We start from the raw sequence: 57,671 nt of genomic DNA on the forward strand, positions 1-57,671 counted from the left end.
TGACATCCAGCCCGGCGAAGACCGTCCAGCGCGGATTGAGCGCACGGAACCAGGTGGCATACACCGATACCAGCTCGCCGTCATAATTGCTGGCCAGGCCCTGCTGGCGATACCGCTGGCGCTTCCAGTCGGCCTCCAGCTTGAGCAGGCTGCGTGCATCCAGGGCGTACTGCCATTCGCCGTGCACGCCACTGCCGCCCTGCAGCGCATGGTTGCCCAGGCCCTGGAGGTCATAGCTGGGGGCAAGCAGCACGGTCTGCCGCGCACTGCGCCAGCTGTAACCTGCCTGCACATTGGCATTGAGCTCGTTGTAGGCACGGTGCCCGCGCCATGCCTGACCGAAGGCGAGACCGCGCAGGTACAGCCCATGATGCCCGTCGAGGACCCAGCGCCGTTCCAGGCTGGCGTCGTAGTCGAGGCCCCCTGCGCGCTGGGCGTCGGGCAGTTTCCGTTCGATGATGCAGGCGTCGCCTACGCCGAACAGGCAGGTGCGGCTGGCCGAGCTGCGGTTGATGTTGTCACTCCATGCGGGGCCGGCGGACAGCGCGCCTTTCCAGCGCTGGCGCGCCTGCAGGGCACCCAGGTACCCGTCCACGCGCGCGCGGACGCCGGCCGTGGCCGGATCATCAGCATTGATGCCTGCAGCGATGGCCGTGAACAGCGCGACCGCATCGCGATCACGCTGGTCTTCCGCATAGACACGTGCCAGCTCGAGACGGGCCGGCAGGAACTCCGGCTGCGCCGCCAGCAGCGCTTCGTACTCCTTCGCCGCGCGACGATGGTCGCCGGCCACGCGGGCCAACGCCCCCTGCGCGTAATGGCGCAGCAGCGGGTCATGCCCCGGCAGTTCGATGTACTCCTCGAGGAACGCCGCGGCGGCCCGCCATTGCTGATGCTGCAGTGACAGGTAGAGGGCCTGGCCGAGATCGTCAACGGTGCGCTCCACGCGCAGCGTCCTGCCGTCGATGGTGATGGTCGGCCGCTCCGACTCGGCCTGTTGCAGGCGCTGCCGGTCCTGCTGCTGGTGGCGCAGTTCGCTGCCCTGTTCAAGCACGCGGCGCAGATCGTCCTGCTGGGCGCGCACATCAGCGGCAGCCAACAGCAGTACGACAAGGAAGGTGGAATGGCGCATGGTCGATCCGTGGTGGTGCATGCAGCGGCCGAAGCAGGGACTGGCGGATCGCGGCTTGTCCCTGCCCTGCCCCGTCAGGGGCGTGGCGATCAGTTCTTGCTGCCGCCGAAGGCGGTGTCGTACTGGCTGTTGCCGGCGAACGTGGCGATACCGGCGAGCGTGGCCGCATTGGCGCCGAAGAACTGGCCCTGGCTGTTGCCGGTGACCGAGCCGTTGGCCACGGCGGTGCCGGCGAAGGATGCATCGGCGCTGTTGATGTTGGCGCTGATCGCCAGGGTCTGGCCACCACCGGTCAGGCCGCCGGTCAGCTTGCCAGTGCCGAAGTTCGCCGCGAAGGTACCGCTGAGCAGGTTGCTGCCATTGAACCGGTTCAGGCCGGCCACCGCGTAGGTGGCGGTACCGCTGGGCAGGGTGGTGCCGGCGCGGTCGCCAGCGAAGTACACCTGGCGGTTGTTGAAGCCACCCGCAGCGCCGTCCTTGGACCATTCGCCGAACCACACATCGCCACTGCCCACCTTGACGAAGTTGAAGTGGCCCATGCCGGAATGGCTGCCCGGCGTACCGGTGATCGGCATGGCCAGGGTACGCACGGTAACGCCGTTGACGGTGGTCGGGGCCGAATAGGCCGCCAGCCCCTGGAAGTCGACCGGCTTGCCATTGGAGACGGTGCCGACGCCGATGCCGGCCTTGCCTGCGCTGTGCGGGCCGCCGTTGACTTCGGAGGCACCGACCTTGACGTACAGCTGCGAATCGGTGGCCGGGCTGGCCGCACCGACGATGTCGGCGGCCTGGGCGGCACCGGCCAGGGCGAAGGTGGCGGCCATGGCCAGTACGGAACGGGAGATCATCTTCATGGAACTACTCCTTGGGTTGAGGGAACAACGGGTACAACAACGAGGCAGGTCATCAGAAGCGCGCAGTGACACCGAGCTTCAGCGTGCGCCCCGGCGCCGGCAGCGTGGAGCGCGTGGCCGGGTCGACGTAGTAGCGGTTGCCGAGGTTGGTGCCGACCAGCTCGACGCTGGTGTGGTCATTGAAGCGCCAGCGCGCGTAGGCATCGACGGTGGTGATGTTTCCCCAGGTGAACGGCACGTTCTGCCAGATCAGGCCACCGCTGCCGGCGTACAGGCGATCACGGTAGGCCTGCAGGTCCGGGTTCTGGTGGCGCCGGTAATGCACGATGCGGCTGCCCAGCTCCAGGCGCTCATCGAACAGCCGGGTGCCCAGCGACACGTTCACCGACAACCGGGGAATGGCCTGGGTCAGCAGGTAGCCACTGACGAAGCCGTCCTGCACGCAGTTGGGCACCTTGCCGGCCAGCGCATCGAGCTGCACCGCCATGCTTTCGTCGCAGACCTTGTTTTCCAGCGTACGGGTGATGCCCAGGTCGGTGAAGAAGCGCCGGTTGTCGAACCGCGCCTGCAACTCCAGGCCGCGGATGCGCTGCTTGTCCAGGTTGTCGAACAGGAAATTGCCGTCGCGCTCGATTACGTTGCGGGTCTTGTGCACGTAGTAGGCCAGCTTCACGTCGGCATCGGCGGTGTTGCCGAACAGTGCGGACAGGTTGTGCACATAGCCCACTTCGTAGTTGTAGGCGTGCTCGGGCTTGAGCGGGTACAGCGGGTTCAGGCTGCTGGAGAACGCGATGGTGCTCTCGAACATGCTGGGGAAACGCACCGCCTCGCTGTAACGCGCATAGGCGCGCGCATTGGGCGAGAAATGCGCGGTGGCCGAGAAGGTCGGCAGCCAGGCATGGTCGCGCCTGCGCTCGTTGCGCCCGGCCACCGTCTGCGGCCGCCCGTTCTGGATGCTGCACAGGATCTGCGCGCCCTGCACCGGCAACAGCCCGGGAATGGCCGCCACCTGACCATTCAGGCACGGGTTGCTGGCACGGCTGTAGTTGCCGTCCGCATCCGGCAGCCACGGAATGCTGTGGTCCACCGCAACCGGCGTCTCATACCTGCTGAGCAGGCCCTTGAGCAGATCATCAACGATGAAGCCCATGCCGATGCTGTCCCAGAACGCGCGCTGCGCCTCGATGGCGTCGATCTCGCCCTGCAGGCTGGCCGGGCGCTCAGGCAGTTCGTTGACCCGGTAGCGGGCCTCCTTGGGGAACACAGAGGTGGTCATCAGTTCCGGGTGTTCCTGCAGGAAATCATCGAAGGCCCAATAGCGCGCGTAGCGCACGCCGGCGCTCAGGGAGAGGAAATCCACCGGCCGCCAGTCCAGCACCAGATAGCCCTCGCCTTCCTGGCGGCGCCCGGCGCGCGGGTACATGCGCCAGCCATCGCTGACGCCAAAGTACGGGTCCGCCGAGCGCAGTTTCTCGAACTGCCAGTTGCCGCCCACCGTCAGGTCCAGGGTGGAATGCAACGCGAAGCGGTTGCTCAGGGTCAGGCCGGTGCGGTCGTTGCGGGCATTGGCCAGCGCGGTATTGCGCAGGATCGGGCTGCTGCCGGGGTTCCAGTCGGGGTTGCTGGCAAAATTGGGGAAGCCGCCAGCGGTGTAGGTATCGCTGGTGGTTTCGGTGCGCCACAGGTTGGCACGCAGATCCAGCCAGCGGCTGCCGGCAGGCTGCCAGTGGTATTCCAGGTTCCAGGCATCTGCATCGACGCGGCTGAGCGGCCACTGGATGCGACCGTAGTCGGGCGCGGACAGGATGCGCGAGGGCATGATCTCGCCGTAGTGGGAGAGCGTACGCCGCCAGGTGGCGCGCAGCTGCTGGTCATCGTTGATCTGCCAGGTCGCCTTCAGCAGCCACGATTCCTGCTCGCTGGAGGTGTTGGGCACCTCGTCGCCGGGCTTGAAGTAGCGCGCCAGCGTGGTGATGTAGTCCAGGCCCTTGTACTCGAACTGCTCGCGCGGGTCCTGGTCGTAGTACGCCGTGCCCTGGGTGCCGGAGAAGTAGTTGCCGCGCTTGCGCCAGGCATACGCGGCCATCAGGTCCACGTGTTCGCCGCGCAGGCCCAGCGCCAGCCGCCAGGCCTGGTCCTCGCCGGCGAACACATTGGCTTCCGAACCGCGCGACTTCACCGGCACCAGCAGCGTGCTGTCGGCATACGGTGCCGAGGGCGAGCCCTGCGGGAACCCGGGCACCGTGCGGTAGTCCTCGCCGGTATGCAGCCGCGGCAGGCGTGGCGCCACCGCATTGCTGCTGCCTTCGATCTTCAGCTCCCCGCCGAAGCGCTCACCCGCTTCCACGATGTCATCGACGTCGATGGTCTTGATCACCAGCGCGCCACCGATCCCGCTGTGCACATCGCGCACCAGCCCCGGCCCCTTGATGACCTGGATGCCACCTATCAGGTTGGGATCGATGTAGTTGCGGTTGCTGACGCCGTTGTAGCCGCGCCAGACCGTAAGTGCCTGCTCGCCGCCGTCGATGCTGACCGGCACCCGCCCCGGCCCCTGGATGCCGCGGATGTTGATGTCCAGCGCGCCACTGTTGCGCGCATCGCCGCTGAACACACCGACCAGATCCTTGACCACGTCGGCCGGATTGGAGCCGCGGTAGCGCTCCACCCGGTCGCGCCCCGAATACGCCGTGGCCATGTCCAGCGCGAACACATCATCGTAGCCGCGCCGATCGCGGGCCTCGCCCCCTTCCGACTGCAGGCGACCGGCCACGTCCAGTGTCTCGGTCACCCGCACCCCTTCCCCTTCACCCGCCTCCGCTGCGGTACGCAGGCTCCAGGTGCCGTCCATGCCACGCTGCGCGCGCACGCCGCTGCCACGCAGCAGCAGCTGCAGGGCCTGCATCTGGCTGTACTCGCCGCTCACCGCGCTGGAGCGACGGCCTTCCACCAGGTCACTGCGGAACACCACCTGCACATCGGCCTGGCGGCCAAAGGCACGCACGGCGTCGGCCAGGGGCTGTTCCGGAATGGCGTACTGGCGCAGCGGCGCGACGACCGCCGGTTGCGCCTGCCCGGCCGGCACCCAGGCCAACTGCAGCAATGCGGTGGAAACAGCCAGGGCCAGAGCGGTGGCGCGACGGTGACAGGCGGATGCCGTGGACGGCATGGACAGGAACTCCTCAAGCGGGGCGGGACCACGGACACGTCCGGTGCCCGGTGGTGTGTCTGGCTTGAGAAGAAACGCTGTTTCGCTCTGGCTATACCTCTATAGACAGCGGGCTGCGACGACTGCCCACGGTTTTTTCATGTTTTTTTTCATGCGACCGGTTCGTCCATGTTCCGCGGGTGCTTCACCACAGCAGCAACGCACCACCGGGCAAGCGCTGCACGCGCAGTCCCGCCTGCGCGGCCACGGCGACGATGGCCGTGTCCGGTTGCTGCAGGTGGAACAGGCCACTGACCCGTATGCGTGCGCCCTGCCCGCCCAGTACCCAGACCGGGGCACGACGGTAGCGCGCCAGGTCGGCGATGGCCTGCGCGGCCGGCCGATCATCGATCACTACCTCGCCACGCCGCCACGGCGCCATGCTCTCCGGATCTTCCAGCTGCACCGGCTGCAGCCAGTGCCCGTCACGGAACGCGCGTGCCTGTCCGGCATGCAGGCGCTGCACGCTGCCATCGCCCGGGCGCACATCGACCACACCCGCGCTGACCTGGGTGGTGACCGTGGTATCCAGCATCGACACGCTGAAGGCAGTGCCGATGTCACGGACCAGGCCGCCCGCTGCCTCGACCTGGAACGGGCGAGCCTCGTGCGCTACCTGGAACCAGGCCTGGCCGCGCAGCAGGCGCAGGTGGCGCTGCCGGTCATCGAACGAAAGTGCCAGCGCGGTGCCGGCATCGAGTACCGCCGTGCTGCCATCGGCCAGCTGCACCACTCGTGGCGCATCGCTGCTGCGCATATCACTGCGCGCCAGCAGCAACGCATGCGGAGCGGCCGCGACCATCAGCACCACGGCCGCAGCCGATGCCAGCAGCCACGGCAGGCGACGGCGCGGTGCGATCGGACGCAGCCCCTGGCGGTCGGCGGTCAGATCGGGCAGCGCGGCCAGCACCTCGGGCCCAGCAGCGTCCAACCGCTGCCAGAAGGCATGCTGCTGGCGCCAGGCCAGCGCATGGCGCGGATCGGACTGCAGCCAGCGCTGCAGGGTGCGTTGCTGGCGTTCCGGCAACGGGCCTGCACTGCACCGTATCACCCAGCGCAACGCCTGCCTGGCCTGACGCGGCGAGGGTTCGGACGTGGTCATGGTTGTGGCCTGCCGCACCGCGAATGGGTGCGCTTTCCTGTTGTGACAACGGCGGGCACGATCTGCCCACGGCAATCGCCGCTCATCGGCCCATTCCCCGCTGCTGTTGCTGGATCAGCAGCGCTGCGCGCAGCACATGCTTGCCGACCAGGCTCTTGGAGATCCCCAGGCGCGCGGCAATCTCGCGTTCGCTCAGGCCCAGGTAGCGGTTGAGCACGAAGCACTCGCGTACCTGGGCCGGCAGGGCCAGGATGGTCTGGGTGATCTCGCGCAGCTGCGCCTGGTCCAGCGCCTGAGCCTCGCCGTCGTGGCCTGCCTCGGCCATGCCGGTGGCGTACTCGGCCATCGCGCGCCGCTCGCGGGCGTCGGCCTGGCTGCGGTTGAGCGCGTGGTGGTAGGCCATCCGGTACAGATAACCGCGCGGCTCCAGGATCGGTGGATCGCCGGGCACGCTGCTGGCCTTCAGGTAGAGGTTCTGCAGGGTGTCCTCGGTGCTGGCCGGGTCGAGGTAGCGCGCGACGAAGCGGGACAACGCACGGCGCTCGCGGATCAGCAGCTCGACCAGCGCCAGGGCATTGGGAGACATAGGTGCCAAGGCCGGACCGGGGAATGATGGGCGTGATGGCGACGGTCCGGACGTGGATTGTGGGCTGCGGGGCCGCAGGCGGCAAGCCGCGCCACGAAAGCATCATCGACGCATGGCGTGGATGGAGGATCTACGGTTCCTCCAGCGCCTCGAAGCGTTCGGCGAGGTAGTCGATCAGCGCACGCACCGCAGGCAACAGGCCGCGTCGCGACGGGAACACCGCGTGCACGATGCCGTGCTTGGGCACCCACTCCGGCAGTACCGGCACCAGCGCGCCACTGGCCAGCTCGTCGCTGATCATCATCCGCGGCAGCATCAGCAGGCCCACCCCGGCCACCGCGGCGGTGCGCAACGCGATCATGTCATCGCTGACCAGCCGCGGGCGATGGTGCACGCTGGCCAGCACATCGCCCGGCCCGGTGTATTCCCAGGCATGCTGCTGGCTGGGCGATGCCAGATCCACGGTCGGCATCATCGCCAGGTCGGCCGGCACCTGCGGCGTGCCCAGCCGCTGCAGCAGCGCCGGGCTGGCACTGGTGCACCAGACCCGGCGCGCCAGCACGCGTACCACCAGGTCACTGTCCTCCAGCGGCGGCGGCCGCACGCGGATCGCCACGTCCACACCCTCGCCCACCACATCGACGCGCCGGTTGGTGGCGTCCAGCTGCACCGTCACCTGCGGGTGCAGGGCCAGGAAATCGGCCAGCATCGTGCCAATGCGCGCGTGCAGGATCGCGATCGGACACGCCAGGCGGATGGTGCCGCGCGGCTCGGCACGTGACATCGCAATGGCTTCCTCGGCCGCTTCGGCTTCGACCAGCATGGCCTTGCAGTGGCGGTAGTAGTCCTGGCCGACCTCGGTGACCGAGAAACGCCGGGTCGAACGCTGGATCAGGCGCACGCCCAACCGTTCCTCCAGCAGCGCGATGCGCCGGCTCAGTTTCGACTTCGGCATCGCCAGCGCCCGGCCGGCCTGCGAGAAGCCGCCATGCTCGACCACCATGGCGAAGTAGAACAGGTCGTTGAGGTCACAACGGCGGATATCTGCGATGAACACGGGGCGATCTCCTGCGGCCACGGCCTGCGGACATTGTTCACCAGATAGGACTATGACGGCAAATACTGGCGTCTACCGGCCTTATTGTCACGGCGATATCGTCTTCGCAACGAAGAACAGCGGCCGGCAGCCCCGGCCAGGAGATCGCCATGAAGCGTGTCACCGGTACCTACAGCGCCCCCCGCCCGCACTGGGTGGGCGACGGATTCCCCGCCCGCTCGATGTTTTCCTACAACACCCACGGCCAGCACCTCAGCCCGTTCCTGCTGCTGGATTACGCCGGCCCGTACACCTTCGCCCCCAGCAATACGCCGCGTGGCGTCGGCCAGCATCCGCATCGCGGATTCGAGACCGTCACCATCGTCTATGAGGGTGAGGTCGCCCACCGCGATTCGACCGGGGCCGGCGGCACCATCGGCCCGGGTGACGTGCAGTGGATGACGGCTGCCTCCGGCATCCTCCACGAGGAATTCCACACGCCGGAATTCAGCAGGCGCGGCGGCACGCTGGACATGGTCCAGCTGTGGGTGAACCTGCCGGCGCGCGCCAAGATGGGCGCACCGGGCTACCAGACCCTGCTCGACGCAGAGATTCCCTCGGTGGATCTGCCCGATGGCGCCGGCCGCGTGCGGGTCATCGCCGGCCGCTTCCACGGTCATGCCGGCCCGGCGCGCACCCACACGCCGATGAATGTCTGGGACATCCGCCTGCAGCAGGGCCACCACACCGACCTGCCGGTGGCCGAGGGCCGCACGCTGGCGCTTGTGGTGCTGAAGGGCACGGTGCGGATCAACGGCGGCCAGCCGGTCGGCGAAGCGCAGCTGGTCACCTTCGACCGCAGCGGCGAGGACGTGTTCGTCGACGCCGACAGCGACGCCACCGTACTGCTGCTCAGCGGTGAGCCGATCGACGAGCCGGTGGTGGGCTATGGCCCGTTCGTGATGAACAGCCAGGCCGAGATCGCGCAGGCGGTCAACGATTTCAACAGCGGCCGCTTCGGCCAGATCGCGCACTGATCGTTTCAAAGCGGCGGGCGATGGCCCGCCGCACCGTCCGGGCCATCGCCCGCTTTTTCCAGGAGACTGACCATGAGTACCCCCGCCAACTTCAACGGTGCCCGCCCGGTGATCGATCCGGACAACGCCGCGATGCTGCTGATCGACCACCAGAGCGGCCTGTTCCAGACCATCGGTGACATGCCGTTCACCCGCGTGCGCGCCCACGCCACCGCGCTGGCCAGGATGGCCACGCTGGCAAAGATGCCGGTGATCACCACTGCCTCTGTTCCGCAGGGCCCGAACGGCCCGCTGATCCCGGAGATCCACGACGCAGCCCCGCATGCCCGGTACGTGGCGCGCAAGGGCGAGATCAACGCCTGGGACAACCCGGAATTCGTTGCCGCAGTGAAGGCCACCGGCCGCAGGCAGCTGATCATTGCCGGCACCATCACCAGCGTGTGCATGGCCTTCCCGTCCATTGCCGCCGTTGCCGATGGCTATCAGGTGTTCGCGGTCATCGATGCCTCGGGCACCTATTCGAAGATGGCCGAGGAGATCACCCTGGCCCGGGTGATGCAGGCCGGCGTGGTGCCGATGGACACCGCCGCGGTGGCCTCGGAGATCCAGCGCAGCTGGAACCGCGATGATGCCCAGCAGTGGGCCGAGGTCTACACGAAGATCTTCCCGAACTACCAGCTGCTGATCGAAAGCTACCTGAAGGCGCAGGACGTGCAGAAGAACCACGAGCCGCTGGATTCGCAGCGCAGCTGACCTACGCCCGGGGTGCCGGCCCGCTGTCGGCACGCCTCTCAACCGGAGACCCATCATGTCCAGTGAACCGATCCGCGACCCGGCCAGCGATCATCTGCTGACCCCGCAGAACTCCGCCTTCATCATCATCGACTACCAGCCGGTGCAGGTGAACTCCATTGCTTCGATGGACCGCCAGTTGCTGGTCAACAACATCGTCGGCACTGCCAAAGCCGCAGTGGCTTATGGCCTGCCGATCGTGCATTCGACGGTGAACGTCAAGACCGGCCTGAACAAGCCGCCGATTCCGCAGCTGCGCCAGGTGCTGGGTGACTATCCGACCTACGACCGCACCACCATCAATTCCTGGGAAGACGTCCAGTTCCGCAGGGCGGTGGAAGCCACCGGCCGCCGCAAGCTGATCATGACCGCGCTGTGGACCGAGGCCTGCCTGACCTTCCCGGCCTTGGATGCGTTGAAGGAAGGCTATGAGGTGTATGTGGTGGTCGACGCCGTCGGCGGCACCTCGCTGGCCGCGCACGATGCCGCGCTGCGCCGCATCGAACAGGCCGGCGGCCAGCTGATCAGCGTGCCGCAGCTGTTCTGCGAGCTGCAGCGCGACTGGGCCCGTTCGGAAACGGTGCCGGCCTTCATGAACCTCTTCATTGAAACCGGCGGTACGGCGGGCATCCAGTTCTCGTACGATCGTACCGAGTAACCGGGTGGCGGCGCCGGTCCTGGCTGGCGCCGCCTTTGGGGAGCCGTCGAGCATGGCTCGACGCTACAGTGGGTTTAATCGAGCGTGGCTCGACGCCATGGATAGATGGAGAATGTGATGGCCTACGCACGCATTGTTTCGACCGCCGACAATTACCTGCACCACATCAGCAATGGCAGCTTCGATGTGGATGCGGACGAGCCTGCCTCGTTGGGCGGCCAGGGCAAGGGCTTCGCGCCGTTCGACCTGTACCTGGCCTCGCTGGCGGCGTGCACCGCCATCACCCTGCGCATGTACGCGCAGCGCAAGGGCTGGGACCTGGGCGAGTTCCATGCCGAGCTGCGCTCGGAACGTGACGAGGACGGACGCCTCCACGTGCACCGCGTGCTGCATGCCAGTGCCGAGCTGAGCGATGCGCAGTGGCAGCGATTGCTGGAGGTGGTGGAAAAGACCCCGGTGACCCTGGTGATGCGCGAAGGTGCACGCATCACCAGTGAGCGCGGGGCGGCGGCGTAACAGAGGGCTCAGCGCCGTGAATGCAGCACCGTGCGCTGACGCATCGCGTTGAATTCCTGCTCCACCTGCTGGATGTCTTCGGCCTGGAACCCGGCGGCATCCAGCAGCTGGTCGGCGGCCGCGGCCGCCAGCGGATCATCGTCACGCTGGCGCCAGCAGCGCGCCGGCAGGAAGTAGCCCACTTCGCTGCGCCCGCGCATGATCACCACCGGCCGGCCCGCGTACAGCAGGAACTCGGCCAGGTGCTGGCGCAGGCCCTCCACGGAAACATAGGCCGGTCCAACACCCAGCATCTGGCTGGACGGTTCGGGACTCTCGAACAGCTTGCGACGGCTCATCCACTCCTCCTTTTGAACAACGCGTGGTCTCCTTTCCCTAGACGGGCGCATCGCTGCGCCCCCGCCACGCACTACGTGATCCGCATCACGCCCGCTACTCAGAAGCCGGTGTTGAACTCCAGCTGGAACACGTCGATCGACAGCGGCGCACCGGACACTTCCTTGGCCGCCATCCACTTGCCGCTGATCCAGCTGCGCGCGTCCAGCGCATAGGCACCGCCCACGTAGTAGCCGCGGGCGTTGGTGCCACCGAGGTGGAAGTTCGGATCGTTGTAGGCATCCGGCAGCGCATCGGCCTCGATGTGCTTGTAGCCCAGCAGCGCCTGCCACTGGCCCTTCTCCTTCAGCTCGGTGGCACCGAAGGTGGCCTGCAGCATCCATGCCGTGTCGCCGCTGCGGAAGGTATCGATGCTGGCGGCACCACCGGCACCGTAGTTGTTGACGATGCCGTTGTTGGCGCGACTGAACATCGCCTGCTTGTCATAGGCCAGGTTGCGGATGTAGTCGCCTTCAAGGCGCAGGCCGACGTCCTGGGCCAGCTGCGTATCCCAGCGCAGGTTCAGCGTGGCCAGGCGGAATGCCGAGGCCAGGCCGACATACTGCGGGGTGGGCGTATTGGCCGGATCCAGCGGATTGCGCGCGATGTCGCGGATCAGCATCAGGGTGTTGCCCTTCTGCATGAACGCCGGACGCGACCAGTCGGTGTCGCAGCCCACCGCGCCCGCATACAGCGCGCACGGCGAGGACAGGCGGCCGCTGATGTTCTTGAAGTCGTAGTAGCCCAGTGCCGCGCGCAGCGCGTTGTCGTCATTGAAGCGCCAGTTCACGCCCACCTGCGCCCCGGACAGCCACTTGTTCTCGTTCGGGGTCTTGACCCGGCTCTGGCTGGGCGCGCTGTCGGAGGTGTATTCCAGCGGTACCACCGCCAGGTTGCCGAACAGGCCGAGGTCGCCGCCGTCGAAGTCGTACTTCAGGTTGGCGGCCAGGCCATCGAAGTTGAGGTCGTTGGAGAACAGCGTGTCGCTGGTCCAGAACGGATTGCCGAAGCGGCCGCCGCGCACCGTCACCCAGTCGGCCGGGCTGTAGGCCAGCCATGCCTGGTCCAGCCATACATCCTTCTTGCTCAGGCCGCCACCCAGCTGCTCGGTGGTCGACACCGGGCCATTGCTGCTGCCGCTGGCCAGGCGCACACCGGCCGTGGTGTGCTGGCCGATGGTCGCCTCGATGCCCAGGCGGGCGCGGATGCGCCACAGGTTGCGGCGGTCCTGGCGGGTGTTCAGCAGTGGTGGCAGCTGCAGGTTGGTGTTGGTGTTGGTGTCGAAGCCGTTGCCGGAATTGATCGACGACCAGTTGCTCACGATATCGCTGTTGCGTTCGGAGAAGAAGCGCGATTCGCTGCGCACGCGCATGTCACCGGTGACCTTGATGCGCTTGGTCCACTCAGCCACTTCGTTCGGTGCCGCCCAGCCCTCGGACCTGGCCTGCGCCATCACGTCCTGGCGTACTTCGTCACGGATGCCGTCGCGCACGCTCTGCGGCACGTAGGGCACGCGCACGTCGCCGGCCTCCAGGGCGACACCGCCACTGGCGGCCGAGGTCGCGGTGGCTGCGCTGCGCTGGGCGGCCGCCGCTTCGGCCTCGGCCTGCACCAGCAATGCCTGGCCATCTTCGGGTTTCAGTGCGCCGCTGGCGATAAGGCCCTTGATCAGCTTGACCATGGTGGTTTCAGCGGCCATCGCACCGGCCGGGGCGGCCAGGCTGAGCAGCACGGCGCAGCACAGCAGCGCCCGTCGGGCCGGCCGCGGGCGGCGGGAATCGGTTCGTGCGCGGACGTGGTCGTTCATCACGGTTCTCATCGAAAGAAGGGAAATCACGGAGGTCGGGAATCAGGCCCCGGGCCGGCGGCCCTGGATCAGGACGCGGGCGGGGAAATCAAGCGACGGTGGGGGTGCCTGGTCGACCTTGCCGATGCGACGCAGTGCATCGAGCACGGCCGCGTCGGCCTCCTCGTTGCCACTGCCACGCACCAGCTCGACCTTTTCCAGGCGGCCATCGCTGGCCAGCCACACATTCACCTGCAGCTGGAACGCCAGGCGCTTGACCTTGTCGTCGCGCGAGATTGCCTGCTGCATCAGGTAGCCGAGGTAGCGCCCATAGGTGGCATTGCCGGCACCGCCGCGACCGACGCCGGACGAACCGCCACCATTGCCGGACTGGATGCCGAAGTTGTCACCGCCGGCCTGCGCATCGGCGTTCATCGTCACCGGATCGGCATTGTCCGGAGTCGGTGCCGGCACTTCAGCCGGCGTCGGCTGCTCCAGCGGCTCCGGTTCGGGCATCGTCTCCTCCGGCGGCGTTTCCGGTTCCGGGGGCTTTTCCGGCGGCGGCGGGGGTGGCGGAGGCGCTGGCGGCAGCGCCAACATCGGCGGCTGCACCACCGGCCGACGGGTGCTGGCGGTGTCCTTGAACAGCATCCACCACACGGCGATGCCGAGCACCAGCAACGCGGCCAGCACCAGCGCGACAGTCACCAGAAGCTGGCGACCGCGCATGCCGGGCTCCAGCCGAGGGGGTTGATGGGCCGTCATGCCTCAGCCCTGCGCCTTGCCCGTGACCAGGCCCACCTGGGCCAGCTCCAGCCGCCGCAGCAGGTCCAGCACCTCGACCACGCGGGCGTACTGCACCTGTGCGTCACCGCGCACGATCACCGGGAAATCCGGCGTGGTCGCGCGCTCGGTACGCAACCGGTCTTCCAGCTCGGCCATCGTCACCGGGTAGGCATCCAGGAACACCTGGCCGCTGGGGTCGATGGTGATCGCCTTGGTCTTCGGCTTCTCCAGCGCAACGCTGTTGCTGGCCTTCGGCAGGTTGACCTCGATGCCGGGGATGGAAGCGTTGCTGGTCAGGATGAAGATCACCAGCACCACCAGCAGCACATCGACGAAGGGCGTCACGTTGATGCCCTTCTCGCGCTTCTTGATGCCGAACTTCGCCTTCTGGCCCATGGCGCGCCCCTCAGCCCTGGACCGCGGCCGGGCCGCGCCCGTCCTGCTCTTCGGCCAGGCGCGCGGCGAATTCGTCGATGAACACCGCCATGTCCGCACCGATCGCTTCGGCACGCGCGCCCAGGTAGTTGTAGCCGAACAGCGCCGGGATCGCGACGCCGAGGCCGGCGGCAGTACACAGCAGCGCCGCGGCCATGCCCGGTGCCACCGAGTTGATGTCCACCGCGCCGGCCATTGCCGCAACCACGAACACCAGCATGATGCCGATCACGGTGCCGAACAGGCCCACGTAGGGCGCGCCTTCGATGGTGGTCGACAGCCAGTTCATGCGCCGCGCCATCGCTTCCTGCTCGCGCACCATCACTGCATCCATCGAGGCGCGGATCGCCGCGATGGTGGCACCACTGAGGTAGCCGCTGTTGCCATCGCGCTGGTGGCGTTGCTGCATTTCATCGATGGCCACCTGGTAGATGCGCCACAACGAGCCATCGTGCATGGCGGTCGGCGCCCTGCCCTGGCGGTCCATGTCGGACAGGGTGCGCAGCGGTACGCCGGACAGCTTGCCGAAGCTCTCGGTGAACACCGCATTGGCCTTGCTGGTACGACCGAAGTGGCGGCTCTTGGCGATCATGATCGCCCACGACAGCAGCATCATCAGGCCAAGGATGGCGACCACCACCCAGGCATCGAACGGCATCGCCTTGAGAATGAAGGCGAAGTGGCTCTGCCCGGCGGACTGCTCGTCGGCGCCGTAGCTGACCAGGCGCGAGTCGGCGCCCTGAGCGGTGGCGTCGGCCAGCAGCAGCGCGGCCGGACGTGCCACCCGCGAAATGCGCAACTCGTCCAGGGCACCTTCGAAGTTGGCCAGCGGCTGCGCCGCGCCCGGCGCATCGGCGCCCACCACCGGCGCGGTGGCCAGCGCCGGCAGCGCACCGCTCAGCTGGGCAGCTACGCGCCCATTGAGGTACAGCTGCAACGCGCCGTTCTCTGCCGTCAGTGCAACATGCGCCCACTGCCCTTCCGGAATCGGTTGCGCCGGCGTGCTGCGCTGGCCATTGAGCTGCACGAACGGCACGCGGTTCTCGATGCCCAGCACCAGTTCGGAAGCACCATCACGGCGGGCGTAGATGGCTTGAGCCGCATTGTTGCTGCCCGGCTTGATCCAGGCCGAAACGGTGAGCGGCGCGCCCGCTTCCTGCGCCAGCGACGCGCTGGCCGGCAGCGGCAGCGAGCCGGCGCCCAGCTGCACGCCGCGGCCGATCACCGCGCCTTCCGACGGCGGCACCACCGCACCGGCATTGTTGCCATAGGCGGTGGTGTCGCGTGCCGGCGCATTGGCCTCGGCAAAGTGGTAGACCAGCGTGTAGTCCGGATCGAACACCTGCTGGCCGTTGCCGCTGGCCGGGGCTTTTTCATTGCCGTAGTACATCCAGATGGTCTGCGGCGCGGCGGCACTGACCGCCGGCAGGTCCACCCAGACCAGGGCCAGGCCCAGCGTGGGATCGAACTGCTCGATCTGGTGGGCCAGCACGGTACGGCCATCACCCGAGACGAAGCGAAGGTCGTTGCCCGCATCCTGGGTGCCGTCGAAGCCGAAGTTGCCGGTATGCAGCCGCAGCAGCAGTGGCGTGCGGCCCGGGTCACCGGCCAGGCCCGCGCCCTGCGGGCCCGCGTCTACGGTGATCGGCTTGCGGTATTTCCATTCGGCCTGCCACCAATTGGCATCGGCCGCAGCCGCAGGCAACGCAACCAGCGCGGCCAGCAGCAGCAACACTCGGGAAAGCAAACGGTCCATGCGAAGGGTCTCCGGAGAACGCATGTTCAAGGGAAGGGTCAGTAGCTGGTGCTGATGTTGAAATGCAGGCGCGGGTCGTCCTTGCGCGTGACCGGGCCATCGGCATAAGGCCAGGCGTAGTCCAGGCGCAGTTGCAGGTGTTCACCCAGGCGCAGCTGCGCGCCCAGGCCGACCGAGGCCAGGTTGTACTTGTCACGCTGCTCGGGCAGCGGCCGGCGCAGGCGCAGGTAGGCCGCGTCGGCGAAGCTGTAGACACGCAGATCGGTGCCGCTCCACAGCGACCACGCCGGGGTGCGCCATTCCAGGCTGGCCAGGCCGCCGTAGTCGCCGATCGCCTCGGCCGACAGGTAGCCACGCACGGTGTACATGCCGCCAGCAGCGAACTGCTCGGCCGACACCAGTGGCGCATCGGTTACCTGCAGCGAGCCACGCGCATACCACTGCCAGTCATTGCTGAAGGTGTGGGTCTTGGCCACGTCGGCCTTGAAGGCCACGAAGCTCGGGTCAGCCCAGTAGCGCTTCTGCCCGAACGCGGTGGCGTCGCTGCCGTAACCGAACAGGCGGCGGGTACCGGCCACCAGCTGGGTGTTGATGCTCAGCTGATCCTGCTCGCCCTGGCGCACGCCGACGAAGGCCAGGGTGATCGGCGCATACTTCAACGGTGTCTTCAGGCTGTCCTTGCCCATCTGCGTGTCTTCCTCGGTGTCCTTGAAATCCACACCGAGACTGAGCTGGCGCCACCACTGGCTGCTGCCGGCAAGGCGGTAGTTGAGCTTGAGGCCGATCGAATGGCCGTTGCCGATCACGTTGGTGCCGGTGCCGGTACCGACCTGCCCGCCTGCATTCAACACGCGGCTGTCGGATCTGTAGCCGGAGGCTTCCAGGCTCCACGGCGTGCCTTCGAACGGCATCGTGTACGAGGCCGAGAACACCTTGGCCTGCTTTGTATCTTCCGGCGCCAGGTACACGCCGATGTTGGCGCTGTGCCCGCGCTTCCACAGGTTGTCGTAGGCCAGCGACGCACTCAGGCGCAGCTTCTCGGTGTCGGCACTGTGGTCGTTGTTGAGTGACGCGCTGGCACGCCACGGCGACTTCTCCTCGACCTGCAGGTCCACATCCATCGTGCCCGGCACCTGGCCTTCGCGCACCAGCGGCATCACCTGGCGACGCCCGCCTTCGTTCAGTGCGGTCAGTTCCTTCTGGGCCTGGTCGAAGTCCGGCACCTTGCCCTCGGCCAGTGCCGGTACGCGATCGCGTATGCGGTCGGGCGATTCGTGGCGGGTGCCGACCACGCGCAGCTGGCCGATCGGCGTCTGCTGCACCTTCAGCAGCACCACGCCGCCACTGACCTGCTGCTCGGGAAGCTCGACGTAGACCGACTGGTAGCCCGCCTGCTGGTACAGCGCGTGGACCGCATCGCGCGCCTTCTCGACATCGGCCAGGGTCCTGCCCGGGCCGAGGAACGGCTCTACCGCCCGTTCGATCTGACGCGGATCGAGCACGGTGTTGCCGCGCACGATGTATTCATTGATGTTCACGCTGGGCGCAGGCGCTGCCTCCTGCGCGAACAATGGCAGCGGCATCGCGGCCAGCGCCAGCACCAGCGGATGCAGGCGCAACGGAAAGCGGACGGCTCGGCACGGAACAGGAGTCATCGAAGGCATCGCGTCGTATCGGAGGGAGTGGCCAGGGAGCGGCGCGTGGGTCTACCAACAGGACGTGCACGTCGCGTCAAAACCGCCACCAGTTTTGTGACAGCACTGTCATCTTGTGACAGCGCCAGAGCACTCGCCGGCGTAGACTGCCCTCGCCACACGTCTTCATTGCAGAGCGTCGGTTGTTGCAGGAGATTCGAGATGAGTGAGCCATTGAAGACGGGCCTTCGCCCTGCCCTCGCCCTTGCCTTGTTGCTGGCGTTGCCATCGGCCTGGGCCGGAGAGGCGAAGAAGCAGGACGGTGCTGCGCCGTGCATCGAAGTACAGGTCAACGGCGAGCGCATCCCCGCGTGGGAATGCCTGCAACGCAGGCTGGCGCCGGCGCCGAAATCGGCGAAGTCAGCGGCGCTGCCGGATGCCGAACGCCTGATGCGGCAGCCCGGCAACCAGCTGATGCAGTACAACCTGGAAGGCACGCGGCAACGCATGGGCGATGCCTTCGGGCGGTCCGTGGTACCGCAGCGTCCGGCGCGATGAACCCATGCATCTGCAGAGCCGAGCCCACGCCCGGCTGCGCCTGCACACCGTTCAACAGCCATGCAGAGGCAGCCGAGCGCGGGCTCGGCTCTACCGAGCGCCGCCCTGCGGAGCGGCCGGCACGATGCCATCGTTCGGCACCGGTGGCAGCGCGGGCACCGGCAGGCTGCGCGATTGCCCAGCCTGGTTCAGTTCCACCGCGTTGGCGCTGATGCTGGCCAGCACCGTACAGGGCCCCAGCCGCTGGCCGGGCGCGTAAGCCTCCGGCGGGCGTCCATCCACCGACAACAGGGCCAGGGGCGCGTGGTCACCCGCCATCACACCCAGCACGACCACCTCGGTCTGCACCGCACCGGGCGACAGCAGCCGCACCAGCGGCAGACTGGCCACCGCATCGAACAGCGGCCGCGCCGGCGCATCGGCATGCGCTTCGCTGGCCGCCGCCGCAGGCGCCACCGCAGACAGGGTGACGCTCCAATAGGCCACCACCGCCAGCAGCAGGGTGGCCGCCAGCAGGGTCAACATCCGATTGCGATCCCAGCGCCTGCCATCCATGTTCCGCACCATCGCCACGTTCGTGTCCGCCCACGCTAGCAGCCGCCGCTGACGCTTTTGTTTCATCATGCGGGCCTACGCTGGCAGGCATCGACCTGGACAGGAGGCAACGTCGATGCAGCACGTGCCGCGTGGTTTCACCCTGCTGGAACTGATGGTGGTGCTGGTGATCATCGGCATCTGCACGGCGGGCATCGGCCTGGGCCTGGGCAGCCTGCTCGACCCCGCGCGCCAGCTGCGGCAGGAGGCCGAACGACTGGCGCAGCGCCTGCAGGTGGCGCGCGACGAGGCCCGCATCGATGGCCGCCCCCTGCGCTGGCAGGCCGACGCCACCGGCTACCGGTTCAGCAGGCGCGAAGGCACCCGCTGGGTGGACGTGCAACGCGACGACCTGCTGCGCCCACAGTCATGGCAACCGGCCGGCATCGTGGTGCAGCCGGCCACCCCGGTTGAACTGAGCCCGGAGTGGATCGGCGTGGCATGGGAACTGACGTTGTCGTTGCAGGGCCGCCAGCTGCGTCTTCGTGACGATGGCAGCGGACAGTTGCAGGTCGTGCAGTGAAGCGGAACATGCGCGGATTCACCTTGATCGAAGTGCTGATCGCACTGGCGATCGTTTCGATTGCGCTGGCTGCGGTCATGCGCTCGGTCGCGGTGGCCACCGACGATCAGTCACGCCTGCGCGACCGTCGCCTGGCGCTGCTGTGCGCGCAGGACCGCTGGCAGGAGCTGCGCCTGGCCGGGCAGCCGCCGCAGGATGCACGGCTGCGCTGCGTGCAGGGGCGAAGCAGTTTCCTGGTGCTGCAGCATATCGGCACGGGGGGTGACGGACAGCCGCAACTGGAACTCAGCGTGGCTGCCGAAGATGCACCGCGGCAGTCGCTGGCGCGGATGCAGCTGCCGTGGACCGCGGCGCAATGAAGCGTACCGCAGCAGGCTTCACCCTTATCGAGGTGATGATCGCGATCACCATCATGGGCGTGCTGGCGCTGATCTGCTGGCGAGCGCTCGACAGCGTGGCCAGCAGCGACCAGCGCCTGCGCCGGGCCGATGCCGAGACCACGACGGCACTGCGCGTGCTGCAGCAGTTCCAGCGCGATATCGAGATGCGTGCCGACGATGCGCTGATGAACGGCGCGGTGCGCCCGGCGGATCGTCCGCAGCGACTGTTGCCGCCTTCACTGGTGAGCGAACGGCATCCGGATGGAAGCTTTGCGCTGGAGATCACCCGCAGCGTCGACAGTGATGGGCTGCGCTGGCAGCGGGTGCGCTGGTGGCGGCAAGGCAACACGCTATGGCGCGCCAGCGGTACGGCGACGGACCGCTATCCCCTGCCCGCGCCGGTTCCTTCGGAAGGCATTGCAGTGGCAAAGGATGTGCAGCGGTTCGAGGTGCGCGCCTGGCAGCCCGGGGCCGGCTGGGCGATGCTGCCGAGCGAGGGCGAGGTGCTGCCGGCCACCGGGCTGGAACTGCGGCTGGGCCTGCGTGACGGGCGTGGACCGCTGAGCTACCGGCGCGTGCTGGAGCTTTAGGGTTCGTTCGTGGCACCGCATCCACGCATGGCGTGGATCTACTGCCGAGCGGCTTCTACTGCCCGGCCTGCCCTGGTGGGTGCCGACCGTTGGTCGGCACTGAGGCTGGTCCGGGCATCTGCGCATGCCGTGGACCTACTGCCGAGCCTGCCGCCGGGCGCGCTCCTGCACCCGGCGGCGCCGTGTCGGTGGTCCTCACCGCTGATGGCCGCTCCCTGCCCTCCGTGCCATCCTGGCTGGGGCCGCTGCCGTTCCGTGGCGGCTGGCCCGGTCGCATCCACGCATGGCGTGGATCTACTGCCGACCTTGGTGGGCACCAACGTGTGCCGACCAAGGACGGCACCTACCGGCGCTGCGTGCCCTCGTCGCGACTTGCCTGCGGGAACTGGAAGGCACTGTTGGCGTCATAACCGCTGTTGGCAGTGTTGCCACGCGCCGGCGGGTCGATGCTGCTGGTACCACTGCCGAAGCCCAGAATCTGCACGCTGATCACCGACGGCTGGTTGCGCCGTGCCTCGTCCTGGCTCTTGCGCATCACATCCTGTGCCGCCTGGCTGGCGCTGTTCGCTGCCGCACTGGCCGAGGCCAGCGCATTGACATTGACCGATGCCAGCACCGGCAGGCCCTTGCTCTCGCCCTGCACCTGAATGTTGGCCGCGTTGAGCACCTGCAGCGCCGCCAGGTTGATGTTGCCCGAGACGCGGATACCGGCCTCGCCCGCATCAATGGTGCCAAGCGGTGCGATCAGGTCGACGTCGCCCGGCGGTACTTCGGCAATGGGGTTCAACGTCGCGATGCCGGCACCGCTGGCCGGGGCCTGCGGCGACAGGATCACATTGCCCCAGCCGTCATAGACGCGGCGCGGTGGCGTGTACAGCAACGTCGTCCGCGAACCACGACCGGCGTTGATGTCACCCTGCTCCGACCAGGCCAGGATGTCGCCGCCGAAGGTGGTCATCACCCGCGACAGGCCCAGCAGCACGCTGTCCTGGCTGAACAGCCGGATATCGCCTTGCCCCTGGGTGACAAGGCCGGCGCTGGCAGGTGGCACCACGCCCTGCACACCGATCACGATCTGCCCACCCGGTGCCATCAGCTCGATGTTGCCGCCCGCCTCGGTACGCACGCCGGAACCACCGTACATCACGATATCGCCGGTACGGTCGATCGTCGCACCGGCCGCATTCCTGTCCGGCATCAGCGTGGCGATGGCTTCGCGCCCACGCAGGTAGGAGCCGAAGCGGGGCCCTTCTGCATCGGTATATTCCCGTCCACCTTCGCGCAGCTCGGCGTAATAGACCTGGCGCAGGAAGATGCGCTGCTGTTCCTGCGGCAGCGCATCGAACGCGGCCAGCGCCCCGTCGCCCTCGGCCGCCACGCCGAAGCGCTGCTGCAGCCACTGCTTCAGCTCCTGGTTGTAGACCTTGACTGCCTTGCCCGGCTGCGACGCAAGCGATTGCGCGGGATTGGCAAGGTTGGCAGGGTCCAGATAGCGTGCACGCAGGGCCGCGAAGTCGATCTGCTGGTTGCCGGCCGTCAGCGCGATGCTGGCGCCGGGACGGGTGTCGCCCTGCACGATGCCACCGAGGCTGGCGATGCTGCCCGCATCCTCCTGGCGCAGCTGGCGGCCGGCACTGATCTCGACGTTGCCAGGGCCGGCAATGGTCGCATTCAGATGCACGATGTCGCGGCCCGCCGTCGCCACCGTGATGTCGCTGGGTGCGGTGTTCAACGCGGTCATCGACACCCCGAGGATGTCCCGGCCTGCCCGCAGTTGCACGGCGCCGGCGGCCTCGAACCAGTTCAGCTGCGTGCGCTGCCCCGCGTTGACATTCAGCGTGCGCTGGGCGCCGGTGGCCAGACCCATGATGTCGCCCTGCACCGCGTAGAAGCGGCTCGGCGCCAGTGCCGCAGACACAGTGGACAGCGGCGTATTCGGACCGAATGCGAACAGTGGAAGCGACCCCGCCGGCGATGCCGTGTTGCCGTCGACGGACAGGTTGTGCCGCGAGCGGGTCACATTGCCTGCGGAATCCCCCTGCTCGGCCATGAATGCCGGGTCGAAGGGTCCCGGCAGGCGCGCGTCACTGGCCGAGCGCGCGATCTGGGTCGCGCCAGGCTGGGCGAAGATGCCGCCACCGGCCAGGACGTCCAGCCGTCCTGTCGCCGAGGGTGCCAGCAGGATCACATCCTGCGTCCCCGGCGTGGCGCTGATCCGGTCCAGCTTGATGTCACCCTGCGCAGCAATGGCGCTGAAGCGCGAAGGATAGAGCCAGTAATTCAGCAGATCATCGCCGCCACGCACAACAAGCTGGACCTGCTCCCGCCACAGATTGCTGCCCGTCACGTTTTCCGGCCCGGCGAGGCCTGGCGCGAGGTCACCACCGGCACTGAACAGATCCACGGCCGTGTTGGCGGTCCACAGGGAGAACCACGTACTGCCTGCAGCGTGCGCGCCATCATCCTGCAGCACCGCGCTGTAGTTGGCCAGCGGAACCCGGCCGGCATCGGCGACGCCGCCGAGCACCACATCGCCCCGCGCCTGCAGCTGCGCGGCGGCGTCGCCCAGCACCAGCACCGGCCCGCCCATCGCGCGGGCGGCGTCAGGCGCAAACAGGTCTGCCGCCCGCTGCTTACCCAGCGTCGCGTAGCTTTCCAGGGTGACGCCCATTGCACCGATGCGCCCCGCATCGAGCTGCAGGCTCCCACGCAGGTTGCTGAAGGTACCGTTGAGGTCGAGATTCTGTCCCGCCCTGGAGGGGTTGAGGCTGGAGATCGTCGCCTGCAGGTTCGGATTCAGCGCGCCACCGATACGCAGCTGCAGGTCGCCGCCGCCGGTCAGGTGCAGCTGGCCATCGCTGACCCGGCCGGTCGATCCCACCGCAGCAATGATCGCACCCGAGCGCGGTGCGATCGTCGACACCAACGCGTCACCTATCGCATCGCGCACGCCGGCGTCACGCCCGGCCTCCAGCGTCAGGTTGCCCCCGCCCAATGTGCCGAAGCCGGTGAAACCAACCATCCGTGGAGAGGCGCCAGCGGCAGCGGACACGTTGGTGTAGGCGCCAAAGTTCACCCACCAGCTGGTCGGCACCGGCTCCACCCCAGTGGTGCCGCCGGTACCCTGCCGCCACAGCCAGTTGCCGACCGCGGCACTGGAGTACAGCGCCCAGTCGCGATCGCTGCTGCCCGACTCTGCGCGCGCGGCCCAGGCGTCGCCGACGATATCGCGTCCGGCTTCGACGCGCAGGTTGCCACCATGATCCGGATACCAGGCCTGGTAGCCTGCCATCGCGGCGTCATAGCTGCCCGGCACCAGGTTCGGCCCCAGCACTGCGGTGTTCCAAGGGGCCGCTGCACGGGGCGAATTGAAGGCAGCGTCGCGGCCCCCACCCAGCGCGGCGGGAGTGCCGGCGGTGTAGACGCCAAAGCCTGACTTCATCACGACGTCACCGGCCGCGAGCAGTTCCATGTCGCCCCTGCCGGTGCGCAGTACGCTCCACGCCGGCGTGCCTGCGCGCTTGCCGTAAGTGGTCACTTCGGTCTGCGTGCCGCCGCCGGCGCAGTAGGTGGGCGCGGTGCTGCAGAACTCGTCTTCGGTCATGCCAAACATCGCGGCGAAGTCCTTCGCAGGAGTGCCTGCGTAGGACTCGTCGCCCCAGTAATCCAGCGAGCCCTGCGCGGCCACCTGGCGGGGTGCCGGGCCGCAGTAGTCGGCCGACATCGCGCAGAACTCGTCTTCGGTGAAGCCGAACATGTCGGCCAGCTCCGCGATCGGACGGCCTGCATAGGAGGTGTCGCCGATCCAGTCCAACGATGCCTGCTCGGTCAACGCGCGATCCCCCACCCAGATGATTTCCGTCTTGACCGTACCGATCGAGCCCTGGTGGGTATCGGCCAGCACCACGCTGCCATCGCTGCCCCAGCGCCGGCTGCGTGGGTCGGCTGCCCCGGTATCGGCGCCGGCAACAACGGTCAGGTCCCAGGAGGTGGTGCCCTCGGCCAGCATCGGCGCCAGCGCCCAGTTGCGCCCCTGGTTGCCGCCGGCATCGGCCGGCCTCAGATTCACCGGCGCGTCGCCGGGCAGCTCCACCTTGGTCAACGACGGGATGTACGCGCCCACCTTGAGCGCGACTTCGCGTGCCAGGCGCAGCGCAACCGGCAGCACCGCGCCGGCGGGCCACTCCTGTGCCGCCATCTGTACCGCACTGCGCAGGCGGAAGCCGGCTCCCAGCCGCGCACCGGCCGCCAGCATCAGCGGCTCCTGCAGCACGGTGCCCGCGGCCAGCGTCTGCCCGGAGTCGGTGGTCACCGCCGCACCCAGCACCGTGCCTGCAGGCAGCCGCAGGTTCTGCGAGATCACCATCGGCGCGGGCAGCACGGTACCGACCGGAAGCGTTACCGATTCGACCGGCACGTCATAGTTCAGGCGGGTACCGGCCTGGAACTCGGTGCCGGGCTGCAGCTTCACTCCGTCCACCGGCACCACCAGCCCACCGCCAAAGGGGGTGTGCCCCGCGCTGCCATTGCGGCCCTCGTACAGCTGCCAGCCGCCCTCATCCGGCGTGGACGGCGGCGGTGCGAACCCATCGTTGATGCTGCCGTAGACGTTGATGTTGCCTTCGGCGCGCAGCACCAGCGAGGCCGATTCGCCGAAGCCACGCCGCGATGGATCGGCGCGGTTGGCATCGGGGCCGTAACGGTAGCCGGACAGATCGATGTCGCCGGCGATGGTCAGGTCGCCGTCCGGGTTGGCGTCGCTGCGCCGCGCCAGCACCTGCACGCCGGGACGAAGGCGCACATCGCCCAGCGCCCGCGTGCGCTGCTGCAGATCCGCGTTGCCCAGCGCACCATCGATCCAGGCCACGCTGTGCGGATCGACCACCTGGTCCAGCCACTGCTGGGTGACCAGCTGCGCGCGGTTGCCGCGCACGTCAGCGGTGGTTGCCAGGGGCGCATCGTCGTAGCGGCGAACACCATTGAGCTGGATGTCGGCCGCGCCATCGATGCGCAGGCCGGTGGCCGCGGCAATCGCCGCGTCGTTGCTGCCCAGCCGCGGCACATCGATCTTCAGCGTGCCGCGCGGGGTGCCATCGTTCTGGCCAGGACGTCCACCGACGGTAACGTCGCTGCCCGCACGCAGGTCCAGCTGCGCCGCGCTGCCCAGGCCGACGGCACCTTCGGCGCTGCCCAGCGTGATGGTGGCCCGGTTTGGACTGTCGATGATCTTGCCATGGCTGTCCACGCGCAGGCCGGTACCGTGCGCGTCCAGCGTGCCGTCCACCTGCAACTGATCGCGGGCGTACAGGCGGATGCTGCCGACCTGCTCGCCGCTGGCATCGATGCGGCCGGCCACGGTCAGGCTGCCCGCGTCGACGCTGATATCGACCCGGCGCGCCTTCACTTCGTCGCCGATCCGCAGATCGCCCTCACCGATCTGGAAGCTGCGACCGCCGACGACGCCGCCGGCGGTCAATCGCTGGTTGAGGCCGGCGAAGTCCTGCAGCTGGCGTGCCCGCACCACCAGTTCGCCACCGTCGTAGGGCACCAGCGTGCCACCGGCATCGTAGCGACCAGTGGCGGCACCCTGCAGAACACCGGCCAGATCGGCTCGGCCGGCCATTGCGGTGACCGTCAGGCGTCCGCCGCGGTTGTTGCGTGCGGAAACATCGATGCGGGAGGCCGCATCGGCGCGGATGTCACCCGTGTCGCTGGACAGCAGGACATCGCCGCCCCAGCTGAACTTGTCCACGTCGTACAGCGAGACCTTGCGTCCGGCCAGATCCAACTCGGCCCGGCTGCCAAGCGTGATGCCCTGGCGTGCGTTCGCCGACAGCCGTCCAGACGCCAGCGCGACCGTGCTGTCCAGCGCGATCCGGTTGGCGTCGATGCTCAACTCACTGCCCAGTGCATCGCCACCCGTCTTGCCGGCGCCCCCCTGCAGGCGGAAGTCGCCGCCGGTGCGCACGCGCAGCTGCGCGGCGGGATCGGCGGCCAACAGCGGTGTATCGATACCCAGGTTGCCTCCGCTGTACTGCCACCCCTTGTCGGCCAGATAGTCGCCACGCTGCTGGAATACGTCCAGCGTGCCCTGCGCGGAGAACGACAGCTGCTCCGAAGCCCTCAGGTTCAGCGCACTGAAGCCGAGCACCTGCCGGTTCGCAGGTACTTCAGAGCTGGGACGGCTGAATGGCGCCCGCCCCAGCTGCAGCTGCCGGGTGACGATGTCCAGTTGCCCGGCCCCGAGCCGGTCCACCATCGGATCGGCCGGCGGCACCGTCGCGTCGCTGCCCGGCGCCTGGCCCGCCGCCAATGAGCCGTCCCAGACCAGCGTGTCCACCAGGATGCGCGCGCGGTCGGTCGCCGCACCGTAGCCGCGGATGGCCTGCGCACCGAGCACAAGCGTCTGCAGGCCACTGCGGCCGGTGGCACTGTCGCGCGCATCCAGGTCGACGCTGCCGAACACGTTGACAGACTCCCGCGCGACCAGGCTCAGCGTGTCCAGCGCCGGCGCGCCGGTCGCATCATTGCCGCGCAGCAGTTGTTGCAGCACGGACTGGTTCATGGTCATGCCACTGGGCAGCGCCCCGGCCGCAGCGGCCTGGGCGATCGCTTCGGCACTGCCGAGGTTCAGCGCCGCCATGCTCAGGCCGAGCTGGCGGGTGCCATAGCTGGCCGAGTCGCGCATCTGCAGCGCGCCATCGGTCGCTACCGCGATGCTGCCATCGGAAACCAGCCGCGTCTGGCCGTCGCACGCCGCCTGGCATCCGCCGATGTCGATCGCCACCGGACCGGCCTCCACCCCGGTGGTGCCGGTGATCAGGTTCAGGCGCTGGTTGGACACCGCCAGCAGGCCGCCGGAGACCTGGTAAGGCAGGGTCGCGCTGGCATTCGCGTTGGCGGATGCGAACGGCAGTGTATCGAGGGTCGCACCGGCCTCGACCAGCACGCCGCTGCCACCGGAGGCCGCTGCCACCAGCACTTCCGGTGCGTTCAAGGTGACGCCGGAACGGATCGCCACGCTGCGCGCCTGGCCGGTCACCGCCACCTGCGAGGCCTCCTGGTTGAACTGCCCGCCGATCATCATCCGCGCCGGCAGGAAGGCATTGAGCGCGTCGTCGCTGAAGGTGGCGCCGCGATCACGCGCCTGCGATTGCGTGGTGCCATCGACGATCTCCAGCGAACCGACCGCCGGGCTGGCCAACGTGGCTGCCAGCGTGCCACCACGCCCCTTGTCGGTAGCGGCCGCGAACCGCGCGGTGCCGGCGAAGCGGATGGCAGGCGTTGCTGCACGACCTGCACCTTCGCCCAGCGCAAGGGTCAACCCGAGCGCATCGATGGTCTGCCAGCCACGCGACTCGCCGCGGCGGTCAGCTACCGATTGCGCGAAGCTGTTGTAGGAGGTTTCGTTGTAGCCCGAGTGCCGGCGTACCACGGCCGCGGGAGTCAGCAGGATGTCGGTGAGCAACGGCGAGATTGCCGCGCCCAGCGCCGTGCGCTGCTGCCCGGACACACGCCAGGTGCCGGTGCCGGTCGCAATCGGTTGCACGATGCCGGAGGTGCCGGTGGCGCCCAGCTCCACCCGGAATGCGCCGGGCTGCAGCGCATAGCCTGCCGGCATCAGCGTGTAGGTGCCGGCCGCCAGGCCGGGCACGCCAGCCGGCACGGTGATCTGCTGGCCCACCGCCGGAGCTGCGAACCCTTCTTCGCCACTGGGGGCGAACGCCCCGGCGCGTCCCGGTACGATCGCGTACACCGGGTTGCCCGACGCACTGAACCCGTAGCGCGGGTTGGCGTCGGCCAACGCCGTACGCAGGACGTCGACAGAGCCACCGCGTCCTGACACGAAGGCGGCGCCGGTCAGCTCACCACCGCCGGACATGTCCAGCAGGGCCCCCGGCGCCACCTCGATCTCGTTGGCCTTCAGTGTCACCCCCATCGAGGAGATGCCGGCCGGCGTCAGCGAACCCAGGCTGCGCGTACCGACCCGCCAGTCAACACCATCGACGGTGCCACCATAGGGCAGCGACAAGCCGGCGCCACTGGTCGAGGTTACGCTGCCTGGCCGCAGTTCCACCCGGCTGCCGACGGTTCCGTTCTGGATCAGGCCACCCAGCTGCAGCGTGCCCATCGGCGCCTGTACGTTGCCGCCCTGCCGCACCGTGGCGGCCACCAGGCGAAGCGTACCCAGCGCCGATTCCGGCGCCGGCTTCGTGGGCGCACCGGTGCCGTGGATGCGCAGCACGGCATCCGGATCGGACCAGTAATCAGCGGTCTGCACGGTCTGCGCCGACGCGCCGGCCACCAGCGTGCCGACCGCGCCTGTGGTGGGATACAGGCGCGCAGCGGTCACGTCCATCGAACCAGCCGTCATCAACGCGCTGGTGTTGCCACTGCTGGCAATGCCGTTGGTCAGGCGCACGTCACTGCGGCTTTCCAGCGCCACATGCTTGAAACCCGGCAGCCAGGTGACGTCGCGGATGTCGATCAGCCCGGCCTGCACCGCCAGCGCGTGATCTTCCGGCCCGGACGAAGCGACCGCGGCGGTGCCCTGCAGGTTCTCGCCCGGCATCTGGCGCCAGCGTGCCTGCGCCAGGCGAACGTAGGGCGCACTCAGTCGCAGCCCCGACGATGGCCCGGCATCCATGGCCATGCCCAGGCTCGAAGTACCCTGGCCGTGGATGCGCAGGCTCTGGGCCAGGCGCAGGTCGACGTCGCCGACCGCGCGGATGTCACCGAACACGGACAGATTGTCGAAACCGCCAGCCTGCAGCTGCTCGACCGACAACGCGGCGTGGCCATACTCCAATGTGGCCGGCAGTGGCTGCCCCGGTGCGCTGTGCTGGCTGAGGGTGATCGCACGTGACCGCAGTACCTCCTCGCTGGCGCCACGTGCATGGATGCTGCCGCCAAAGGCCAGCCCCAGGGTGCCGCCGCGTGCGCCGGCACCGCCGGCGGCCGCATCCATCCCGCCGTCCAGGTACAGCGCATTGGCCGAGCGCAGCACGATCTGCCCGCCATCGCTGTCCACGCGGACACGGCCCTGGCCGTCGACGTCCAGCTCGGCCGACGCGCCCCGCGCCTGCAGGCGCGCACCGCGTTCGACCACCACGAAGGCTTCCGGTGGTCGGTTGTCGACGAACGCTGTGGTCTCCCAGTCCAGCGCCCCGCCAATCTCGATGCGTCCACCCGCGCGCACCTGCCCGCGCAGACGGCCGCCGGAATCGGGCAGCGAAATCGCGTCTGCATCGGCATCCAGCAGCGCGCCTTCGGCGAAACGCCAGGTGCGTTCGGTGCGCTGCCCGGCGTACAGCGCGTTCTCCGGGCGCACATCGTCGATCAGGATGCGTCCGCCCTTCGCGCGCAGCGTGCCTTCAACATCGATGTTGCCCGCACCAAGCAGCGAGATCGTCTGGCCTGGATCGACCGCCACCAGTGCATCCTTGCCGACCCGCAGGTCACCGCCCACGCTGTTGCGCTCCGAACGCAGGCTGATGCTCGCACCCGCGCGCTGGCTGACGCGCCCGCTCGACGGATCGGCGCTGTACAGCGGTTCGTCCCACGCCGCCAGTGCGGACGCCCGGTCGGTCGCCATCGGCGCGTCCTGGGTCAGGCGCAGGCCTGGCAGGGCAGCGACCAGCCGCGCGCCATCGGCCACCTCCACGCCGTGGTGGCCATTGATGTCGTACTGCGCGAAGCCACTGCCGAACAGGCCGGGGTCCAGTCGCAGCGACGCGCCCGCCAGGTCCGCATCGCCCACCCGCACCTGGCCACCGGTCCCCAGCGAGAAAGAACCACCGCCCTGTCCTCGACCACTGAACCGGCTTCCCTCACCCAGTTGCACCCGGCCACTGCCATCGGTCGTCACCGTACTGCTGTTCGCCTGCAGGCTGACGCTGCCGCCTTTGCCGATATGGGCCTTGCCGCGCAGGTCCAGCGCAGCACCGGCCTCGACGTCAACCGTTGCCTTGGCGCCCACGGCCACGTCATGACTGTTGCCCAGGCTCAGGCGGCCGCCATCCGTCCAGGCACCGCTCGCGTCGCGCGGCATCGCCAGTGAGGCGTTGCTCCATTCGCCGGAGAGGTCGATCCGCGTTCCGTCGGCAATGACGGTGCGGGCGCGGCCATCGTGCAGCAGCGCCGTCGGCCGGCCCTGGACATCCAGCAGGTTGCCCGCCGACAACTGGCCGCCGGCAATGCCGATGTCGCCTGCCAGCTCCACCTCGCTGCCGGTCAGGTTGAGCTGCCCGCCGGCCTGAAGCCGAAGGCTGCCGTCGATGCGGATGCGATCGGCGGTCGCCAGGTCGATCCGCCCCCACTGCTGGGCACTCAGCTCTGCGATATCCAGCCACACCGTGTCACGCCGCTCCTCGTTGACCGGAGCCGCCAGCGACCACGCCGTCTTCGTCGGAGCCTTGTCACCCAGGCGCACATCCGAGCCGAACACACCACTGCGGCCCTGGCCGTCGTAGCGCCCCAGGTACAACTGCGCATTGCGCGCGACCGCCGTCTGCGCCTGTGCATAGCCATCCAGCGCGGCATCCGGCCTGCGGTTCTGCTGCGCGCCCTGGAAGGTTGCAGTCTCAACCTTTCCATCCAGCACCGCGGTCGGTGCGGAGACGATCAGCCGTCCTGCATCGCGGCCGACCGTGTACCCGTTATCGACCCGCTGCGCCGCGAATACGATCGGATCACGGAAGGTCTCGGTGATGCCCCAGCGTTCCTGCTTCACTTCATGGCCGCTGTACAGGCCATCGAACAGCATCTCCGCTGGCGCCTCATCAAGACGGTAGACCTGGCCATCAACGCCGCGCACCCAGCTCTGCCGGACCACGCCGCTCTGCACATCCAGGCTGCCGCCGGCAAGGTTGATGCGTGAGCCACCCTGCGTGATCACTTCCCTGCCGCCCAGCAGGACGGTGCCTCCCTGCGCAGCCCATTCGCCGATCGAGTGCCCCTGGTTGTCGAGGTAGCCTCCCACTTCCAGCAGGCCGCCTGCGGCGTACCAGCGCTCACCCTCGTAGCCCCCGGTACCGGCCGGAACGTGGACCAGCCTGCGGCGGTCGACCCAGACTTCGCTGCTGGTCAGCTTGCCGCTGTCGCGGTTGTCCAGGGCATCGCGCAGTTCGTTGCCCTGCACCTTGACCTGGACATTGTTGCTCTCCATCGACACCCGCACGCCCACTGCGCCGGACACGTCCACGCGCGCGGCATCGTCCACGTAGCTACGGGCCGCCGCATCGGCGATGATCTGGCCGCCCGTGGCAACCGTCAGCGAATCCGCGCTGAAATGGATGTTGCCACCCGAGACGATCTCCACCCGCGACTGGTCCCGGCGATCATTGTGCTGGGACAGATTGTCGAAGGTTGCCGAACGCGCGCCAGCGCGGATCGCGTCCTGCTCGGCCGATTCCTTGATTAGGGCGTCGCGCTGCGTATCCAGCACCGTGGTCTTGCCATCGTCCTCGATCAGCACCGCCGTGGTGGCTCCGTCAGCAAGCGTGACGCTGCTGCCTGCATCACTGGCCGAGGCCAGAAGATGCACGGTGCCGCGCTGTGCAAGCGTGGTGCTGGCCACGGCCACACCGGCCTGCTCGACGCTGCGTCCGGCCAGGGTCACGTCACCCTCGAGTGCGCGCAGCAGACCGGTATTGCGCACGCTGCCAGCCGTGCTGCCAGCGATGAAGCGCGGCGCGATTTCATTGCCGCGGGTGGTGGAACTGGTGTTGGTGGCCGTACCCACGCCGCGCCGGATCACGAAACTGTCACCTGCTGCGAGCTGCACCTGGCCCTTGCGCGCATCGATCTGGCCAGCATTGTCCACGCTGTGCCCGGCCAGCAGCACGTAGCCACCGCCGCGCGTCGCACTGGTCGGCTCATGGGTCGCGATGCGCGCGCCCCGCTCCACCATCACCTTGCCGAATGCATCGCTGAGCGCGCTGCTGCTGGCGTCGGGGCTGTACAGGCCGTTGTCGCGGAACTGCGCATCGCTGATCCGTGCTGCAGCCGCTAGCAGATTGCGTACATTGACCTGGCTGTTGTTGCCGAACACCACGCCGTTACGGTTGGCCACGAACACCGTGCCACTGGCCTTCAGCTGGCCCAGGATCTGGCTGGGCCGCGCCTGCGGATCGTTGACGCGGTTCAGTACGGCCCAGTCAGGGTTCTGCAGGAAATTCAGCGTGGTGTTGCCGCCGATGTTGAAGGTCTCCCAGTTCAGGATTGCCTTGTCCGCGGTCTGCTCGACCGTGACCTGCACCCTCCCGTCGCTGCCCTGCGACTGGATCGCGTCGCGCGCATTGAGCCAGCCACGGGTCAGCGGGTTCTGGTCGACGCTCAGGCCGTCCTTGCCGAGGCCATCGGCAACGATGAAGCCAGCCTCGCGGCGCGCCTGCCGGGCTTGTTCCTGCAGGCGCTGCTGCAGGGCAATCGCCTGTGCCGCAGTGCCAAGATTGTCGATCGACTGCTGCAGCTTCTGCCGTGCCGCATCCTGCTGCTGGGCCGGCAACTGGAACTGGATCGGCACGCCGTTGGGCATCCGGCCACTCTGTGCCGCGCTGCCCTGGGCCGCGCCCCGTTCGGCGAACCAGCCCGGACTGAACGCCTGCTGCGCCTGGCTGGCCGGGGCTACCATGCTCCCCAGTGCGACCGCGATGGCCCACGCCATCGGATGATTGCGGCGCATCGACGCGGCCGGATGAACAGCGGACGGGAGCGGGTGCGACATCGGAACCTCATCAACCTGGTGGGCCGCAGCTGCGGCGACGATCGGGGAGGCACACGCAACGCATGCCCTGCCACTGATAGACGGTTCACGCGAGACGAAGCCGACAGCCAAACGCTGCAACGGCGGCACCGTCGCGGAAATGGCGACGCCGGCCCAGAGGCCGGCGTCGGGTCAAGCAGGATTCAACCCGTGCTGCGGATTACAGCGGACGGCCGATGCCGGCGCAGGTGCTGGGGTTGTTCAGGCCGGCAGTGCTGCTGGCCAGCACGAAACGGTTGCGGATCGCATCGCGCCAGGCCTTGGTCAGCGGGATGAAGCCGTGGTCGGTGATCGACTTCTCATACGCGACGGTGTAGGTCGCCGGATAGTGGCGCGCCAGGAAGCCGCGCAGGCTGGTGGCGACGCTCGAATCCTTGTAGCACTGGCCGATCACCAGGTTGGTGTAGCCGGCGATCGGATAGCCGGCCGACGGGTTGCCGAACACCGGCACCCAGTTGGCGGGGTTCTCTGCATCGGTACCGGTCGGCGGAGCGACGGTGTCCAGGGTGGCCTGCACGCTCACCTGGTCCGGCGAGAAGCCCTTGACCTTGGCGACCTTGGTCGCATCGGTCAGGTTCGGGATCACGTCCGGGCCAACGTAGCCGATGCGGCCTTCAGCCGCGTAGACAGTGTTGTACAGCGAGGTGCCGCCGGTGGCCGGGGCGGCCACCAGGAACGCCGGCAGGTTGCCGTTGGCATCGCGCTTGTACAGGTCGGCGAAGGTCGACTTGATGGCGAACTTGCCGCCCACCAGCTTCGAGGTGTCAGCATTCTCAGCGGCACAGGCCGCGGTCAGGAAGCGGCTGAACATTTCGCTGGTGCCGCTGCTTTCCGCGCGATACACCACCTGGATCGGGCCGCTGCGGTTGGCATCGATGGTCGACCAGTCGCTGATCGCGCCCGAGAACACGCCGCAGATCTGCGCCACGCTCAGGTTCACCGCCGAACCGGCCTTGTTGAACGGGATGGTGACCGAGGTGGCCACCGACGGCACCTGGATCAGCGCGCCGTAGCGGTTGGCATTGGTCGGCTGGTTGAAGTTGGTGGTGTAGGTGTTCAGCTCGGTGCCGCTCAGTACCGAATCGCTGCCGGCGAAGTGCACGGTGCCGGTGGTCGAGAACAGCAGCGAGTTGTTTTCCAGGAAGGCCTTCTTGCCGGTGCCCGAACCGGTCACGGCGTAGCTGAAGTTCGCCGGCAGGATGCTGTCGGACGAACCCTTGTAGAGGTCGGCCGGCAACGAGGCACCGCCGCCGGTCACGGTCTGCGCCGAGGCGGCGCCCACGGTAGCGAGCAGCGCGGTGGCAACCAGCGCGGCCAGGGTCTTGTACTTGTTCATGATCTTCTCCTGAAGGGTTTACTGCGAAGGGAAACACCAAGGGAGGAACGGTCACTACACGCCTGCTGCCGCCGAGGGCCTCCCAGCCCACTCTGCGGCGACGTGTCCATGCTGGTCCGCGCCGATGACAGGCCGCTTAAGAAACCTGTGGAAGATCGGAAAAAGGTGTGGAGGATTGTGTGGAGAATCGAAGACGGCGACCGGGTAGAGTCGACTGTGCGTCGACTGGTGCACGGAGCGCTGGTCCTGTCGAAGTGTGCTTGGAAGCAGTCGACTCTACCCGTGATGCGCGTTGCGCATCACTGCACCAGCTGGTTCATCTCCATGATCGGCATCAGCACGGCCAGCACGATCGTCAGCACCACGCCGCCCATCACCAGGATCATGGTCGGTTCCAGCAGTGCGGTCAGCGCCATCGCGCGGCGCTCGATCTCGCGCGAGATCGTCTGCGCGGCGCGTTCGAGCAGTGGCGCCAGCGAACCGGTCTTCTCGCCGCTGGCCACCAGATGCACCAGGATCGGCGGATAGACCTTCTGTACCTTCAACGCAGCACCCAGTGCCGCACCTTCGCGTACGCGAGCAGCCACATCATCGGCACAGCGCGCCAGCAGCGCATTGCCAAGCGTCTGCCGCGCCGCTTCAAGGGCACGCAGCAGCGGGACACCGGCGTCCAGCAGGATCGCCAGCGTCGAGGCAAAGCGCGCACTGTTCACACCCAGCACGAAGCGCCCGACCATCGGGACCCGCAGCAGCATCGCGTCCCAGCGCAGGCGCAGTTCCGGCCGGCGCAACGCCAGCCGCCAGGCCACCATCAGCGCAGCCATGCCCAGCCCTGCCCACACGCCCCAGCTGCGCACAAACGCGCTGGCGGCCAGCATCACCTGGGTCAGCATCGGCAGCGTCTGCCGTGCCTGAACGAACGCGGTCACCACCTGCGGCACCACGTAGCTGAGCAGGAAGATCACGATCGCCACTGATACCAGGCTGATCGCCGCCGGGTAGATGAAGGCGGTCAGTACCTTGGCCTGCAGCGCATTGCGCTCTTCGATGTAGTCGGCCAGGCGCTCCATCACCCGTGCCAGATCGCCGGAATCCTCACCTGCACCCACCAGCGCCCGATAGATCGGCGGGAAATCGCGCGGCCGCGCTGCCAGCGCCACGGTCAGGCGCTGGCCGGCACGCACGTCGGCGCGTACTGCGGTGAGCGCCTGGGCCACGTGCGGGCGTTCGGCCTGGTCGATGACCGCACTCAATGCAGCTTCCAACGGCAGGCTGGCGGCCAGCAGGCTGGCAAGCTGGCGCGTGGCCCAGGCCAGCTCGCTGGCGGACAGCCGCCGGGCAGCCCAGCCACTGCCGGCACTGCGCGCCACGCTGACCTGCACGGGTGTCAGCCCACGACCGCGCAGCAACTGCCGCGCACCGCGCGGGCTGTCAGCGTCCAGCTGGCCCTTCTCGATGCGGCCCTGCGCGTTGGCGGCCTGGTAGTCGAACAGCGCCATGCAAGCCTCAGTCGTCGCCGGTGACGCGCAGGATCTCTTCCAGGGTGGTCACCCCGCTGTCGACCCAACGCTGGCCGTCCTGACGCAAGGTCCGCATGCCGGCACGCCGCGCCGCCTCGCGCAGTGCAGGTTCACCCTGCCCCTCATGGATCAGCGTACGCACGCGATCGTCCACCACGAACAACTCGTGGATGCCGGTACGCCCCCGGTAGCCGCTGTTGGCACAAGCCGCGCAACCCACCGCGCGCCATACGGTACGGCCGTCCCCATCCACTTCGGCACGCCGGCATTGGGTGCACAGCCGCCGCACCAGCCGCTGCGCCAGCACGCCGCGCAGCGACGAGGCCAGCAGGAACGGTTCCACCCCCATGTCGGCCAGGCGCGTCACTGCCGAAATCGCGTCGTTGGTATGCAGGGACGCCAGCACGCCATGGCCGGTCAGCGACGACTGCACCGCAATCTGTGCGGTCTCCAGGTCGCGGATCTCGCCGATCATGATGGTGTCCGGGTCCTGGCGCAGGATCGCGCGCAGCGCGGTGCCGAAGCTCATGCCGATGCGCGCGTTCACCTGGATCTGGCCGATGCCGGCGAAGTCGTACTCCACCGGGTCCTCCACGGTGAGGATGTTGCTGGTGCTGCTGTCGAGCTGGCCCAACGCGGCGTACAGCGAGGTGGTCTTGCCACTACCGGTCGGGCCGGTGACCAGCACGATGCCATGCGGCTGCCGGATCAATCCGGTGAACGTGGCCAGGGTGTCATCGGCCATGCCCAGGCGCTGCAGCTGCAGACGGCCGGCATCCTTCTCCAGCAGTCGCAGCACGGCGCGCTCGCCATGCCCGGTCGGCACCGTGGAGACTCGGATATCCAGCGGACGCCCACCCACGCGGATCGCGATGCGCCCGTCCTGCGGCAGGCGCTTCTCGGCGATGTCCAGGTGGGCCATGATCTTGATGCGCGATACCAGCGCTGCGTGCAGTGCGCGCCGTGGCTGCACCATGTCGCGCAGCGTGCCGTCCACCCGGTAGCGCACCACCGAATGGGTCTCGAACGGCTCGATGTGCAGATCGCTGGCGCCATCACGTGCGGCCTGCGCCAGCAGCGCGTTGATCATGCGGATCACCGGCGCATCATCCTGCGCGTCCAGCAGATCGGTGACTTCCGGCATGTCCTGCATCAGCCGGTCCAGATCGACTTCGCTCTCGGCGGCACCGACCACGGCAGCGGCGTCGCCGCCGTCACGGTACTGCTCAGCCAACCGCTGCTGCCACATCGCGGCATCCAGTGCCTGGAAGGGCAACGGTCCATGCCGGCGGCGCAGTTCGGCCACGGCCCACGCTGCGGTATCGACGGTACCCAGCAGCACAGGCTCACCGCCAACCTCGGACAGCATCACCCCATGGCTGCGCACCCAGGCGTACGGCAGTGGCGCGGCGGCGCTCACGGTCCGATCACCAGTTCCGGCGTGTAGCCCAGCCCGCGCAGTTGCTGCAGTGCCGGGTCCAGCGTCGCCGGGTCGCGCGGCAGCCGCACCCGCAGGCGCTGGCCACTCTCGCCCGGCGTCGCCTCGGCATAGGCCTGCAGGCCCAGCGCCCGCACCTGCGCCACGCCCTGGCGGGCACGGGTCGGGTCCAGCCCCTGTGCGAACTGCACCAGCTGCGCATCGCCGTCACCGGCCGGATACAACACTGCCAGGCTGGTGTTCTGCAGCGGCTGGCCCTGGCCATCGCGCGCATTGCCCTGGCCGAGTACAGAAAGGTCCTGCGGCGGCAGCTGCGGTGCCGACAGCGCCGGCAATGCCCAGCTCTGCACCGGTTGCGCGCCAGCCTGCGCGTTGCGCATGTAGTCATAGCGGTCGCGGGTCAGGCGCTGGCCGGCGGCCGGGTCACGCACCACGTGCGGACGCAGGAACACCATCAGGTTGGTCTTGGCGCGCTTGCGTGTGTCGCTGCGGAACAAGGCACCCAGCACCGGAATCTTCCCCAGCCCCGGCACCGCGTCACGGCCTTGGCTGACGCTGTCCTCCAGCAGGCCACCCAGCACCATGATCTGGCCATCGTCCAGCAGCACGCTGGTATCCAGTGCGCGCTTGTTGGTGATGATGCCGGCCGTGCTGTTCGCGCTCTGCGCATCGATGCTGCTGACTTCCTGGTAGATGTCCAGCTTCACCGTGCCGCCCTCGGAAATCTGCGGGCGTACCCGCAGCTTCAGGCCCACGTCCTCGCGCACGATGGTCTGGAATGGATTGTTGCTGCCGCCGCCACCGTCGGTCACGTAGCGGCCGCTCACAAACGGCACGGTCTGCCCGACCATGATGCTGGCCGCCTCGTTGTCCAGCGTCATCAGGTTCGGCGTGGACAGGATGTTGGCACCGCCCTTGCTCTGCAGCGCGTTGGCCAGCGCCTTCATGTTGAGGATCTGGCCGACGCCGGGCAGGTTGATGGTGCCGTCGATCACCCCGATCTTCAGGCCATCCTTGGGCAGCACGTCCAGGGTGGTGCGCGCGGTGGTGTTCAGCCCGCTGCGACCGCTGGTGCCGCCAAAGTGGGTGCCGCCGAAGGTGCGGCCATTGCCCAGCATCCACTGCACGCCCAGTTCGGCCGCGTCGGTCTGGTTGACCTCCACGATCAGGCTTTCCACCAGCACCTGTGCACGGCGCTGGTCAAGCTGGTCGATCACCCGGCGCAGGTTGCGGTACACCGGTTCCGGCGCCGAGATCAACAGCGTGTTGGTGGCCACGTCCGCCTGTACCGAAATGCCGTTCTGGCTGAAGCCGGTGCTCCCGGCGTCGATCGGGTCGCGGCGGTTCGGATCCAGCCGCTGCGATTCCAGCGCATTGCTGCCGGTCCTGGCCTGTTGTGGCTGCGACGGCTGCGCCGGTGCGGAACGGCTTGCATCGCCAGGCAGTGGCGTGATGCCTTCATTGCTGCCCACTGCCGGCACATCGCTCTGCCCCGCAACCACGCCGCGCAGCACGCCGGCGAGCTGATTGGCCTGGGCATTGCGCAGGTAGACCACATGCAGGTTGCCGGACTCGTCCTGCGCGCGGTCCAGCTTCTCCACCAGCTGCCGGGCCAGACGGGTGCGCCCGGGACTGCTGGAACGCAGCAGCACGCTGTTGCTGCGCGGGTCGGCCATCACCACCACCTTCTGGCTGGGCTCTGCGCCCTGCGCATCCAGCAGCGGCGCGACCATCGCCGCGACGTCTACGGCAATGCCCTGCTGCAGCTTCACCACATCGGTGTCCATGCCGGCCGGCGTGTCGACGCTGGCGATCACCCGCGCAATGCGCTCCAGGTTGTCGGCATAGTCGGTGATCACCAGAGTGTTGTTGCCCGGGTTCGCCGTGATCGGATTGTCCGGGCTGATCATCGGCCGCAGCACCGCCACCAGCGCGGCGGCGTTCTCGTAGCGCAGCGGAAAGGTGCGCGTGGCGACCTCGCCTCCTGCACCGCCACTGCCCACCCGGCCACCGAGCAGCTTGGCGTCGGCCTGCGGCACCACCCGGCTGACGCCGCCATTCTCGACCACGGCGAAGCCGCGCATGCGCAGCGCGCCCAGCAGCAGCTGATAGGCCTGGGTACGGCTGACCGGGCCATCGGAGACCACCGTCATCTTGCCGGTCACCCGGGGGTCGACCAGGAACTGGCGGCCGGTGAACCGTGCCGCCATCCGCAGCACGCCACCGATATCGGTATCCACCAGGTTCAGCTGCACCGGCTCATCGCGTGTGTCCTGCGCTGCCACCGGCGCCGGCACGTGGGCCATGCCCACGATCAGGGCCAATGCAGTACTGCAGGCAAGGCTGCGCATCGCCCTCATGGATGGGCACCCGCGGTGGCCACCATCACGATGTTTCCGGAAATCCGTGCCGCCGGCATGTTCGCGTCCCCTGTGCGTGTCAGTTGCAGCTGCTGCAGCTCGATGGCCGGGTCGGCCAGCAGCGGCAGCAGCCAGTTCCATAGCGCATCGGCGGGCACCGCCTGCACCTGCAGGTGCCAGCGCCCGTCACGCGCTTCGATATGCAGGCCGTCGGCAAGGCCGGCGGTCTTGATTCCATCGCGCAGCCCAGGAAGTGTCGGATGCTGGCCCTGCGCCAGCTGCTGGCGCTCACGGACGCGCAGCAGCGGTGCCAGTGCGCGCGACTGCGCCTGCAGCCGCGGTAGCTCGGCCTGCCAGTGCGTGCGCTGCTTCAGCAGTGGCTCCAGCCACAACGACCACAGGCCCGCCACCAGCAGCGCCACCACCATCACCCACAGCATCCGCCGGTCGCGCGGTGGCAGGCGTTGCCAGCGCTGCTGCAGGCCGGCCAGCCCCCCGCCCAGCCGCAGGGTGCGGGCCGTCACTGTCCCGCTCCGCTCACCCGCAGGCGCCCACCGGCGTCGCGCGCCAGCAGCAGGCCCTGCACCTGCAGCGCCTGCTGCCAGTGCTCAAGCCGCTGCGGATCGTCGGCCAATGCCTGGGCATCGGCATCCAGCTCCATGTCGAGCTGGCCGGGCTGGTAATGCAGGCTGCGCACCTGCCCGGCCAGTTCCGGAACCGCCAGCAGCGTGCTGGCTACCTGCCGTTGCAACGGCGGCAACGGTGGCGCTGGTGGCGGCACCGCCAGAGCACGCCTTGCCTGCAGCACCGGATCCACCACATCGGTGATCTCCGGGAAGCGTGCGCTGAACTGCCGCGCCATGTCCTGTTGCAGCGCCTCGCCCTCGATCCGCCAACGCCAGACCTGCAGCTGCAGGCCGAGCGCGGCCAGCAGCACTGCCGCCAACGCGAGGCCGATTGCCAGGCGTGGCGCTTGCCGACCCGCACCGGGCAGCGGCAGTGACCACCCCGGCAGAGGGCCACATGCCTGCCGTTCCTTCATGACGGCGGTGGCCGGCAGGCTGTCCGGCCACGCCGGCGGTACGCTGCCGATCCATTGCACGGCCTGCACGCCGGCCTGTCGCAGGCGCACGGCCAGCGCCTGCATGACTGCACACGCATCACGTCCGCCATACCACTGGACGAAGCCCCGATCGCGCCCGCTTCGCACCAGCAGGTGCTCGCCGCTGACCTGCAGCGTGGCCTGTCCGTCCTGCCAGGGCAGCAGCAGCGGCGTCGGATGGAGTGCCTGCAGCTGCAGTCCGCACGAGGCCAGCAACTGCTGCGCCTGCAGGACCGCCTGCTGGCCGAGCCATGCCACCGGAACCGTGCCGTCAGCCGCCTGCGCACCGTGGGCCAGCGCGACGTCCTGCAGGTCATCCAGCAACATCGCCTCCACCTCACCCTGCAACGCCAACTGCAGGCGGCGCCCGGACAACGGTGGCAGCTGCAGTTCCAGCAGGATCAGGTCGCTCGGATCGAGGCAGGCATGCACCGCAGCCCGCGGATGCCGCAGACCCAGCGCCGCCAGCGTGGCGCAACCGTGGGCCAGCACCTCGCCCTTGTGCAGCTGCGCCCAGTCCACCGCGCTGTCGGCGTGCAGACCCTCAAGCGTCGGCAGGCGCACCCGAAGCTGCCCGTTCATGCGCCGATCCTCGTCCACACGCGTTGCACACGCACGCCATCGTCGCGGTACTCGCGCCAGAGCAGCGCGCGGAAATCAACCGCGCTGCCGTCAGCCTGCACCCGGCCGACAGCCAGGAACCACTCGCTATGGATACCCAAGGGAAGTACCGCCATCTGTTCGTTGCTCAGTTGGAGTCGGTTGGCGATGTCGCCGCGATTGAGCAGCCAATGGCCAGCGTCGCGCTCACCGAGCAGCGCCTGCAGCCGTGCCGGCTCGACCGCAGGCGTCACCGCCTGCAGAACGCGCAGGTCGCTGGTGTTGGCGTTGACCAGGGTCTGTGCCGGCAACACCACGGTGCGTCGCGCCAGCGCCTGCAACGCCACCGGATCGGCACCCGGCAGCGCCTGTTCGATCAGTGATTCGCGCGGCAGCGGCGCCTGCGCCTGCATGTCGCCATCGCGCAGGCGCGCCTGGATGTGGTCCGCGGCGGATGTGCAGGCGCCCTGGCCCAGCCCCTGCCCGGCACACAACGCGATGAACGCGCGCCGCGCCTCGGGGTCCGGCCTGCCATGCGCAAGCAGATTGCGCAGGTTGAACATCGACTGCGCATCGACCAGCTGCAGCTGCACCGGCAACGGCGCCTGCAGCTCCAATGGGCGCGCCCAGCGCCCGCTGCGCACCGTGGTCAGCTGTTCCTTTGCATCCTCACGCAACTGCTGCGCCGCACGTTCCAGCGTTGCGTCCACGGCCATGCGTACCTGTGCGCGCAGCTGGTCACCACGCAGCGCGCGCAGCTGGGCCGACTGCCGGGTGAGCAGTGCAGTGGCATTCACTGCCACCAGTGCCACCACCAGCAGGGCGACGATCACCGCCATGCCACGTTGACGGACACTCGAAACAGACCGCATCCGGGCTGACATCGGCCTGCCTCACAGCTGCCACGAGCCGATGTCCGCGTTCCCGGCGTCGCCACCGGGCTTGCTGTCCGCACCCAGCGAGAACACATCGATGTCGCCATGTGTGCCAGGCACCTGATATTGGTACGGATGGCCCCACGGGTCATTCGGCAGGCGATCCAGATAGGGCGTGACCGGCATCGCGCCACTGCCCTGCGGCGGCTTCACCAGCGCCTGCAGGCCCTGCTCGGCGCTGGGATAGCGACCATTGTCCAGCTTGAACAACTTCAGCGCCTGCATCAGCGCCGCGATGTCCTGGCGCGCTGCCACCACGCGCGCCTGGTCGGGACGGTCCATCAAGCGCGGCACGATCAATGCCGCGAGAATGCCGATGATCACCACCACCACCATGATCTCGATCAGGCTGAAACCCTGCTGCCGAGCCCTGCGACCACCCACCTGCCTTGCCATTGTTCCGCCCTCGTCATCCTGGAAGAGACCGCTGCGCCATGGTCAGCGGTGCATGTGTCAGTACGATAAACATCCGCCGGCAATTCGCTGCGCATGTGCCTGGGCGGGCGCCGGCGCAGCCGGTACGCGTGCCGCCTCGAGCAGGTGTGGCGGCACACTGGACAGCGTTTCGTCGATGCAGCCGCGCAGCAGCGGAAGCGCGCACGCCTGCAACAGGCGCACGCACTGCATCGGCGACCACGCGGTGCCATGGTCGAGGCCGATGAACGTGCGGTAGGCCTGGTGATAGCGCAGATCGTCGTACACGCGCTGCGCACTGTTGAGATCACGCACGACCACCAGCAGGGCCGCACGTTGCAGCAGCCGCGCATCGCCTGCGTCAAGCGGCAGCGCGTTCATGGCTGCTTCGGACCACGGCCGCAGCTGCAGATCAAGGGCGTGCCGCAGCGCCGCCAATGGATGCGCGCTGCTGTCCAGTGCCGCCCAGCGCGCGGCATCGGCCCAGGCATCACTGGACAGCACCCAGACCCACGAGTGTCCGTAGCGTTGCACATTCAAGGGCGTGTGCCGCGCCTGCTCCAGTGACCGGCTCAGGTGGCGATCCAGCTCCAGCATGCTGATCCTGCGACTGTCTGCCATCTTCGTCGCCCGTGCTCCGCGACGCGTGGTGCGTCGTACTCTGGAGAAGACGTCAGCAAGGCAGGTGAAGCGACAGCGCGAATGCCGCTCTGTGCGCTGGGTGGTGCTTCATCGGCAACGTCATCGCAGCGTCATCCGCCTGCAGGCTTCGCGCTGCAGGCGCGGTGCGTCACCCCCGCAGCGGCGGGCCAGTACCGCCACGTCGCTGCGCGCGGCGAACGCGACCAGCGCGTCTGTCATGTCCACGTCATCGCACCACGACGCCATCGCAATGCGCACCGCGGGCAGCTGCCAGCCGTCCATCACCCCGCGGGTGCCCGCCACGAACCAGTGCCACAGCCGGTGGTGCAGCACCTGCTCGTGCAGCTGCGCGAGATCCCTGATGCCATGCATGTCCATCAGCAGCAGTGCGCGTGCCAGCGCCGCAGGCGGCAACACACCGGTTTCAGCCAGCGGCAGCACCTGCTGCTGCAGGCGCAACAGCATCGCCAGCGGGTGCGACTGCGGATCGAAGTCCAGCAGCACGGCCTGTTGCTGCCACTGTGCGTCCGATACCACGCATACCCATGGCGAGCCGTAGCGGTGCACCATCAACGGCCGTCGCTGGGTGGTTTCCAGCAACGCCGACAGATTGCGGCGCAGATCCAGCACACCGATGGTCTCGTTGCGCATCCTTGGCGTCTCCTTGCTTGCAACAGCCCTGCGCGGCGCGCACGTCCAGCTTCTTCACCTAACCAAGGACGGCAATGCCACCTGGAAAGCGACGCAGATCCAGCGACATCGTCAGTCGCAGCTGCTCCAGCGCCGCATCCGGATCATCGATGCGGAAGCGGCCGCTGACCGGGGCGCGCGCCAATGCCGATTCACCCAGCAGCACCTTGCCGCGGCGGTAGCGGTTGATCTCCTCCACCACCTCGCGCAGCGGCGCCCGGCGGAACACCAGCATGCCTTCGGTCCAGGCACTCACTTCCGAGGCCACGGCTTCGGCCACCACGCCACTGAGGCGCTCGTCGTACCGGGTCTGCTGGCCCGCCTGCAGCTGCAGGCGGCCCTGCGGGTGCTCGATCCGGGCGCTGCCCTGCAGGCAGGTCACCCGTACCTGGCCGTGGGTGTTGCGCACGTCCAGGCGCACCGCCCCTTCATCGGCAATCACGCAGCCCGCCCCTGCGAACAGGGCCAGGCGCAGGCCGGCCCGGGTCTCGATCGCGGCCTGGCCCTGCACCAGCTCGAAGCCTTCGCCCTCCGTGTCCGCACGGCGGCGCAGGCTGCTCTGCGTATCCAGCTCGATCTTCAGCTGTGGCGAAGGTGCGATCTGCAGCCGTTCACCGGTACCGGTGTGGAAGTCGGCCGTCATCGCCGTCACCGAGGGCCACAGCCCCAGCGGCGGACGGATCGCCGCCACCACTGCCAGGCTGGCCGGGGCGGCAATCGCGGCACCCAGGAAGGCACGCCGGCTCCAGCGCTGGGTCGGCGTCGGCACGACCGGTTGGCGTGCAGCGGCAGGCAGCTGCTTGCCGGCCAGGCGTACCTGCTCCCATTGCCGGCGCGCACGGCCGAATGCTTCGCGATGACGGGGATCAGCCTCGCACCACGCGCGGAAGCTGCGCCCGTCGGCCGCAGTAGCCTCGCCCGAGGTCAGCCGCACCACCCACGCGTGCGCCTGGCGCTCGACGGCATCCAGCGGGCGTTGCGGGTGATCGTCAGGATCCATGGGGGCTCATGCCGGACCCGCACGCTGCGGGGTTCTGCTCGGCGTCAAAGTGTAGACGGATGCCGCCGCTCAGAACCGCACCTGGCGCCCCTGCCCGCTGCGCTCGGCCAGGTAGTCCTGGGCCGCCTTCAGCTCACGCTGCACCAGCCGCAGCGACATGCCGAGGTGATCGGCGACGTCACGCTGCTGCAGGCCATCGACGCGGATTGCCAGCAGGATGCGGCGACGCCGCTCGGGCATGCGCTGCAGCAGGCCCACCATGTCCTCCAGCGCGAAGTCCAGTTCGGCCGCCTGCGCCGGCCCCGGTGCCGGGTCGGCCATGTCCATCAGCGTCTCCACCTCTTCCAGGCTCAGCAGGCGATGGTCGGCACGTTGGCGGTCGATCACGGTATTCATCGCCATGCGCAGCAGGTAGGCCGCAGGGTTCTGCACGGCGTCCAGGCGGTCACGGCGCGCACTCAGGCGCATCCAGGTGTCCTGCAGCGCGTCACCGGCCAGCTCCTCCGATCCCAGCTTGCGCACCAACCGGCGCTTCAGCTCGTCGTAGGCCCCCAGAAGGTGGTCCATCAGGTCAACTGCGCCAGCCGTACCGTTGCTCATGTTCGAATCCTTGAAGTCATGGAAGGGGCGCGCGCCCGCCACAGTCGTGGTCGGTGCCGGAAGGACGGATCTGCAGGGTCACCGGCTGCGCCAGCGCGGCGGCCTCGGTCGCCAGCACCAGGCCCTGCAGCGCCTGCAGCAGGCGTGCATCGCGGCGGGCACTGCCACTGCCGGACAGCAGCTCGGGCTCGCTCACCCGGCCCGCGCCGTCGATGCGGAAGCGCAGCGTCGCGGCGTAGCGGCCGGGCGCGATCTCCGGGTCGTCACAGAACGCCGCACGCAGCCGCTGCTGCAGCCCGCCATAGCGACGCCGACGTTCGGCCTCGGGAAGTTCGGCGCCAACACCGGGTTCGGCGGCCGAGGACGTGCCCCGGCGCAGCACCACGCGCTGCGCGCCGATCACCTCGACCTCGATGCCGGAGTCCTGCAACAGCACCTGCAGGGCAGGCAGCGGCTCCAGGCTGGCGCGCAGCGCATGGCTGCTGCGGCCCGCGGCCAGGTCGCCCGGGTACATCACCGACCACCCACTGATGACGCTGAAGCGCTCGACCGCCTGTTCCAGCGGTTGCGCAGGGATGTCGTAGGCATGAACTCCGTCCTGCCCGGCAGCGGCAGAGGACAGCAGCAGCCACGCGACGATGGCCACCTTCCAAGTTCTGACCGCATGGTGTCCATTCAGCCCCCTGACGTAGAACACATGACCCTCGGCAGCGACAGCAGCTGCAGTGGACGCGCACCAGGACCAGCACCCCGGCCCGCGCGCGACCCGCAAGCGGGCTCAAACCGTAGCGGGGCCACATGTCATTGCGATGACCGCCGCCTACAGCCGACGTGAAGCCAGTCACCCATCAGGAATCAATAAATCGAACGGACCACCTCATCCACGCCTGGGGTCAGAGCCCGTTGCGCAGCAACGGGATCCGACCCCGTGCCGGCCCAAACGTGTCGACCAAGGTCGACACCCACCAAGAGCAGTTCATGCCGTTCCGGCAGATTGCGGGGAACTGTCGAAGGCGGGGTGGGTCTGGTTGCAGGGGCGTCCGCGGCATGAATGCCGCGGCCAAGCCCCCATGGAAGGGTTTACGGCGTCCCCTGCAACCGGACCCACCCCGCCATCCAACGGAATGCACGCTGTTGCTTCGGCTGTTGCTTCTGGGGTTGCCGGCCAGAGGCCGGCACTACCCGCGGGTGCCGGGCGCCACCCTGGCGGAAACCCCCGCCCTTCACAGCGGCAGCTGGGTCGTCTGCTTGATCCGCTGCATCGGAATCTCGGTCTTGGTGTTCTGCACCCCGGCGATCCGGTTCAGGTGCTGCATCTGGAACTGCCGGTAGGCATCAAGGTCGGCCACCGCCACCCGCAGCAGGAAATCGCAGTCACCGGCCATCAGATGGCATTCAAGCACTTCCGGGAAAGACTTGATGCTGTTGATGAAGTGATTGGTGGTGTCCTCGTCCTGCCCGCGCAGCCACACGCGGACGAATACCGTGAAGCCACGGCCCACCTTGGCCTCGTTCAACAAGGCCACGTAGCGGTCGATGTAGCCGCCTTCCTCCAGCAGCCGCACCCGACGCAGGCAGGCCGACGGCGACAGCCCGACCAGCCGGGCAAGCTCCAGGTTCTGCAGGCGGCCGTCGCGCTGCAGGGCGTCGAGGATACGCCGATCGAGGTTGTCGAGCTGATACTGCATGGGATTCCGCCCTTGTCACTTCTGGCCGCATGAAATATCAATCATCAAGAATCCAGTGGCATCAACGCAACCCGATTTCGCGATCGGACCGCTAGCATGGGCCACCCCCTACCTCGTTGTTCCGTTCCATGGACGCCCGTACCACCCTCCCCCTGCCCGACACCTGCGATACCGCGCCGCGTGCCGAATTCCTGCGCGGCCTGCGCGCCGCCGTGCCGGTGATGATCGGTTTCATTCCCTTCGCCCTGGTGCTCGGCGCGCAGGCCGCGCAGAAAGGCCTGAGCGCACTGGAAGTGCCACTGATGACGGGCCTCAACTTCGCTGGCGGCTCGGAGTTCGCCGCCGTCGAACTGTGGACCTCGCCACCGCACATCGCACTGATCGTGGCGATCACCGCACTGGTCAACAGCCGCCATCTGCTGATGGGCGCCAGCCTGGCCCCACTGCTGCAGCACCTGCCGCGCCGCCGGGTACTGCCGGCGTTGTTCTTCATGTGTGACGAAAGCTGGGCGATGGGCGTGGCCGATGCGCGCCGCCGTGCGCTCGGCTTCAGCCTGGCCTATTACCTGGGCGTCTCCGCGGGCCTCTACACCGTCTGGGTGGCCTGCACCGCGCTGGGTGCGATCGTCGGGCCGCTGCTGGGCGACATCCACGCCTACGGCTTTGACATGGCCTTCCCCGCCGTGTTCCTGGTGCTGCTGCGCGGCATGTGGCAGGGCATGAAGGCCGCGCGCCCGTGGCTGGTCAGCCTGGTCGTGGCCGCCGCCACCTATCTGCTGATCCCGGGTGCGTGGTACGTGGCCAGCGGCGCATTGGCCGGCCTGGCCGCCGCCTGGCTGCTGGCGGAGGACGCAGCATGATCTCCAACGGCCTGATCCACTGGTCCTCGGTGCTGACCATCGTGCTGATGGCCGCCGCCACCTACCTGACCCGCATCGTCGGCTTCCTCGCGCTGCGCAACCGCACGCTGGGCAAGCGCGCGGTGACGGTGATGGAAGCCGCGCCGGGCTGCGTGCTGATCTCGGTGATCGCTCCGGATTTCGTCGCCGACAAGCCCGCCGACCTGGCCGCGCTGGCGATCACCCTGCTGGCCGCCACGCGGCTGTCGATGCTGCCGACGGTGCTGATCGGCGTGGCCTCGGCCGGGCTGCTGCGCTACCTGATGGGCTGACTGCGGTGCGCCGGGCAAAGGCCCGGCGCTGGCCAGTCATCGCAGCACCGCCTGTACGCGCGCTGCCGTCAGGCGCTGCTGCTGGCTGCCAGCAGGCACAGGCTGCGCGGCGGCAGCGTCCAGCCGCCTTCCTCATCCGGCTCCAACGGCGTTTCGTCGGTCTGCAGCAGTACGCGCCGGAACGACAAGGCTTCATCCGACACACTGAACCGCTGCGGCTGGTCCCCGGCGTTCAACAGCAGGGCCAGGCTGACATGCCGCCCGGGCTCGCGCAGGCCGCTGTCCGGGCTGCGGCCGTCCAGCACGATCAGCAGCGCACGCAGCCCTGCGTCATGCCAGTCCGCTTCCTCCATGCTGCGGCCGTCAGGATGCCGCCAGTCGATATCGCGCAGGCCCAGCGCTTCATCGTATTCGCCGCGCAGGAACCGGTTCCTGCGCAGCAGGCCATAGCGTCGGCGCAGCGACAGCGCCCGGCGTACGAACGCCACCTGCGCCTGTGCAGCCGGCGATGCCGCACGCTCCCAGTCGATCCAGCTCAGCGGGTTGTCCTGGCAGTAGGCGTTGTTGTTGCCCTGCTGCGAATGGCCGAACTCATCGCCGGCCAGCAGCATCGGCGTGCCCTGCGCGAGCAGCAGCGTGGCCAGCAGGTTGCGCATCTGCCGCGCACGCAACGAGAGGATCGCCGCATCATCGGTGTCGCCCTCCACACCGTGGTTGCTGGAGAGGTTGTGCGAGTGGCCATCGCGGTTGTCTTCGCCGTTGGCCTCGTTGTGGCGATCGTTGTAGCTCACCAGATCGTGCAGGGTGAACCCATCGTGCGCCGTCACCAGGTTGATGCTGGCCGAGGGCCGCCTGCCATGATGTTCGAACAGGTCGGCCGAGCCGGTGAAGCGCGTGGCGAATTCCGGCAACTGGCCGCCATCGCCGCGCCAGAGCGCGCGCACCGTATCGCGGAAGCGGTCGTTCCATTCCGCCCAGCCCGGCGGGAACTGGCCCAGTTGATAGCCGCCCGGGCCGATGTCCCATGGCTCGGCAATCAGCTTCACCTGGCTCAGGATCGGGTCCTGGCGTACCGCATCAAGGAAACTGCCCGAGGCATCGAAGCCATGCCGCTCGCGGCCAAGGATGGTGGCCAGGTCGAAACGGAACCCATCCACCCGCATCTCGGTCACCCAGTAGCGCAGCGAGTCCATCACCATGCGCAGCGCGCCGGCATTGGTCAGGTCGAACGTGTTGCCGGTGCCGGTATCGTTGATGTAATAGCGGCGATCATCGGCCAGGCGGTAGTAGCTGGCATTGTCGATGCCCTTGAAGGACAGCGTAGGGCCCAGCTCATTGCCTTCGGCGGTGTGGTTGTAGACCACGTCCAGGATCACTTCGATGCCGGCACTGTGCAGCCGCGCGACCATCTGCTTGAACTCGGCCACGGTGCCCAGCGACAGGTAGCGTGGCTGCGGCGCGAAGAAGCCGATGGTGTTGTACCCCCAGTAGTTGCGCAGCCCGCGCTCGAGCAGCTGCTGGTCATCCACGTAGGCATGCACCGGCAGCAGCTCGATGGCGGTCACCCCCAGATGGCTGAGGTGGTCGACCACCGCGTCGTGGCGCAGGGCAGAGAAAGTGCCGCGCTCGGCCTGCGGAACATCGGGGTGCTGCATGGTCAGTCCGCGCACGTGCGCTTCGTAGATCACGGTCCGGTCCCAGGGCGTTGCGGGTGCACGTTCGACACCCCAGCTGAAGGCCGGATCGATCACCGCGCAGCGTGGCATGTAGCTGGCGCTGTCGCGGCGGTCGAAACTGAGATCGCCATCGCGGTGGCCCAGGGTGTAGCCGAACAGGTGCGGCGCCCACTTCAGCTCGCCGACGATCTGCTTGGCGTAGGGGTCCAGCAACAGTTTGTTGGGATTGAAGCGATGCCCCTCCTCCGGCGCATACGGGCCGTGCACCCGATAGCCATAGCGTTGCCCGGGCCGCACGTCCGGCAGGTAGCCGTGCCAGATCTCGTTGGTGTACTCAGGCAGGACGATGCGCTCGACTTCACGGTTGCGCGCGTCGAACAGGCACAGCTCCACCCGGGTGGCATGCCGCGAGTACAGCGCAAAGTTCACGCCCAGCCCGTCCCACGTCGCGCCCAGCGGGAACGGCCGGCCTTCGCGCACGCGCGAGGTCTGCGTCCACTTACGGCTGGCCATCGGTGCTCTCCTCGCCGCGCGCCGCGGCAATCTCGGCCTCCACCAGGCGCTCGGCCATGTGCCAGTGCCGCTGCTGCTGATCGTCCGGGCGCCCCTCCGCTTCCCAGATCTGGTGGGCCAATGCCTCAATCCGCTGCCGTCGTTCCCTGCTGTCCATCCCTACCTGTCTCCTCGTTGATCCATATCGCCAGCGGGCTGCCAGCCAGAAGCCTGCCCACGTCCGCGGTTGCGTTGAAATGTTCGATGCGCCCGTCCAGGAGGTTGCGCATGGGGCCTGTCGGCACACCGTGCAGTGCTACGCCGGTGCCGACGTCGTGCGCGGCGTGCAGGCTGGGCCCAGGCACGGCGGCGGGCGAACCCCGGCGCACGATCACCAGCAGCACCTGCGCCTGATGCCTGCGCGTGAACGCCAGCCACGGCGAGCGCGCAGGCGCGGACAGCGGCTGCAGCTGGCCATGCAGGAACAGGTGCGGGTGCCTGCGGCGGCACTCCAGCAATTGCCGCAGCAGGAATGCCTTGATGCCACCGTCCCGCCAGTCTTCCAGCAGCGCGGGCCACCCGCGCGTATCGCGCAGCCACGCCTGCCGCGTTGGATAGTCCACGGCACGCCGGTTGTCCGGGTCCACCAGGCTCAGGTCCCAGCCTTCCCCACCCTGGTAGAGGTCGGGCACGCCGGGCAGGCAGTGCTGCAGGCACAGCTGCGCCAGGCCGTTGCAGGCGCCGGCCGGCGCGATGCGCGCCACGAACGTCGCCAGCGCCTCGCGCACCGGCTGCAAGGGCGCTGCGTCCAGCAGCGCGTGCAGCCACTGCGCGGCGGCCTCCTCCACGGCCACATCCGGGTCTGACCAGCTGCTGACCCGCTTGCCCTCGCGCAATGCCTTGGTCAGCCATTGCACCATCCCCGAGGCGAAGTCGGCGCCAGGGGCACCGTGCATCGGCCATGCGGCCACGAGCGCCTGCCACAGTGCGTAGGCCTCGGCACCCGGCAATGGCATCGGCGCGCCGGCGCGGGTCAACATCCGGTTCCAGCGCCGCACAGCGTCCCGCCATTCGAACGTGCAGGTACTGAGAACCGCCAGCCTTGCCCGGCTGTCGGCGCCGCGCTTGTGATCGTGGGTCGCAAGCGCAAGCAACGCCCTGGGATGGCGACGCAGGCGCGCGGCGGCGTGTTCCAGCAGCGCGCGCCCCTCCATGCCCAGCCGCTGCGGATCACTGCCGACGTCGTTGCGCGAGAGTAGCCTGAAATAGCGATAGAACCCGGTGTCTTCCACCGACTTGGCATTCAACGGCGCGGCCAGTTGACCGAAACGCGCACGCAGCACGCGCTCGGCCTGCGCCTCGCCGGCAAGCGCTGCCAGCAACAGGTCCAGCGCCGCGCGTGCGGCACCGTCCAGTGCCAGGCGCGCTGCGGCGGCAGCGTCCGCCAGCGCCTTTCGTTCACCCGCCCCCTGCAGCGAATAGGGCCGGTAGGTGCGGTAATGCCCCAGCACGGAAGCCAATGCGCGGGCCAGCGCAGCCACTCCGATATCGGCTTCGGCCAGCCGCGGCTGCAGGACCTGCTGCGCGCTGCGCAGCAGCCGCTGGAAGTCGGCATGAAGGCCCTGGCGCAGCAACATGGCGCGGGCGTCCTGCTGGATCCGGTCGAAGCTGCGCGGGTCACCGCCCAGCGCCTGCCACGTGCGCGAGAGCGCGGGTGCAGCCGCCGGATCGTGCAACCAGGCACCGGCCTGGTCCATGAAGTCATAGCCGGTGGTGCCGTCGCAGGCCCAGCCGTCGGGCAGCTGCTCGCCCTCGGCCAGTATCTTCTCCACATGCAGGCTGACGGCCTGCGGGTCACGACCGCCGGCCGCGCAGGCGGCGTCGAGCGATTCACGCAGGCGCTGCAGGTACGCGCCCGGGCAGGACAGGCCATCCACGTGGTCGATGCGCAGGCCGTCCACCCATCCCTCGCGTACCAGCCGCAGCGGCAGCGCATGCACTGCCTCGAACACATCCTCGCGCTCCACCCGCAGCGCGGCCAGTTCGTTGATATCGAAAAAGCGCCGGTAGTTCACCTGATCGCCGGCCGTGCGCCACCAGGCCAGACGGTAGTGCTGCCGCTGCAGCAGCGTGTGCAACCGTTCAACGCTGCGGTTGCAGCGTTCGGCCCACGCCGGCCACTGCGCGGGTTCCAGCGGATGGCTGCGCGGCGACAACGGCAATGCCAGGCCATGGTGGCGCAGCACGGGCCGCGCGTTGTCCACCACCACGCGCACCACGCCGTCGCGTACCGCGTCGTGCAACGGCCGGTCCAGTACCGGCAGCCAGAGCCGGCCCTCGCAGCCCGGCGCCTCCCACTCGATGTCAAACCAAGCTGCGTGCGGGCTTCGAGGCCCGTGCATCAGCACATCGCTCCACCACTGGCTGTGCGGGGACGCCGCCAGATGGTTGGGCACGATGTCCAGGATCAGGCCCATGCCGTGCGCGCGCGTCACTTCCGCCAGCTGCCGGAAGCCCGCTTCACCGCCCAGTTCCGGATTGATGCGAGCCGGGTCGATGCCATCGTAGCCATGCGTCGACCCGGGCACCGCCGCAGCGATCGGTGACAGGTAAAGGTGGCTGACGCCCAGCGCGGCGTAGTACGGCACCTGCGCGGCAGCCGCCCCGAGGTCGAAGCCTGCGTGCAGCTGCAGGCGCGCGGTGGCACGCAACCCCGTCATTGCCCGGCCCTGCGGCGCGTGGCACTCAGGCGCGCCACGCGCGCATCGGCCGCGTCAGCATCCCACGTCGGCGGCAGGCGGCGGCGCCAGTTGGGATGGCCGCCGACGGTGCCTGGCAGGTTCACCTGTGCGCGACCGCCCAGCGCGTCTTCCAGCGGCAGCAACGCCAGCCGGGACGCCGCGTGGGCGACCAGAGACAACGCCCTGGCGTCCAGCGGCGCGCCCTCGCCGCCAACCACCGCAGACAGTGCCTGCGCGTCGCTGGCACGCGCGCGCAGTGCCGCTGGCAGATCCGCCAGCTCACCCAGGCGTGCGCGCCAGCGCAGGTCACGCCCGCGCAGCCAACCGGCCAGCGGTGGCAGGTCATGGGTGGAGGGCATGGCCACTGCATCGCGGCGCCACTGCGGCGCCGGCAGGAAGCGCGCGCCGTTGCGGGCAAACGGCAGCACCTCGATGCCCAGAATGCCCCGGGCTGCCAGCCGCTGGCGCATGCCCGGCGGAACCACGCCCAGGTCTTCGCCGATCAGCACGCAGCGATGCCGCCAGGACTCCAGCACCAGCAGGTTGATCAGATCATCGAACGGATAGCGCAGGTACACGCCCTGCCCGGCGTCCGCGCCACGGGGCAACACCCACAGCCGCAGCAGGCCCAGGATGTGATCGATGCGAAGCCCGCCGCGGCCGGACATCACGGCGCGCAGCACGCGAAGGTAGGGGGCGAAGCCCTCGCGCAGCAACGCCATCGGTGACCAGCTGGTGATGCCCCAGGCCTGGCCGAGCGGATTGAACGCGTCCGGCGGCGCACCCAGCTCAAGTCCCTGCAGCAGATCAGCCCCCCCGGTGCGTGCCTCCACGCCCTGCGGCGCGCAGCCCACGGCCAGGTCGGCAATCAACCCGATCGAAGCGCCCTCGTCGCGCAGCGTGGCGTGTACCTGCGCCCAGCCCTGCTGTGCCAACCACTGCGCAAACGCGTGGTCGTCCGCGCTGCCGGTGAACCGGTCGGCGGCATGCTGGCAATAGTGCCGTAGCGGATCGCCCTGCATGGCACGCCAGGTTTCGATCTGTGCGTGCTGCGACGGTGCCTGCGCTGCAATCCATTGGCGAACCTGCCGTATCCAGCGCCACTTCACTGCCGCCGAGTGCGGCCAGTCAATGCGACGTGCGGCAGTTCCCGCTTCCACCGCCGCCGCCAGCGCCTCGTCCCCGCCCAGCACGCTGTTGGCGGCATCGGGCAATACCTGCGGCAGGGAGACCTGCAGCGGGTCGAGCCAGCGCCGGTCGCTGGGCGAATAGGGGCTGTAGCCTGGGCCCGGTGGCATGCCCGCGTGCAGCGGGCTCAACGCCAGTGCGTCGCCGCCGTGCCGGTGCAGCAGCTCGCTCCATCGTGCACAGCCGGCACTGTCACCGATGCCGGCATCACCGGGCGCGCGCAGGCTGTAGACCTGCGCCGACAGGCCCCAGCCGCGCAGCGTGCCCCGCGGCCACCAGGCACGCTGTGGCGCCACCGCAACCGCCTGTTGCTGGTCGCCCCGGCGCCACTGCCAGTAGCCGGGCTGGTCCGGCACGCGCCAGCGGCCCTGCGCATCGGCACGGGCGGGCAACGCTGCGCCCTGCTCATCCACCCAGCACGCTGCACCGGCTGCCTCCGGCATCACCAGCAGCTGTCCGCAGCAGGCCGTGCGCAGGCCAGCGTGCTCGGGCACCGCCTCGCACTGCAGCCCCTCCAGCACCGCGCGCAGCACGTCCGGCGCGACCTCGCGCGCGGCACCGGCCACGTCGGTCCAGCGGACCAGCAGGCCCGCCCGGCGGGCCGTCTCCCGCACCGCTGCATCCGTATTCATGCGGCGATCCAGCAGGCCAGCACGCCGCCGCCTGCCGGCAGCATCCCGGCCGCGTCCGGCCCCAAGACGCACTCGCCGGCCGGCACCGCATGCTCCACCGGCACAGGGCCCACGTTGATCGCGATCCACCATTGGCCCGATGGCAACTGCCAGCCCGCCTGCACCGCGCCTTGGCCCAGCACGCGCGCGCCCAGCGACCGCGCCTGCAGCAGGCCCGGCTGCAGATAGCGCCTGCGCAGGCCGAGGAACTCACCCGTGCAGCGCAGCCAGTGCTGCGACCAGGGACCATCGCCGGGCGGCGGCGTGTACGACGCCTGCAGGGTCGCCGCATCGTTCGGGTCCGGAATACGCGCGCGCGCGGCGGCGTCGGCAAAGGCGCTGAAACCAGCGAACTCACGTCGACGCCCTTCACGCACCGCCTCGTCCAGCGGCGGCGCGTAGTCGGTGAAGAACAGGAACGGCGATTGCGCCTGCCACGGCTCGCCCATGAACAGCAGCGGGATCATCGGCGTCAGCAGGGTCAGCGCCAGCGCCGCGCGCAGCGGCGCAGGATCGGTCAGCATCGACAGGCGCTCGCCGAAAGCGCGGTTGCCCACCTGGTCATGGTTCTGCGCGAATACCACAAAACGCGCGGGCGACAGGTCGGCGCTGGGTTCGCCGCGGGGATTGCCGCGCAGGTCCGGTTCACCCTGCCAGGCGAATCCTTCGGCCAGGCAGCGCGCCAGCAGTGCTTCGGCGCGACCGGCATAGGCCGCGTAATAGCCTTCCTGCTCGCCGGTCAGCATCACGTGCAGCGCATTGTGGAAGTCATCGTTCCACTGCCCCTGGTAGGCGCCGCGCAGCCATCGCGCCTGGTTGCGCTCGTTCTCCAGCACCAGGTGCGCGTGCGGGGCCACCGCACGTACCTCATCGGCCAGCTGCTGCAGGAAACGGTCATCGTCAATGGCGTGCACCGCGTCCAGGCGCAGGCCATCGAAGCCGTAGTCGCGCAACCACATCAGCGCGTTGTCGATGAAAAAGCGCCGCACCCAGGGCTGGCAGAAGTCGATGGCCTCGCCCCACGGCGTGCCGCGGTCGTCACGGAAGAACCCGCGCGCGTAGTCGCGCAGGTGGTTGCCCTGTGGTCCGAAGTGGTTGTAGACCACATCCAGCAGCACCGACAGCCCTGCATCGTGCGCCGCTTCGATGAAGGCCCTCAGCGCTGCCGGCCCGCCATAGGCATGGGCCGGCGCATACGGGAACACGCCGTCGTAGCCCCAGTTGCGCTGCCCGGGAAACTGCGCGACCGGCATCAGTTCAATGGCGGTGATGCCCAGCGCGGCCAGCATCGGCAGTTGCGCGGTCAACGCCGCGAAGCCGCCCCCGGCCTCGATATGCACCTCATAGATCACCAGGTCCTGCCAGGCATGCCCCTGCCAGGCAGGCCGCGCTGCCTCCGTATCCAGCACCACCGCGCTGTCGCCGTCGATGCCGTCCGGCTGCCAGCGCGAGGCCGGGTCGGGCACGTCCTGGCCAGAAGGCAGGCGGAACCGGTAGCGGTCGCCATGCGATGCCGGTACTCGCAGCCAGTGGCAGCCGTCCGGGTCGCGCTGCATCGGCCGCTGGGTGCCTTGCAGGCACAGCGCCATCGTCCTTGCGCCCGGTGCCCACACGCGGAACTCCACCCCGTCACCGGCCACCGGCCAAGCGCCCAGGCGCGGGGCCACTGTGGTCATGCATCAACCTGCAGGTAGAGCGTGGACAGCGGCGGCAGCGTGAGCCGCAGCGACTGCGCGTGGCCGTGCATCGGCCTCGGCTCGGTATGCACTGCGCCGAGGTTTCCCGCATTGCCGCCACCGTAATACGCGCTGTCGGTGTTGAGCCGTTCGCTCCAGCGCCCCGGTTGCGGCACCCCGACCCGGTAGCCGTCGCGACGCACCGGGGTGAAGTTGGTCACCACCAGCAGGGTGCGGCCGCTGCCGGCAGGATCCCGGCGGATGAAGGCGTAGACGCTGTTGCGACTGTCGTCCGCCACGCTCCAGTCGAAGCCGCGTTCGTCGCGTTCGTCGCGATGCAACGCCGGTTCGGCGCGGAGCACGTTATTGAGGTCGCCCACCAGGCGCGACAGGCCCTGGCCCTCGTTGCTGGCCGCCCGTGCCCAGTCCAGTGCCGCATCGTGCGACCACTCATGGCCCTGGCCGAACTCGCCGCCCATGAACAGCAGTTTGCTGCCCGGGTGCGCCCACATGAAGCCGTAATACGCGCGCAGCTGGGCCAGCCGCTGTGCCGGCTCGCCCGCCATCTTGGCCAGCAGCGCCCCCTTGCCATGCACCACCTCGTCGTGGGACAGCGGCAGCACGAAC

General features: G+C 68.7%; 44 protein-coding genes (2 of these 44 cut by a window edge). 10 read left to right on the plus strand and 34 right to left on the minus strand.

Annotation, left to right across the window (positions count from 1 at the left end; translation table 11 throughout):
- From AC5P56_RS11205 to AC5P56_RS11230, 6 genes are all read right to left on the minus strand, one after another.
- Positions 1-1,132, minus strand: the 5' portion of a protein-coding gene (locus tag AC5P56_RS11205; RefSeq protein WP_481453577.1) for a surface lipoprotein assembly modifier. The gene continues 323 nt to the left of window position 1, outside the view; the window shows 1,132 of its 1,455 coding nt (coding positions 1-1,132); its start codon is at positions 1,130-1,132; its stop codon lies beyond the left edge, outside the window.
- Between the two features lie 89 nt (positions 1,133-1,221).
- The gene (locus tag AC5P56_RS11210; protein ID WP_014647346.1) at positions 1,222-1,986 is read right to left on the minus strand and encodes a Slam-dependent surface lipoprotein; all 765 of its coding nucleotides are present in this window, start codon (positions 1,984-1,986) and stop codon (positions 1,222-1,224) included.
- 52 nt (positions 1,987-2,038) lie between these two features.
- Positions 2,039-5,155, minus strand: coding sequence for a TonB-dependent receptor (locus AC5P56_RS11215; protein ID WP_495231652.1), 3,117 nt, complete (start codon positions 5,153-5,155; stop codon positions 2,039-2,041).
- A gap of 184 nt (positions 5,156-5,339) precedes the next feature.
- Positions 5,340-6,296, minus strand: coding sequence for a FecR family protein (locus AC5P56_RS11220; protein WP_495231653.1), 957 nt, complete (start codon positions 6,294-6,296; stop codon positions 5,340-5,342).
- Positions 6,297-6,378: 82 nt separating this feature from the next.
- Positions 6,379-6,882, minus strand: a complete 504-nt coding sequence (locus AC5P56_RS11225; RefSeq protein WP_014647349.1) for an RNA polymerase sigma factor — start codon at positions 6,880-6,882, stop codon at positions 6,379-6,381.
- Between the two features lie 130 nt (positions 6,883-7,012).
- On the minus strand, positions 7,013-7,939 hold the full coding sequence (locus AC5P56_RS11230) for a LysR family transcriptional regulator (RefSeq protein ID WP_014647350.1): 927 nt from the start codon (positions 7,937-7,939) through the stop codon (positions 7,013-7,015).
- A 149-nt stretch (positions 7,940-8,088) separates the two neighbouring features.
- On the opposite strand from AC5P56_RS11230, the gene AC5P56_RS11235 reads away from it, so the two are divergent.
- The 4 genes from AC5P56_RS11235 (at position 8,089) to AC5P56_RS11250 (ending at position 10,921) form a co-directional block, all read left to right on the plus strand.
- Positions 8,089-8,955 (plus strand): pirin family protein, encoded by an 867-nt coding sequence (locus AC5P56_RS11235; RefSeq protein WP_329767875.1) that lies wholly within the window; start codon positions 8,089-8,091, stop codon positions 8,953-8,955.
- Positions 8,956-9,027: 72 nt separating this feature from the next.
- Complete coding sequence (locus AC5P56_RS11240; RefSeq protein ID WP_262225062.1) at positions 9,028-9,708, plus strand: hydrolase; 681 nt, start codon at positions 9,028-9,030, stop codon at positions 9,706-9,708.
- A gap of 55 nt (positions 9,709-9,763) precedes the next feature.
- Positions 9,764-10,405, plus strand: coding sequence for a hydrolase (locus tag AC5P56_RS11245; protein WP_032962577.1), 642 nt, complete (start codon positions 9,764-9,766; stop codon positions 10,403-10,405).
- A gap of 117 nt (positions 10,406-10,522) precedes the next feature.
- Positions 10,523-10,921 carry an OsmC family protein gene (locus AC5P56_RS11250; RefSeq protein ID WP_049404363.1) on the plus strand — a complete coding sequence of 133 codons (399 nt, stop codon included), beginning with the start codon at positions 10,523-10,525 and terminating at the stop codon, positions 10,919-10,921.
- A gap of 8 nt (positions 10,922-10,929) precedes the next feature.
- On the opposite strand, the gene AC5P56_RS11255 is transcribed toward AC5P56_RS11250, so the two are convergent.
- The 6 genes from AC5P56_RS11255 to AC5P56_RS11280 all read right to left on the minus strand — a co-directional run bounded on the left by AC5P56_RS11255 (position 10,930) and on the right by AC5P56_RS11280 (position 17,714).
- Positions 10,930-11,259, minus strand: a complete 330-nt coding sequence (locus tag AC5P56_RS11255; protein WP_005409871.1) for a hypothetical protein — start codon at positions 11,257-11,259, stop codon at positions 10,930-10,932.
- A 98-nt stretch (positions 11,260-11,357) separates the two neighbouring features.
- Positions 11,358-13,103 (minus strand): putative porin, encoded by a 1,746-nt coding sequence (locus tag AC5P56_RS11260; RefSeq protein WP_111207007.1) that lies wholly within the window; start codon positions 13,101-13,103, stop codon positions 11,358-11,360.
- A gap of 42 nt (positions 13,104-13,145) precedes the next feature.
- Complete coding sequence (gene tolA, locus AC5P56_RS11265; RefSeq protein ID WP_495228756.1) at positions 13,146-13,811, minus strand: cell envelope integrity protein TolA; 666 nt, start codon at positions 13,809-13,811, stop codon at positions 13,146-13,148.
- A gap of 39 nt (positions 13,812-13,850) precedes the next feature.
- Complete coding sequence (locus AC5P56_RS11270) at positions 13,851-14,264, minus strand: ExbD/TolR family protein (RefSeq protein ID WP_005409874.1); 414 nt, start codon at positions 14,262-14,264, stop codon at positions 13,851-13,853.
- A 10-nt stretch (positions 14,265-14,274) separates the two neighbouring features.
- Positions 14,275-16,059 (minus strand): DUF2341 domain-containing protein, encoded by a 1,785-nt coding sequence (locus tag AC5P56_RS11275; RefSeq protein ID WP_495228758.1) that lies wholly within the window; start codon positions 16,057-16,059, stop codon positions 14,275-14,277.
- A gap of 38 nt (positions 16,060-16,097) precedes the next feature.
- Positions 16,098-17,714 (minus strand): ShlB/FhaC/HecB family hemolysin secretion/activation protein, encoded by a 1,617-nt coding sequence (locus AC5P56_RS11280; RefSeq protein ID WP_495228760.1) that lies wholly within the window; start codon positions 17,712-17,714, stop codon positions 16,098-16,100.
- A 201-nt stretch (positions 17,715-17,915) separates the two neighbouring features.
- On the opposite strand from AC5P56_RS11280, the gene AC5P56_RS11285 reads away from it, so the two are divergent.
- Positions 17,916-18,251, plus strand: a complete 336-nt coding sequence (locus AC5P56_RS11285) for a hypothetical protein (protein WP_111207000.1) — start codon at positions 17,916-17,918, stop codon at positions 18,249-18,251.
- A gap of 90 nt (positions 18,252-18,341) precedes the next feature.
- On the opposite strand, the gene AC5P56_RS11290 is transcribed toward AC5P56_RS11285, so the two are convergent.
- Positions 18,342-18,818: a general secretion pathway protein gene (locus AC5P56_RS11290; protein ID WP_014647359.1), complete on the minus strand. Its 477-nt coding sequence runs from the start codon at positions 18,816-18,818 to the stop codon at positions 18,342-18,344.
- Between the two features lie 103 nt (positions 18,819-18,921).
- Here AC5P56_RS11290 and gspH point away from each other — a divergent pair, with 103 nt between their 5' ends.
- Genes gspH through AC5P56_RS11305 form a run of 3 tightly spaced genes read left to right on the plus strand, consistent with a single transcriptional unit; the run spans position 18,922 to position 20,338 of the window.
- Positions 18,922-19,368, plus strand: coding sequence for a type II secretion system minor pseudopilin GspH (gene gspH / locus AC5P56_RS11295; protein WP_495231654.1), 447 nt, complete (start codon positions 18,922-18,924; stop codon positions 19,366-19,368).
- A gap of 8 nt (positions 19,369-19,376) precedes the next feature.
- A complete protein-coding gene (gene gspI, locus AC5P56_RS11300) occupies positions 19,377-19,727 on the plus strand; it encodes a type II secretion system minor pseudopilin GspI (RefSeq protein ID WP_219634480.1) in 351 nt (116 codons plus the stop codon).
- Entirely contained in the window at positions 19,724-20,338 is a 615-nt protein-coding gene (locus tag AC5P56_RS11305; RefSeq protein WP_049439492.1) for a prepilin-type N-terminal cleavage/methylation domain-containing protein, read from the plus strand. The genes gspI and AC5P56_RS11305 overlap by 4 nt, the downstream gene beginning before the upstream one ends.
- A gap of 343 nt (positions 20,339-20,681) precedes the next feature.
- On the opposite strand, the gene AC5P56_RS11310 is transcribed toward AC5P56_RS11305, so the two are convergent.
- The 15 genes from AC5P56_RS11310 to AC5P56_RS11380 all read right to left on the minus strand — a co-directional run bounded on the left by AC5P56_RS11310 (position 20,682) and on the right by AC5P56_RS11380 (position 47,429).
- On the minus strand, positions 20,682-33,065 hold the full coding sequence (locus tag AC5P56_RS11310) for a putative filamentous hemagglutinin family protein (protein WP_495231655.1): 12,384 nt from the start codon (positions 33,063-33,065) through the stop codon (positions 20,682-20,684).
- A gap of 199 nt (positions 33,066-33,264) precedes the next feature.
- A complete protein-coding gene (locus tag AC5P56_RS11315) occupies positions 33,265-34,440 on the minus strand; it encodes a substrate-binding domain-containing protein (protein ID WP_134808956.1) in 1,176 nt (391 codons plus the stop codon).
- Between the two features lie 299 nt (positions 34,441-34,739).
- Entirely contained in the window at positions 34,740-35,939 is a 1,200-nt protein-coding gene (gspF, locus tag AC5P56_RS11320; protein WP_134808955.1) for a type II secretion system inner membrane protein GspF, read from the minus strand.
- A gap of 7 nt (positions 35,940-35,946) precedes the next feature.
- Entirely contained in the window at positions 35,947-37,380 is a 1,434-nt protein-coding gene (gspE, locus tag AC5P56_RS11325; RefSeq protein WP_080342757.1) for a type II secretion system ATPase GspE, read from the minus strand.
- Complete coding sequence (gene gspD, locus AC5P56_RS11330) at positions 37,377-39,758, minus strand: type II secretion system secretin GspD (protein WP_495231656.1); 2,382 nt, start codon at positions 39,756-39,758, stop codon at positions 37,377-37,379. Before gspD ends, gspE begins: the two co-directional genes overlap by 4 nt.
- Positions 39,755-40,282: a type II secretion system protein M gene (locus AC5P56_RS11335; RefSeq protein ID WP_014647368.1), complete on the minus strand. Its 528-nt coding sequence runs from the start codon at positions 40,280-40,282 to the stop codon at positions 39,755-39,757. Before AC5P56_RS11335 ends, gspD begins: the two co-directional genes overlap by 4 nt.
- Positions 40,279-41,442 (minus strand): type II secretion system protein GspL, encoded by a 1,164-nt coding sequence (gspL, locus tag AC5P56_RS11340; RefSeq protein ID WP_014647369.1) that lies wholly within the window; start codon positions 41,440-41,442, stop codon positions 40,279-40,281. The genes AC5P56_RS11335 and gspL overlap by 4 nt, the downstream gene beginning before the upstream one ends.
- On the minus strand, positions 41,439-42,344 hold the full coding sequence (gene gspK, locus AC5P56_RS11345) for a type II secretion system minor pseudopilin GspK (protein ID WP_495231657.1): 906 nt from the start codon (positions 42,342-42,344) through the stop codon (positions 41,439-41,441). Before gspK ends, gspL begins: the two co-directional genes overlap by 4 nt.
- 9 nt (positions 42,345-42,353) lie before the next feature.
- Positions 42,354-42,791, minus strand: coding sequence for a type II secretion system major pseudopilin GspG (gene gspG / locus AC5P56_RS11350; RefSeq protein WP_014647371.1), 438 nt, complete (start codon positions 42,789-42,791; stop codon positions 42,354-42,356).
- A gap of 57 nt (positions 42,792-42,848) precedes the next feature.
- Positions 42,849-43,406: a hypothetical protein gene (locus AC5P56_RS11355; protein ID WP_229653703.1), complete on the minus strand. Its 558-nt coding sequence runs from the start codon at positions 43,404-43,406 to the stop codon at positions 42,849-42,851.
- Positions 43,407-43,550: 144 nt separating this feature from the next.
- Positions 43,551-44,102 carry a hypothetical protein gene (locus AC5P56_RS11360; protein ID WP_049439478.1) on the minus strand — a complete coding sequence of 184 codons (552 nt, stop codon included), beginning with the start codon at positions 44,100-44,102 and terminating at the stop codon, positions 43,551-43,553.
- 58 nt (positions 44,103-44,160) lie between these two features.
- On the minus strand, positions 44,161-45,141 hold the full coding sequence (locus AC5P56_RS11365; RefSeq protein ID WP_495231658.1) for a FecR family protein: 981 nt from the start codon (positions 45,139-45,141) through the stop codon (positions 44,161-44,163).
- A 69-nt stretch (positions 45,142-45,210) separates the two neighbouring features.
- A complete protein-coding gene (locus tag AC5P56_RS11370; RefSeq protein ID WP_288495987.1) occupies positions 45,211-45,741 on the minus strand; it encodes an RNA polymerase sigma factor in 531 nt (176 codons plus the stop codon).
- A gap of 16 nt (positions 45,742-45,757) precedes the next feature.
- Entirely contained in the window at positions 45,758-46,438 is a 681-nt protein-coding gene (locus AC5P56_RS11375) for a TonB-dependent receptor (protein ID WP_046430979.1), read from the minus strand.
- Positions 46,439-46,964: 526 nt separating this feature from the next.
- Entirely contained in the window at positions 46,965-47,429 is a 465-nt protein-coding gene (locus AC5P56_RS11380) for an Lrp/AsnC family transcriptional regulator (RefSeq protein ID WP_005413654.1), read from the minus strand.
- A gap of 128 nt (positions 47,430-47,557) precedes the next feature.
- Here AC5P56_RS11380 and AC5P56_RS11385 point away from each other — a divergent pair, with 128 nt between their 5' ends.
- Both AC5P56_RS11385 and AC5P56_RS11390 read left to right on the plus strand, forming a co-directional pair.
- Positions 47,558-48,289, plus strand: coding sequence for an AzlC family ABC transporter permease (locus AC5P56_RS11385; protein ID WP_049439472.1), 732 nt, complete (start codon positions 47,558-47,560; stop codon positions 48,287-48,289).
- Positions 48,286-48,600 carry an AzlD family protein gene (locus tag AC5P56_RS11390; RefSeq protein WP_288495980.1) on the plus strand — a complete coding sequence of 105 codons (315 nt, stop codon included), beginning with the start codon at positions 48,286-48,288 and terminating at the stop codon, positions 48,598-48,600. Before AC5P56_RS11385 ends, AC5P56_RS11390 begins: the two co-directional genes overlap by 4 nt.
- 68 nt (positions 48,601-48,668) lie before the next feature.
- On the opposite strand, the gene glgX is transcribed toward AC5P56_RS11390, so the two are convergent.
- The 6 genes in view from glgX to AC5P56_RS11420 are tightly spaced (each overlapping or abutting the next) and all read right to left on the minus strand, a layout consistent with a single transcriptional unit that may run on beyond the window.
- Positions 48,669-50,789 carry a glycogen debranching protein GlgX gene (gene glgX / locus AC5P56_RS11395; protein WP_134808959.1) on the minus strand — a complete coding sequence of 707 codons (2,121 nt, stop codon included), beginning with the start codon at positions 50,787-50,789 and terminating at the stop codon, positions 48,669-48,671.
- Positions 50,776-50,946 carry a DUF2934 domain-containing protein gene (locus AC5P56_RS11400; protein ID WP_134808960.1) on the minus strand — a complete coding sequence of 57 codons (171 nt, stop codon included), beginning with the start codon at positions 50,944-50,946 and terminating at the stop codon, positions 50,776-50,778. Before AC5P56_RS11400 ends, glgX begins: the two co-directional genes overlap by 14 nt.
- Entirely contained in the window at positions 50,915-53,488 is a 2,574-nt protein-coding gene (gene treY, locus AC5P56_RS11405; protein WP_288495978.1) for a malto-oligosyltrehalose synthase, read from the minus strand. Before treY ends, AC5P56_RS11400 begins: the two co-directional genes overlap by 32 nt.
- Positions 53,485-55,329 (minus strand): 4-alpha-glucanotransferase, encoded by a 1,845-nt coding sequence (locus tag AC5P56_RS11410; RefSeq protein ID WP_241886918.1) that lies wholly within the window; start codon positions 55,327-55,329, stop codon positions 53,485-53,487. Before AC5P56_RS11410 ends, treY begins: the two co-directional genes overlap by 4 nt.
- Complete coding sequence (gene treZ / locus AC5P56_RS11415; RefSeq protein WP_288495976.1) at positions 55,326-57,044, minus strand: malto-oligosyltrehalose trehalohydrolase; 1,719 nt, start codon at positions 57,042-57,044, stop codon at positions 55,326-55,328. Before treZ ends, AC5P56_RS11410 begins: the two co-directional genes overlap by 4 nt.
- Positions 57,041-57,671: the 3' end of a 1,4-alpha-glucan branching enzyme gene (locus tag AC5P56_RS11420; protein WP_134808963.1), read on the minus strand. The gene runs 1,604 nt beyond the window's last position; only the last 631 of its 2,235 coding nucleotides appear in the window; its start codon lies off the right edge, out of view; its stop codon occupies positions 57,041-57,043. Before AC5P56_RS11420 ends, treZ begins: the two co-directional genes overlap by 4 nt.

Source organism: Stenotrophomonas sp. YJH_SMC_131 (assembly GCF_059367975.1).

Bases quoted from the DNA above. Each gene is read 5' to 3' on its own strand.
- gspD (WP_495231656.1), bottom strand. From the start codon at position 39,758: ATGAGGGCGATGCGCAGCCTTGCCTGCAGTACTGCATTGGCCCTGATC.
- gspH (WP_495231654.1), top strand. From the start codon at position 18,922: ATGCAGCACGTGCCGCGTGGTTTCACCCTGCTGGAACTGATGGTGGTG.
- AC5P56_RS11290 (WP_014647359.1), bottom strand. From the start codon at position 18,818: ATGGTGCGGAACATGGATGGCAGGCGCTGGGATCGCAATCGGATGTTG.
- AC5P56_RS11215 (WP_495231652.1), bottom strand. From the start codon at position 5,155: ATGCCGTCCACGGCATCCGCCTGTCACCGTCGCGCCACCGCTCTGGCC.
- AC5P56_RS11280 (WP_495228760.1), bottom strand. From the start codon at position 17,714: ATGACTCCTGTTCCGTGCCGAGCCGTCCGCTTTCCGTTGCGCCTGCAT.
- AC5P56_RS11255 (WP_005409871.1), bottom strand. From the start codon at position 11,259: ATGAGCCGTCGCAAGCTGTTCGAGAGTCCCGAACCGTCCAGCCAGATG.
- AC5P56_RS11370 (WP_288495987.1), bottom strand. From the start codon at position 45,741: ATGAGCAACGGTACGGCTGGCGCAGTTGACCTGATGGACCACCTTCTG.
- AC5P56_RS11410 (WP_241886918.1), bottom strand. From the start codon at position 55,329: ATGAATACGGATGCAGCGGTGCGGGAGACGGCCCGCCGGGCGGGCCTG.
- AC5P56_RS11260 (WP_111207007.1), bottom strand. From the start codon at position 13,103: ATGAACGACCACGTCCGCGCACGAACCGATTCCCGCCGCCCGCGGCCG.
- AC5P56_RS11360 (WP_049439478.1), bottom strand. From the start codon at position 44,102: ATGCGCAACGAGACCATCGGTGTGCTGGATCTGCGCCGCAATCTGTCG.
- gspF (WP_134808955.1), bottom strand. From the start codon at position 35,939: ATGGCGCTGTTCGACTACCAGGCCGCCAACGCGCAGGGCCGCATCGAG.
- AC5P56_RS11400 (WP_134808960.1), bottom strand. From the start codon at position 50,946: ATGGACAGCAGGGAACGACGGCAGCGGATTGAGGCATTGGCCCACCAG.
- AC5P56_RS11285 (WP_111207000.1), top strand. From the start codon at position 17,916: ATGAGTGAGCCATTGAAGACGGGCCTTCGCCCTGCCCTCGCCCTTGCC.
- AC5P56_RS11245 (WP_032962577.1), top strand. From the start codon at position 9,764: ATGTCCAGTGAACCGATCCGCGACCCGGCCAGCGATCATCTGCTGACC.
- gspK (WP_495231657.1), bottom strand. From the start codon at position 42,344: ATGTCAGCCCGGATGCGGTCTGTTTCGAGTGTCCGTCAACGTGGCATG.
- AC5P56_RS11355 (WP_229653703.1), bottom strand. From the start codon at position 43,406: ATGCTGGAGCTGGATCGCCACCTGAGCCGGTCACTGGAGCAGGCGCGG.
- gspL (WP_014647369.1), bottom strand. From the start codon at position 41,442: ATGAACGGGCAGCTTCGGGTGCGCCTGCCGACGCTTGAGGGTCTGCAC.
- AC5P56_RS11305 (WP_049439492.1), top strand. From the start codon at position 19,724: ATGAAGCGTACCGCAGCAGGCTTCACCCTTATCGAGGTGATGATCGCG.
- AC5P56_RS11210 (WP_014647346.1), bottom strand. From the start codon at position 1,986: ATGAAGATGATCTCCCGTTCCGTACTGGCCATGGCCGCCACCTTCGCC.
- AC5P56_RS11220 (WP_495231653.1), bottom strand. From the start codon at position 6,296: ATGACCACGTCCGAACCCTCGCCGCGTCAGGCCAGGCAGGCGTTGCGC.
- tolA (WP_495228756.1), bottom strand. From the start codon at position 13,811: ATGCGCGGTCGCCAGCTTCTGGTGACTGTCGCGCTGGTGCTGGCCGCG.
- gspI (WP_219634480.1), top strand. From the start codon at position 19,377: ATGCGCGGATTCACCTTGATCGAAGTGCTGATCGCACTGGCGATCGTT.
- glgX (WP_134808959.1), bottom strand. From the start codon at position 50,789: ATGGCCAGCCGTAAGTGGACGCAGACCTCGCGCGTGCGCGAAGGCCGG.
- AC5P56_RS11385 (WP_049439472.1), top strand. From the start codon at position 47,558: ATGGACGCCCGTACCACCCTCCCCCTGCCCGACACCTGCGATACCGCG.
- AC5P56_RS11275 (WP_495228758.1), bottom strand. From the start codon at position 16,059: ATGGACCGTTTGCTTTCCCGAGTGTTGCTGCTGCTGGCCGCGCTGGTT.
- AC5P56_RS11310 (WP_495231655.1), bottom strand. From the start codon at position 33,065: ATGTCGCACCCGCTCCCGTCCGCTGTTCATCCGGCCGCGTCGATGCGC.
- AC5P56_RS11315 (WP_134808956.1), bottom strand. From the start codon at position 34,440: ATGAACAAGTACAAGACCCTGGCCGCGCTGGTTGCCACCGCGCTGCTC.
- treZ (WP_288495976.1), bottom strand. From the start codon at position 57,044: ATGACCACAGTGGCCCCGCGCCTGGGCGCTTGGCCGGTGGCCGGTGAC.
- AC5P56_RS11380 (WP_005413654.1), bottom strand. From the start codon at position 47,429: ATGCAGTATCAGCTCGACAACCTCGATCGGCGTATCCTCGACGCCCTG.
- AC5P56_RS11235 (WP_329767875.1), top strand. From the start codon at position 8,089: ATGAAGCGTGTCACCGGTACCTACAGCGCCCCCCGCCCGCACTGGGTG.
- AC5P56_RS11225 (WP_014647349.1), bottom strand. From the start codon at position 6,882: ATGTCTCCCAATGCCCTGGCGCTGGTCGAGCTGCTGATCCGCGAGCGC.
- gspG (WP_014647371.1), bottom strand. From the start codon at position 42,791: ATGGCAAGGCAGGTGGGTGGTCGCAGGGCTCGGCAGCAGGGTTTCAGC.
- AC5P56_RS11270 (WP_005409874.1), bottom strand. From the start codon at position 14,264: ATGGGCCAGAAGGCGAAGTTCGGCATCAAGAAGCGCGAGAAGGGCATC.
- AC5P56_RS11240 (WP_262225062.1), top strand. From the start codon at position 9,028: ATGAGTACCCCCGCCAACTTCAACGGTGCCCGCCCGGTGATCGATCCG.
- treY (WP_288495978.1), bottom strand. From the start codon at position 53,488: ATGACGGGGTTGCGTGCCACCGCGCGCCTGCAGCTGCACGCAGGCTTC.
- AC5P56_RS11390 (WP_288495980.1), top strand. From the start codon at position 48,286: ATGATCTCCAACGGCCTGATCCACTGGTCCTCGGTGCTGACCATCGTG.
- AC5P56_RS11250 (WP_049404363.1), top strand. From the start codon at position 10,523: ATGGCCTACGCACGCATTGTTTCGACCGCCGACAATTACCTGCACCAC.
- AC5P56_RS11365 (WP_495231658.1), bottom strand. From the start codon at position 45,141: ATGGATCCTGACGATCACCCGCAACGCCCGCTGGATGCCGTCGAGCGC.